The sequence below is a fragment of the Streptomyces sp. MBT65 genome (assembly GCF_016612545.1).
GTDB lineage: Bacteria > Actinomycetota > Actinomycetes > Streptomycetales > Streptomycetaceae > Streptomyces.
This window is the reverse complement of sequence record NZ_JAENRY010000029.1, coordinates 1-45,527: the sequence shown is the minus strand read 5'-3', so window position 1 is coordinate 45,527 and position 45,527 is coordinate 1. Positions and strand designations below refer to the sequence as shown.

Below are 45,527 nucleotides of genomic sequence, written 5' to 3'. Positions count from 1 at the left end.
CGACGACGACCCCACCCTGCCCTCCCTGCTCAGCGCGGGCCCCGACGACGAACACGGACGCGGCCTCCACGTGGTCGGCGCGCTCGCCCGCGAATGGGGCGCCAGCCGTACGACCGGTGGCAAGACCGTCTGGTTCGAACTCGCCCTGCCCCGCCGCTGAAGCCCTGGCTCACCGCTGAAGCGCAGGTGACCGCGGGGGCGCACGAGGCGCACATCGGCGTACACGTGCCGAATGAGCGGTGAAGGAATGCGCCGTGTGCTTGTGAGGAGGACCGGGGCGCGATAGACCGTACTGGCCCGTCACTTACGGCGGAACGGCCTGCATCCTGGGGAGTTGGGCATGAGCGTGACCAGTCGGTACCGGGAGGCCTGGGAGGGTTTCTGGCGCGAGGCGCCCGACGGACAGGGAGCCGTCTTCTGGGACGCGGCGGCGGCACAGACCGTCGGGCTCCATCTCGCCCTGTTCGAACCGAAGTTGCGCGACCCCGGTCTCCAGATGGTGGACCTCGGCTGCGGCAACGGCACACAGACCCGGTTCCTCGCCGACCGGTTCACCCATGTCGTCGGCGTCGACCTGTCCGCCGCGGCCCTCGACCACGCCCGGCACGCGGACCCGGCGGGGCAGGCCACCTACCGGCTGCTGGACGCCGCCGACAAGACCGAGGTCGAGACCCTGCACGCCGAACTCGGCGACGCCAACGTCTACATGAGGGGCGTCCTGCACCAGGTCGAGCCCGACGACCGGCAGCCGCTGGTCGACGGGATCGCCACGCTGATCGGGGAGCGCGGCCACGCCTTCCTCGTCGAACTCGCCGAGGCCGCCCGCCCGATCCTGGGCGCCCTGGCCCAGGACCCGGCCGGACCGCCCGCGAAACTCGCCCCGGTCCTGCGCCACGGCATCGTCCCCGGCGAGGTGGCCGACGACGAGGTGCCCGAACTGCTGCGCGCGGCCGGGCTCACTGTCGTCGCGAGCGGTGAACTGCCCCTGATCACCACCGAGTTCAGGGACGACGGCGCCCGCATCGAACTGCCGTCGAAATGGCAGATCGTGGGCCGCGCACACTGAGAAGGCAGGGGGAGGCGGGGCGGCTCACCGCCTCCCCCGACCCGTCTAGCCGAACTGGTGCTTGAGGAACGACCCGGACCACGCCATCAGGTCCGCGGGCACGTAGTACCCCTTCTCGTCGTTGATCGCGTCCCAGTTCTTCGCGACGTCCTCCACGGAGGCGTCGCCGCCCTCGTGCGCGTACCCCTCCGTCGAGGCCAGGAAGACCCGCGCGAACCGGCCCGCGCCGGCCGTGTAGATCTCCCCGCTCACCGGGACGCTCTCGTGCGCGAGATAGGCCACCATCGGCGCCACCGCCGACGACGGCATGTACGGCATGCCCTCCGCGGTCTCGGCGGGCTCCTCCTCGGGGCCGCCGCCCATCCGGGTCATCGCGGCCGGCGCGATCAGGTTGACCTTGATGTTGTGCGGCTCGCCCGCCAGCTTCGCGCTGCGCGCCATGCCGACCGTGCCCGCCTTCGCGGCGGCGTAGGACAGGTTGTTGTCCATGCCGAACATGCCGCTGGAGGTGGTGAGGACGACCCGGCCGTAGCCCTGCTCGACGAAGTGCGGCCAGGCGGCCCGCATCGTGTTGAAGGAACCGAGGAGGTGGACGGCCAAGTGCCGTTCCAGGTTGTCGAGTTCGATCTCCGGCAGGCCCGCGTAGCGGATGATCCCGGCGTTGTTGACGAGGACGTCGATCCGCCCGAAGGTCTCGATCGCGGTGCCGATGATGGCCTCGCCGCCCGCGGTCGTGGACACGTCGTGGGTGTCGGCCACCGCCTCCCCGCCCGCGGCGACGATCCCGTCGACGACCTTCTGCGCGGGTCCGGCGTCCGAGCCCTCGCCCTCCATCGTCCCGCCCAGGTCGTTGACGACGACCTTCGCCCCGCGTTCCGCCAGCAGACGGGCGTAGGCGCGGCCGAGGCCACGGCCCGCGCCGGTGACGACGGCGACGCGTCCCTCGAAGCTGAACTCGCTCATGCCTGACTCCTGTCGTACGCGTCACACACCGTTGTCGACGCTGTCATGGTGATCGTCCTACTGCGGGGAGCTGCCCCGACTACCAGGTGACGGGCAGCTCGCGGATGCCGCCGGCGAGATCGTCGGCGGTGCGGAAACTGAGCTCCTCGAAGGGGACCGCGAGGCTCAGGGTCGGGATGCGGCGGTAGAGCGTGCCGTACACGACCTGGAGCTCGATCCGCGCGAGCTGCTGACCGAGGCACTGGTGGATGCCCCAGGCGAACGCGTGGTGGTGGCGCGCCTCCCGGCCGATGTCGAACTTCTCCGGCTCGGGGAACGCCGCCGGGTCCCAGTTGCCCGCGGGCAGCGGGACGACGATGCCCTCGCCCGCCTTGATGGTCACGCCCTCGATCTCGATGTCCTCGCGGGCGATCCGCCGCTGCCCGAGCTGCGGGACGGTCACATAGCGCAGGATCTCCTCGACCGCGTTCGCGACGACCTTCGGGTCGTCCGTCTCCCGCAGCACGGCCAACTGCTCCGGATTCTCCAGGAGCAGGGCGGTGCCCAGCGTGATCATGCTGGAGCTGGTCTCGTGACCGGCGATCAGCAGGATCATGCACAGCAGGGTGGCGTCGGGGAGGGTGATCTCCCCGGCCCTGATGCGCGCGGCGAAGTCGGAGACGACGTCGTCGGTCGGCTCCTCCGCCTTGGTCTGGAGCAGCTTGGCCAGATAGCCGCCCAGCGCCGCGTTCGCCGCCTGCTGCTCCTCGACGGTCTTGTCGCTCCTGGTCGCGTAGGAGGCGTGCTCCTGGAAGAAGTCGTGGTCCTCGTAGGGGACACCGAGCAGGGCGCAGATCATCAGCGACGGCAGCGGCAACGACAGCGCGGTGACCAGGTCCACCGGCTTGGGGCCCGCCAGCATCTTGTCGATGAGCTCGTCGGTGAACCGCTGGATGTCCGGCCGCAGCTTCTCCATCCGGTTGCGCGTGAACGGAGCCGTCATCATGCGGCGGATCCGCGTGTGGTCGGCGCCGTCCGCGTTGAAGATGGTCAGCGGGTGGTGGTGATGGGTCGCCTTCATGACCTCGTTCGGAAACGGGAACCCGGGCTGTTTGTCGTCCGAGCTCACCCGGGGGTCCGAAAGGATCACACGCTGTGCGGCATGCCCCGTGACGAGCCAGGGGGTGCTGCCGTCGAAGATCCGGCCCCGTGACACGGGCGCCTTGTCGTTCAGGGCGACAAGCGCGGCCGGCGGAGCGAACGGGCACCGGCCGTCCTTGACGCCCGGGTAGTCGAAGATCTCCGGGTCGGGGGCGGCCAGATCTGTCTCGGCCATGGTCTTTCCTCCAACGAGTGAGGGTGTGGGGGGAACGGGGGACGCTCTGCTACTCCTCGATACGGATCGCCAGCGCCGGGCACACGGCCGCCGCGTTCCGTACGTCGTCGGCCAGTTCGGCCGGCGGGTTCTCGTCCAGCAGGACGACGATGCCGTCCTCGTCACGCTGGTCGAACACGTCCATCGCGGCGGCGACGCACTGTCCGGCGGCGACGCACTTGTCCTCGTCGACGACAACCTTCATGGCAACTCTCCTGATCGTTCAGTGGGCCGGGGCGGAGACGGGGGCGGGAACCGAGTCGACGATCTCCTGACGGCGCTGCCTGGCCTGCTTGGGCATGTTCCAGCCGAGGATCCCGGTGACCCGGCCGCCGCTGCGGTAGCGCACGACGAACCGACGGGCCGTCAGGTCACCGTCCACGACGTCCACTTCGGCGTCGGTCGGCAGGAACCCGTGCACCTGGAGCTTGGCGTCGAACTGATCGGTCCAGAAGTACGGCACCGGTTCGTACGGCCGGTCCTCGCCGAGGATCGCGCCGGCGACGGCCATGGCCTGCTCGGTGGCGTTCGTCCGGTTCTCCAGCCGGATCAGCCGGCCGAGCTGCTCGTGGTGCCAGCGGGCGACATCGCCGACGGCGTAGATCCCGGGCGCGGCCCGGCAACGCGAGTCGCACACCACGCCGTTGTCGAGTTCCAGCCCGCTGTCGGCCAGCCACTCGGTCGCCGGACTCGCCCCGATCGCGACCACGACGACATCGGCGGGCAGCACCTCGCCGGTGCTCAACTCGACGTCGGAGACGCGGCCTTGGGCACCGGTGAACCCTGTGACGCCGTTCCCGAGTCGGAGTCGCACCCCCCGTTCCGTGTGCAGCTCCGCCAGCAGTCCCGACACCAGCGGGCCCACCTGAAGGGCCAGCGGTCCGGTCAGCGGGCCCGCCAGGGTGACGTCCAGGCCCAACGTCCTTGCCGTGGCGGCGATCTCGGAGCCGAGGACCCCTTCGCCGACGACCACCAGACGGGACCCGGCGAGCAGATCGGTGCGCAGGGCGAGCGCGTCGTCGAGGGTGCGCAGCACATGCACACCGGTCAACTCGCCCTGCCCGGGCAGCACTCGGGGCCGCACCCCGGTGGCGATCACGATCGCGTCGGCGCTCAGCTCGCGCCCGGACTCCGTGCGCACGGTCCGGGTCGCGGTGTCGAGACCGACCGCCGGATCGCCGTAGACGAACTCGGTGTCCAGGCCGGTCAGCATCTCCTCGCTGCGCAGCGCGGCCCGGTCGGGGTCCCAGGCGCCGGAGAGGATCTGCTTGGACAGCGGCGGACGGTCGTACGGGGCGTGCGACTCGGCGCCGAGCACCGTGATCCGGCCCGTGTACCCCTTGCGCCGGAGGGCCTCCACCGTGGTCAGCCCGGACGCGGAGGCGCCCACCACCAGCACGTGGGCCACGGCCCCGGTGTCGTCCTCGATGCTCATGTTCTGCTCCGTTGCAGCGTCGTCGCGATGTACTTTGCGGGTGCTCACACGAGGTAGCGTCCGCCGTTGGTGCTGAGGGTCTGGCCGGTGACGTAGGACGCTTCCTCGGAGGCGAGGTAGGCCACCGCGTAGGCGACGTCCTCCGGCTGTCCGGCGCGCTTCATCGGCATGGTGGCGGCGGCCGCCTCCACGTCGACGGGGCCCTGGCGGACCAGCGGGGTGTCGATGAAGCCGGGCGGCACGTGGTTGACCGTGATGCCCTTCTCGATGTACTCGATCGCGAGTGCCCGGGTGAGGCCGATGACGCCGCCCTTGGAGGACACGTAGTGGGCCATGGCGGGTGCGCCGGTCTGGGTGGAGGACGAGGAGATGTTGACGATCCGGCCCCAGCCCGCCGCGAGCATGTCGGGCACGATCTCCTTGGTGACCAGGAACGGGCCCTTGAGGTTGATCCCGATCATGCGGTCCCAGGACGCCTCGGAGATGCTGGTGAACGGCTCGTAGGCGGTGATGCCCGCGTTGTTCACGAGGATCGTGACCGGGCCCAGCTCCTCGCGGGTGCGGGCGGCCGCCCGTGCGACGGCGCCGGCCTCGGCCGCGTCGCCGGAGACGGCGATCGCCGTGCCGCCCGCCTCCTGGATGGCCGCCGCGGTCTTCTCGGCGCCCTCGCTGTTCAGGTCCCACACCGCGACCGCGGCGCCCCTGGCCGCGAGCACCTTGGCGATCGCCTGGCCGATGCCCCGGCCGCCGCCGGTGACGACCGCGACCTTTCCCTGCAGTGACATGTGCGCTCCCTTGCGCTCGTGCGCGGTGCCGACGTACGGACACCGGTGGTTCGGACGGCTATTCGCCCAGGGCCTCGCGGGCCGCGGTACGGGCGGCCACGGCCTTGGGGAAGCCGGTGTACCCGGCGGAGTGGTAGATGACCTCGGCCAGCTCGTCCCTGGTCACCCCGTTGGTCAGGGCGACCCGGACATGGGTCTTCAGCTCGGTCTCGGCGCCGAGCGCGATCAGGATCCCGAGGGTGACGAGGCTGCGGTCGCGCGGGGCGAGACCCTCGCGGCCCCACAGCGCGCCCCACACGGTGGACAGGCCGATCTCGACGAGATCCTCGCCGAACTTGCCGTCCCGCATGTCGAGATCACCCTCCGCGGGAACCACCCCGGGCAGCGCGGCCCGCAGGGCTTTGAGCCCCGCGACGCGCAGATCGGTGGTTTCCTTGACGTCTTCGGCGCTCATGCGCGACTCCCGGTGCAGGCGATTGCATTCGTCCCAAACGAAAGTTAGATCAAACGGTCGGTACAATCAATGCCTGAACGGATATGGCTGGTCCCAGCTCTCTCCGTCATCGCCATTGATCGGGCCCAGCCCCTCATCTACTCTCGGTCTGAATATTCGACCGACTGGTCGAACTATCAAACCAGGCTCATGTGGGAGCCGCAGCCCCAGTCACCATGGAGCGCAAATGAGCGAAACTTCGAAGCCGGCGGTCCAGGACCGGGTCGACGTCCTCGTCATCGGGGCCGGCGTCACCGGCATCTACCAGCTGTACACCGCCCGCGAGGCGGGCTTCTCGGTGCGGCTCCTCGAAGCGGGCACGGGTGTGGGCGGCACCTGGTACTGGAACCGCTACCCCGAGGCGCGCTTCGACTCGGAGAGCTACACCTACGGCTACCTGTTCTCCAAGGAGTTGTGGGAGGAGTGGGAGTGGTCGGAGCGGTTCGCGGGCCAGCCCGAGATCGAGCGCTACTTCAACCACGTCGTCGACAGGTTCGACCTGCGGCGCGACATCCGCACCGGCGTCAAGGTCACCTCGGCCGTCTTCGACGAGCCCTCCGGCACCTGGACCGTCCGGGGCAGCGACGGCACCGAGGTCCGGGCCCGCTACGTCGTCGCCGCCACCGGCAACCTCTCCGTGCCGTTCATCCCGAACATCCCCGGCCGCGAGGACTTCCGCGGCGAGCAGCACCACACCTCGCGCTGGCCGAAGACCCCCATCGACTTCACCGGCAAGCGGGTCGCCCAGATCGGCACCGGCTCCAGCGGGGTGCAGATCATCTCCGCGATCGCCGACGACGTAGCACAGCTGACGGTGTATCAGAAGGACGCGGACTGGCTCACCCCGCTCAACAACGCGCCGATCACACCCGAGGAACAGGTCGAGCTGAAGGCCAACTACGAGTCCATCAGGGACACGTTGAACACGTCACCCAGCGGCTTCCTGCACCAGATCGTCATGCGCTCCGGCCTCGACGACAGCCCCGAGGACCGCCAGGCGTTCTACGAGGAGCGGTGGAACGGCCCGGGCTTCACCAAGCTCACCGAGCACTACATGGACATGCTGTCGAACGAGACCGTCAACGCGGAGTGGTGCGCGTTCATGGCCGACAAGATCCGCAGCATCGTCAAGGACCCCGAGACCGCCGACAAGTTGATCCCCAAGGGGCATGGCTACGGCGGCCGCCGGCCCCCCTTCGGCACCGGCTACTACGAGACGTACAACAAGCCGAACGTCTCCCTCGTCGACATCAACACGACGCCGATCACCCGCATCACCGAGGACGGCATCGAAACCGCCGACGGTGTCGAGGAGTTCGACATCATCATTTGGGCCACCGGCTACGACTTCGGCACCGGCGCCCTCAACAGGCTCGGCGTACAAGGCCGTCAGGGCCTCCTGCTGAAGGACTACTGGGCGGACGGCCCGCGCACCTACCTCGGTGTCGCGACGGCCGGCTTCCCCAACTTCTTCTTCCCCGGCGGCCCGCACGGCGCGACCGGCAACAACCCGCGCTACGCCGGCGACCAGGTGGAGATCATCACCGACGCCATCGTCCATGCGCGCGACCACGGCTACGACGTCGTCGAGGTCACCGAGGCCGCCGAGGAGGAGTGGACGGACAGCATGAACAACAGCAAGATGTCCTCCTTCCTGGAGAGCAGCTACTTCTACGGCGGCAACATCCCCGGCAAGCCGGTCAAGCAGCTCCTCAACCCGACGGGCCGGTGGGCGCTCCAGGAGGCCATCAACACCGTCAAGCAGAACGAGTTCCCGACCTTCGTGCTGACCAAGGCCGAGACCCCGGACGCCTGAACACCGGGATGTCCGAACGCCCGGACGCCCGTGCCGCCCTGGACGTGGGCGGCACGGGCGTCCGGGGCTCCGCCGAGGTCTACTCCGCGAAGGTCGTGACCCGGTGCTGGAACAGCCACGCGCCGTCGTGCCGGCGCAGGACGTCGTCGTAGCGCCCGACCATCTGTACGGTCCAGCCCGCCTCGCCGCGCGCGAAGAACGCCAGGTTGCTGGTGGCCCTCGCCTCGTCCTCGGTGGCGGAGGTGACGACGGTGTTGGCGATCAGGTGCAACTGCGGTGCCTGGGGCGTGAATCCGCCGAAGCCCTGCCGGATCGCCTCGCGGCCCTCGAACTTGGCCATGCCGACGATCTCGGCGACGCCGTCGGGGGTGTAGAGGTCGGCGATCTCGTCGGCCTTTCCGGCGTCCAGGGCTTGCGCGTAGGCGGCGATGGCGGTCTGGACGGCCGCCGTGACGGACGCGTCGATCGATGTGGTCATCTCACTCCAAGGTCGAGAAGGCTCAAGTGGGCTGAGGGGGAAGGCCGTTACGCCTGGTAGGTCGTCTTCCTGCGGTGCAGCAGCCAGCTGCCGTCCTGGCGGCGCAGGGTGTCGTCGTAGTGCCCGACCACGCCGATCGCCCAGCCCGCCTCGCCGCGCTGGAGGAAGGCCACGTCGCTCAGCGCGCGGGCCTCGTCCTCGCCCGTGGACGTGACGACGGTGTTGGTCACCAGGTGGAGCTGCGGCTGGACCGGCTCCCATCCCTTGAAGGCCGCGTGGATCGCGTCGCGCCCCTCGACCGGGTCCAGGCCCGGTATCTCCAGGACGGCGTCGGGCGTGTACAGCGCGACGATCTCGTCGGTGCGGCCGGCGTCCTGGGCCTGGGTGTGCGCGCCGAGTACGGCCCGTACGCCCGCCACGACCCACGCCTGTGTGGATTCGCTCATTCTTCGCTCCAAGGTCAGGGTGTTTCGACCACTCAGTCTATTGATGAGTCGAAGATAAAGGGAGGGGGGTGCGTCGGATTCGTTGACCGATCGGTACAATCACAAATAACATGCGGGCGGCTGGTCAACGGGGACTGTCGCCGAAGGAGGCGTGATCATGACGAAGCGTTGGAAGCAGCGTCCGCCGGGCTCTACGTGGGGCGATTGGGGCGAGGACGACGAACTGGGCCGGATCAACCTGCTCACCCCCGAGAAGGTGCTCCAGGGGGTCCGCGAGGTCGAGCACGGGATCAGCTTCAGCCTGAGCCTGCCGCTCGACTATCCGGGCGGGAGCGAGCTGAACCAGCGGCGCTACCCTCCGATCCTGCGGCCCACCGAGGACCTGGAACACAAGCAGGACGTCTTCTACAACATCAAGGCGCGCGAGCACTTCTCGCCGCACCTCAGGGACGTCTGGTCCGACGACGTGGTGACCCTCTGGCTCCAGTACTCGACCCAGTGGGACGCGCTCGCCCACCAGGGCCAGGAGTTCGACGCCGACGGCGACGGCGTCGAGGAGGCCGTCTACTACAACGGCTACCGCGCGGACACCGACATCGTCGGACCGCAGGAGGACGCCAAGGGCGACGGCAGCGGCACCCTCGGCTTCGCCCGCCACTTGGGCCTGGAGCACATGGCGGAGCACGGGGTCCAGGGCCGGGGCGTCCTGGTCGACCTCGCCCACCACCTGGGCAACACCTGGCAGCCGGTCAACCTGAAGACGCTCCAGGAGATCATGGCCGCGGACAACATCGTCGTCGAACCCGGCGACATGCTCCTCCTGCACACCGGCTTCGACACCGCGGTCCTCGGCTGGGGCAAGAACCCGGACCCCGTGGGCATCCACACCACGGCCTCCTACCTGGACGCGTTCGACCCGGCGCTGCTGGAGTGGATCGCCGACTCGCAGATCTCGGCGCTGATCTCGGACAACTACGCCGTCGAGGGCGTCGGCGTCGGCCCCGAGGACAACACCCCGCACTCGCTGCTCCCGATCCACAACCTCTGCCTCTTCAAACTGGGCGTTCCCCTGGGCGAGTTGTGGTACCTGGAGAAGCTGGCGGCCTGGCTCCGCGAGCACGACCGCAGCCGCTTCCTGCTCACCGCGCCCCCGCTCAACCTGCCCGGCACCCAGGGCAGTCCGCTGACACCGGTCGCGACCGTCTGACCGCCTGACAGCCGCTACGACGGGAAGGGCCCCCAGAATCTCTGGGGGCCCTTCCCGTCGTGGAACCGCTCGGATCCCGGATCAGACCGCGGCGATCCTGCGCACCGTGTCAGCGATCGTGTCCCGTGACGGCAGCCAGACGCGCTCCAACGAGGGGGCGTAGGGCGCCGGGACGGACGGTGGGGCGACGCGGGTGACCGGGGCGTCCAGGTGCCAGAAGCCCTCGTCGACGGCCATCGCGGAGAGTTCGGCGCCGACGCCGAAGTCGCGTACCGCCTCGTGTGCGATGACCAGGCGGTTGGTCTTGGCGAGGGAGGCGAGGACCGTCTCGCGGTCCAGCGGGGCGATGGTGCGCAGGTCGATCACCTCGACGCTGATGCCCTCCCCGGCGAGCAACTCGGCCGCCGCCAGGGCATCTTGGACCATCCGCGACCAGGAGACGAGCGTGAGGTCGGTGCCCTCGCGGATCACCTTCGCCTTGCCGAGCGGGATCAGGTGGTCGGCCGGGGGCTTGGGGCCCTTGAGGCCGTACTGGAGACGGTTCTCGACGAAGACCACCGGGTTCGGGTCCTGGATCGCGGCGCGCAACAGGCCATACGTGTCAGCCGGGTTGGAGGGCATCACGACCGTCAGCCCGGGGATGTGCGCGAGGATGGCCTCCAGGCTCTGCGAGTGCTGGCTGCCCGAGGAGCGGCCCGCGCCGAACTGGGTACGGACGACCAGGGGCATGGAGGCCCGGCCGCCGGTCATGAAGCGGAGTTTGGCGGCCTGGTTGAGGAGCATGTCGAGGCAGACCCCGATGAAGTCCATGTACATGATCTCGACCACCGGCTTCATCCCGGCCATGGCCGCCCCCACCGCCGTACCGACGATGGCGCTCTCGCTGATCGGCGTGTCCCGCACCCGGCCGGGGAAGGCCTGCGCGAGTCCGCGGGTGAGTCCGAAGACGTTGCCGCCCGCGCCGACGTCGATGCCGGCGACGAACACGCTCGGATCGGCGGTCAGTTCATGCTCCAGAGCCAGTCGTACGGCGTCCATGGACCGGAAGATCTCCGCGTCGGCCGGGAGCGGCGCGGGCTCGGCGACGGCGAGGCGGGGGGCCGAGACATAGTCGTGCAGGGTCTCGGGGGCCGGCTCCGGCAGGCTCCTCGCCCAGTCGATCGCCGCCTCGATCTCCTTGTCGATCTCCTCGTCCACGGCGTCGGCCGCCGCCTTGTCCAGCTGCCGGCGGGCGATCAGCAGCGGGTCGCGTTCCTTGGCGGCGGCGACCTCCTCGGCGGGGCGGTAGCGCTCGGGGTCGCCCTCGTAGTGGCCGTGCCAGCGGTAGGTCTCGGCTTCGAGCAGGACCGGACCGCCGCCCGCGCGCAGCCGCGCGACCAGCCCGGTCATGGTCTGCGCCACCGCCAACACGTCGTTGCCGTCCACGTGTTGGTACTCGATGCCGTACCCGGCGGCGCGCGCGGAGAGCGGGGCGCGGTGCTGCTCGGACTCCGGGGAGAACTCGGAGTAGTGGTTGTTCTCACAGAGGAAGACGACCGGCAGATCCCATACGGCGGCCAGGTTCACCGCCTCGTGGAACATGCCCTGTGCCACCGCCCCGTCCCCGAAGAACGCCACCACCACGTCACCGGCCGCCCGGAGTTTCGCGGCCGTGGCGACCCCGGCGGCGATCGGGAGGCCCGCGCCGACGATGCCGTTCGCGCCGTAGATCCCGAGGCCGGGGTCCGCGATGTGCATCGAGCCGCCGCGGCCGTGGCAGGTGCCCGCGTCCTTGCCCATCAGCTCGGCCATCATCGACGCCGAGTCCAGGCCCTTCGCCAGCACATGGCCGTGGCCGCGGTGGGTGGAGGTGATGCCGTCGCGCGGGCCCAGCGGCCAGCAGGCGCCGACGGCGCTCGCCTCCTGGCCGATCGACAGATGCAGGAAGCCCGGGATCTCCGTCGCCTTGTAGAGGTCGGAGGCCCGCTCCTCGAAGCGGCGGATGCGGCGCATCCGGCGGTACATCTCCAGGAGCAGGTCGGTCCCCGCGGTGCCGGGGTCGGTGCCGATGTGGTGCGATGCCTGAGTCATACGGTCCTCGCTTTAATGTACCGTTTGGTCTAGCAAACTAGAGCGACGTCCCCGGGGCCGCTTCCCCCAGGCGTGCCGCAGCGCGGCGCCTGTGCGGGCCCGGGACAGCACGCACGTCGTCACAGCCAGGGGAGAGAAGACATGCCACGACCGCCGGGTCATGGGCCGGGCTTCGAAGTCAGACGCCAGAAGATCATCGACACCGCGGCGTCCCTGTTCGCGCAACAGGGCTACGCGGCGACCTCCATCAACGACCTGGGCCGCGCGGTCGGGCTCGCCAAGGGCGCCCTGTACTACTACATCGGCTCCAAGGAGAACCTGCTGATCGAGATCCAGTCGCGGGTGCTCGGCCCGCTGCTGGCCCGCGCCAAGGAGATCGCTGCCCTCGACGAGGTGCCGCTGCTGCGGCTGCGGCTGCTGTCCGAGTCGCTGCTGACGATCATCTTCCGCCGGCTCGACCACATCTGGGTCTACGAGCACGACTACCGCAGCCTCAGCGGCGACGAGCTGGAGATCGTGCTGCGGCAGCGCGCCGACTTCGAGCACCTGATCACCGGCCTGCTCACGGAGGCCGTCGAGGAGGGGAGCTTCCGTGCGGTCGAACCGCACCTGGCCACCCTGCAGTTCCTCAACCTGCACAACCACACCTATCAGTGGGTGCGGCCCGGCGGCAGTTGGGACGCCGCGTTCCTGTCGGGCGAGTACTGCTCGACCCTGTTCCGCGGTTTCGCCGCGTCCGTCGGCGAACTGCCCGATGTCGAGGCGCTGGCCGCCGAGTTCAAGCGGGCCAGGCCCGAACTGCCCCTCGATCCCGAGGCGTTGTGGGAGTCGGAGTCGGTCTCCGTCGCGAGCTGACCGGATCCGCGGTGCGCCGCCGCTTCGGCGCACCGCGGGACCCGTCGCCTCACGCGCCCTTGACGAGGGCCTTGGCGATGACATTGCGCTGGATCTCGTTGGTGCCCTCGCCGATCTCCAGGATCTTGGCGTCGGCGTAGAAACGGGAGATCTCCGACTCGCGTACGTACCCGTAGCCGCCGTGGATCTGAAGTGCCTGCGAGGCGGCCCGGTTGGCGACCTCGGAGGCGTACAGCTTGGCCATCGCGGCTTCCGTGCTGTGCGGACGGCCCTGGTCGGCGAGCCACGCGGCGCGGTACACCATCCAGCGGGCCGCCTGGTACTCCGTACCGATGTCCGCGATCTTGTGCGCGACCGCCTGGAAGTCGGAGAGCGGGCGTCCGAACTGGTGCCGTTCCTTGGCGTGTTTGACCGCGAGGCCCAGTGCCGCCTTGGCCAGCGAGAGACCCAGCGCGGCCACGCTGATCCGGCCGCCGTCGAGCACGGACAGGAACTGCTTGAGGCCGTTGCCCTCCTCGCCGATCAGATGCTCGTCGGAGACCCAGCAGTCGGTGAACACCAACTCCCTTGTGTCCATGGCGTGCCAGCCCAGCTTCTTCAGCTTCGCGCCGACCGTGTAACCGGGCGTGCCCGTCGGGACGTAGAAGGTCGCGTATCCCTTACGGCCGTCCGCGCCCTTGCCGGTCGTGGCCAGCAGGGTGACGCCCTGGCTGATGTCGGTGCCCGCGTTGGTGATGAACATCTTCGTGCCGTTGATCACCCAACCCCCGTCCGCCCGGCGGGCGGTGGTCGCGATCCCGGCCGCGTCGGAGCCGGCCTCCGGCTCGGTCAGCCCGAACGCGCCGATCGCCTCGCCCTTCGCCAGCGGGGTCAGCCAGCGGTGCTTCTGTTCCTCGGTGCCGTACGCGAGCAACGGCAGCGTGCCGATCGTCGAGTGCGCGTTCCACGAGGAGGCCACCGACTGGTCGGCGGCGCCGAGTTCCTCCATCACCGCGACATAGGTGACCGTGTCCGAGCCCGCCCCGCCGTACTCCTCCGGCACCAGCATGCCCATCAGGCCGAGTTCGCCCAGCTTGGTGAAGATCTTGGTGGGGAAGATCTCGTTCTCGGACCACTCGGCCGCGTGGGGCGTGATCTCGTTGGCCGCGAACTCGCGGACCATGTCCTGGAGAGCGAGGGTCTCCTCGGGCAGGTCGAAGTCCATGTCACAGTCCCTTCGGGGTCAGCAGCACCTTCAGGTGCTTGGCGCGGTCGGCCGCCAGGTCCTCGAAGACACCGGCTCCTCCCGAGAGCGGAAAACGGCCGGTGATCAGGGCGGAGGCGTCCAGCCGTCCGGTGCTCATCAGATCGATCACCCGCGGGATGTCGAAGTTGTAGCCGAGCGTGCCGACCACCGACCGCTCGTAGAACACGAGTTGGCCCATGTCGAACTCGACGCTGCCGTGCCCGACCCCGGCCAGCACGACCCGACCGCCGCGCCGCACGATCGACACGGCCTGGCCCGCGAGCGCGGGCACACCGGTCGCGTCGATGACGACGTCCGGGCCGATGCGGTTCGTTCGCAGGAACACCTCACGCCGTACGTCGCTCGCGCGCGGGTCGAAGGCCTCGGTGACGCCGATGCCGAGCAGCATCTCGCGCCGCCCCGCGAGGGGTTCGCTCACGAACAGGCCCGCGGCGCCCGCGATTTGGGCCGCGAGGACGACTGCCACGCCGATCGGGCCACCGCCGACCACGAGGACGTTGTCGCCCGGCTTGACCCCGGCGCGGGTCACCGCGTGCAGCCCGACCGCCAACGGCTCGGCCACGGCGGCGAGTTCGTCGCTCACGTTGTCCGGGAGGCGGGTCAGGCCGGCCAGCGGGACGGTGACCCGTTCGGCGAAGCCGCCGGGGGAGGCGAGGCCCACGGAGCCGCTCTTGGGGCAGATGTGGTACTCGCCGCGCGTGCACCAGAAGCACGTGCCGCAGCGCCAGACGGGGTCCGCGGTGACGCGGTCGCCGATCTCGATGCCGGGGACGGGGGCGCCCAACGCGACCACTGTGCCGCTGAGTTCATGGCCCAGGGCGAGGGGTGGCTTGGTGCCGGTGAGCGGGTGGGGGCCCTCCCGGATCATGTGGGGGCCCTCCAGGTACTCGTGCAGGTCTGTGCCGCACACCCCACACCACGACACTTCTACGACGGCCTCGTGCGGGGCCGGGTCGGACGGTTCGGGCACCTCTTCGAGACGTAGGTCCTGTGCACCGTGCCAGACGAGTGCCTCCATGTTTCCGCCCCTTTCGTCTGCGGGTTCGTTGTCGCTGGTCGCGCCCACGCGGCGGAGCCGCACATTGATACAGCCCGATCCCCTTACGGGGCGCTCTTCCTGCCCTTGTTCAGAAATGCGTGGAGGCCCGTGCTCGCGTCCTCCGTGCCGAACACCCCCGTGAACAGGGCGCGTTCAAGGGCCAGCCCCGCCGCCATGCTCGCGTCCGTGCTGTGGTCCACCGCATCCTTGATCGCCTCCAGGGCGGCCGGTGGGCCCTCGGACAGGCGGCGGGCGTAGGTCAGGGCGGCGTCCAGAGCGGAGCCCGCCGGGACGACCTCGTCCACCAACCCCAGCCGTAGCGCCTCGTCCGCCCTCACCCTGCGGCCGGTCATCAGGAGGTTCTTCGCGCGGGCCGGGCCGATCAGGCGGGCGAGCCGCTGGGTACCGCCCGAGCCCGGCATGATCCCCAGCTGTACTTCCGGCTGGGCGAAGACCGCGTCCTCCGCCGCCACCCGGTAGTCGGCGGCCAGGGCCAGTTCCATGCCGCCGCCGAGGGCATAGCCGGTGACCGCCGCGATCACCGGCATGGGCAACCGTGACACCTCGTCGAAGGTGCGTTGCAGAGCGCGGTTCCAGCCGCGGATCTCCTCCGGCCCCATCGCGGCCAGGGCCTTGATGTCGGCGCCGGCGGCGAAGAGCCGTTCGCCGCCGTAGAGCACCACGGCCCGTACGGCGGGGGAGTCCGCCAGCTCGCGTACGCGGGCGGACAGCTCCTCTCTCTGTGCGGAGTCGAAGGCGTTCATCGGCGGGTTGTCGAGGCGGAGCGTGACCACCGGTCCTTCGGTGTCCAGCCGGATGCGTGGCACGTGGGAACCCTCCTCGTCGGTGGGAGCGGCGGAAGCGGCGGCACGTGCGCCGGGGTGGTTGTCGATGCGCACGTGCCGTCGTAAAGTGCGGCTCATAGGTTTTATAGACCAAGGGGTACACTAAATTATGTGAGTGGGCAACCGACCGGTCGGGATCCGGTGTGCCCCATGAGCCGTGGTCGAGCCGTGTTCAGCGCCGAACACCACAGAGCGAGAGTGAGCCGTGCACAATTTCGCGAGCATCCTCGATTACCACCTGGCGCAGCGGCCCGACGCCGTGGCCGTCGTCCAGGACGAGCGTTCTCTGACCGTCCGTCAACTGCACGAGCGCGTGAATCAGTTGGCGGCCGGCCTGGCCGAGCTGGGGGTCGGGCGCGGCGATGTCGTAGGTCTGCTGCTCTACAACCAGCCCGAGTTCCTGGAGCTGGTGCACGCCACCAACCGGCTCGGCGCGGTCTTCCTGCCGCTCAACTACCGCCTCTCGGAAGAGGAGTGGCAGTACATCCTGGGCCACGCCCAGGCCAAGGTGATCGTCACCGAGCCGGAGTTCGTCCGGGCGGTGGAGCGCAGCGCCGGGTGTCTGACCGATCTGGAGCACCGGATCCTGATCGGCGGGGGCGAGCCGCCCGAGGAGCCGTGGGCCGACTACGAGGACTTGCTGGCCCGGCACAAGGGGGAGCGGGTCGAGCCCGTGGACGTCGAACTCGACGATCTCCAGCGGCTCATGTACACCTCCGGGACCACCTCACGTCCCAAGGGCGTCCGCATCACCTACGGAAACCTCGAGGCCAAGAACCTCGCGCACATCGTCCACTTCGGCCTGACGGCGGCGGACACGACGCTGGTGTGCGGGCCGCTCTACCACGTGGGCGGTCTGGACATGCCGGCCCTCGGGGTGCTGTACGCGGGCGGAAGAGTCGTGCTCCAGCGGAAGTTCGACCCCCAGGGCGTCCTGGACGCGATCGAGAAGCACCGGGTCACCAATGTGTGGCTGGCGCCCGCCATGGTCAACGCGGTGCTCGAGGTCCCGGACCGCGAGGAGTACGACACCAGCTCGGTGCGCTTCATCCTCGGCGGCGGCGAGAAGACCCCCGAACCGGTGCTGCGGCGCATCATGACCGCGTTCCCGAACGCCTGGTTCGCCGACGCCTACGGCCTGACCGAGACCGTCTCCGGCGACACCTTCCTCGACCGCGAGCACGCGCTGTCCAAGCTGGGCTCGGTCGGGCGTCCCGTGCCGCACACGCGCGTGCGGATCGTCGACGACACGGGCGTCGAGGTTCCGGCCGGTGAGCTGGGTGAGATCACCCTGCGCGGGCCGAAGGTCTTCGCCGGGTACTGGCGCGACGAGAAGGCCACGGCAGCGGCGCTGCGGGACGGCTGGTTCCACACCGGCGACATCGGACACGTCGACGAGGACGGCTTCCTCTACATCGACGACCGGAAGAAGGACATGATCGTCTCGGGCGGCGAGAACATCGCGACGCCCGAGGTGGAGCGCGTGCTGTACGAGCACCCGGCCGTCCTGGAGGCCGCCGTGGTCGGGCTCAACCATCCCCGCTGGGGTGAAGTCCCGCGCGCCTTCGTGGTGTTCAGGCCCGGTGAGGGCGCCGGCGCGGAGGAGCTGCGGGAGTTCTGCCGGGCCCGGCTCGCCAAGTTCAAGGTGCCGGCCCGCTTCGACATCGTCGAGGAGCTGCCCCGCACCCCGTCCGGCAAGGTCCTCAAGCGGACCCTGCGCGACATTCCCACGGAGGGCTGAGCCATGACCGACCTCAAGGACGTGAACGCTCAACTCCGGCTCGACGGGCGGACGGTGTGGGTGACGGGCGCCGGGAAGGGACTCGGGCGGGCGATCGCCGTCGCCCTCTCCCAGGCGGGCGCCACCGTCGCGGCAACGGCCCGTACCGCGGCGGACCTTGAGAGCCTGGAGGGCGAACTCGCCGCGCACGGCGGCAAGGTGCTGGTGCTGCCCGGCTCGGTCGCCGACTCCACCGCCGTACGGACCATCGTCGAGCGCATCACCGACGACACCGGCCGCCTCGACGCGGTGGTCAACTGCGCAGGGACGAGTCCCCACTTCACGCGCAGCGAGCGCGTCACCGACGAGGACTGGCAGCAGGTCCTCGACGTCAACCTCCAGGGCACCTTCTACTGCTGCCGCGAGGCCGGCAAGGTGATGCTGGAGCAGCGCTCGGGCTCGATCGTCAACGTCTCCTCGGTGCACGCCCGTACCGGCTTCGAGCGGATCGCCGCCTACGCGGCCAGCAAGGGCGGGGTCGAGGCGCTCACCAAGTCCCTCGCCGTGGAGTGGGCCGACCGCGGGGTGCGGGTCAACGCCCTCGCGCCCGGCTACTTCCACACCGACCTCAGCTCCGGTCTGCTGGCCAGTCGCTGGGGTGAACGCATCGTCGACAGCACGCCGTTGGGCCGCGTCGGCGATGTGGCGGAGCTGGGTGGCGCAGCCGTCTTCCTCGCCTCCGACGCGTCCCGCTTCGTCACCGGCACGACCCTCACGGTGGACGGCGGCTGGACCGCGCGGTAGCGCCCGCGCTCACCGGCCCGGCACGGGCCGCACGGTGAGCATCTGGAGCGCGTGTCCCACCGGGCCGTTGACGTCGTGCAGCACGGTGCTGGTCAGACCCTGCCCGGTGGGACCGAAGGTGACCGTCGTGTCCAGCCCCGTCCAGTCGCCCTCGGGTCGGCGGTGCAGATGGACGGTCAGGTCGACGTTCGGGTAGATCCAGGCGGTCGGCGGCTGTCGTACGGCGATGCCGTTCGCGGTGTCGACGAGCGCGAGGTAGGACGCGAGCGGACTGCTGGGCTCGCCCGCGACGAGGGCGTGCCGGGTGGAGATCCAGGCGGTCGTACGGCCCGGCAGGGGTGGAGCGAGCGGGCGTACGTCCACGGAGGCGATGTAGCCGCCGGGCCACAGCGCGCTCATCTCCCAGGGGGCCAACTGCTCGGGAGGGGTGAGCAGTTGGTCGGGGCCGCCCGCGACGGCGGCGGTGTCGACCGTGGCGAGGAACCAGGCCCGGGCCCGCACCACCGGCCGGTCGGCGACCAGCACCACGGCCTCGACCAGCTCGATCGTGCGGCCGGGGCGGACGGTCTCCACCCGGATCTCGCACTCGTCGAGGGCGAGCCTGCCGAGGATGTCGTAGCTGATCCGCGACAGCACGAGACCGCTCTCCGGCCGGGCGGCCCGCGCGCGCTCGATGGCGTGGACGACGAGTCCGCCGAGCGGGCTGAAGTGCAGCTCGGCGGTGTCCCAGGCGCCGCCCGCGTGGGCGGTGGGCTTGTAGCGGTGCTCGTCGGTGCGCTCGTAGTAGCTGTCGGGGACCGGGGTTCCGGAGTTCAACGGACTACTCTCCCAAGGCTGTTCTCGCGGTGCGTGCGATGTTCCGGGGACCACTCTGCCACCTGCGGAAAGGTCCGTACCGGACGCGTCAAGTGATGGAGGAGCGGGGTCGGTCGGAGCGGGTTCCGCGGTCGGAATCTGAACGGAGGCCTCGCCAGGAGAGCCCGCATCGGCGAACTCCCGCTGATTCGGCTTCAGTTGTTGACGGCGGGCAGGGGCGGGACTACAACCCGGGGAGAGCGCTCCCAACCCAACTGAGGAGACCCCCCATGCAGACATCCGCCAGACCTCCGACCGCCGCCGTGCGCTCCCGTACGGCTCTCGGTCTGGTCGTCGTCCTGATCGTCGCCTTCTTCGCCGCCCTGTCGCCCTCGCCCGCCCGCGCCGCCGACCAGTTGCTGTCCCAGGGGCGGCCCGCGACCGCGTCCTCGACCGAGAACGCGTCCTTCCCCGCGAGCGCGGCCGTCGACGGGAACACCGGCACCCGCTGGTCCTCCGCCTTCGCCGATCCGCAGTGGCTGTCGGTGGACCTCGGCTCCGTCCAGCAGCTCACCCGTGTCTCGCTGAACTGGGAGACCGCGTACGCCACCGGCTACCAGATCCAGACCTCGACCGACGCGACCACCTGGACCACGATCTACTCCACCACGACCGCCACCGGCGGCACCCAGAACCTCACCGTCACCGGTAGCGGACGCTACGTCCGCCTCTACGGCACCGCCCGGGCCACCCAATGGGGCTACTCCCTCTGGGAGTTCCAGGTGTACGGCCCCGGAAGCACCACCCCGCCCGACGACTTCTGGGGCAGCACGACCGACATCCCGGCGGCCAACAACGCCGTGGAGGTGAAGATCCTCAACCGCACCAACGGCAAGTACCCCGACAGCCAGGTGTATTGGAGCTTCAACGGGCAGACGCACTCCATCGCCGAACAGCCCTACCTCGACATGTCCGCCAACTCCGCGGGCCGGATGTACTTCTACCTCGGCTCGCCCACCAGCGCGTACTACGACTTCATCGAGTTCACGGTCGGCGGCAACGTCTTCAACGGCAACACCACCCGTGTCGACGCCTTCGGCCTCAAGCTCGCCATGCGCCTGCACAGCAAGGACGGTTACGACACCGAGGTCGGCGAGAACCGGGCGACCTTCGCCGAGGACCGCGCGACCACCTTCCAGCGCTTCACCGACGCGGTGCCGGCCCAGTTCAAGGTGCTGGCCCAGACCCAGGCGCCGTACCGGATCATCGCGCCCGGCAGCGACCCGAGCTTCCGTGCGGGCGGCGCCAACTCCGGCTACTTCACGTCGTACGCCCAGTCGGTGGGCGTGAACGCGGCCACCTCCGACATCTTCGGCTGCGCGGGCTCGCTGGCCGCCGACCCCAATATGTGCGCGGCCCTCAACCGCCATGTGGCGACCCTGCCGGCGTCGCAGCAGTCCGACCCGGCGCAGTTCTACAAGGCGGCGCCCGCGAACTACTACGCCAAGTTCTGGCACGACAACGCCATCAACCAGCTTGCCTACGGCTTCCCTTACGACGACGTGGCGGGCCAGTCCTCCTTCGTCTCGCACGCCGACCCGCAGTGGCTCCTGGTCGCCGTCGGCTGGTAGGTACGCCAACAGCACGAAACGGGGCCGCCCTTGTCAGGAAGAGCGGCCCCGCGTCATGGGGTGGTGGTCGGAGTCACTGGACGTTGATCGTGAAGGTGGACGTGGTGTTGCGGATGTCCTGGGCGTTGCCGCTCATCCGCAGGTTGACGAAGGTGGCCGAGCCGACGGCCGGTCCCTGACCCGGTTCGGGCAGTTCGTTGGCCCAGATGCCCCACCCGGACTTGGCGTCGAACGCGTCTCCGCTCTTCTTGGAGTTGGTGATGGAGATGTCGGTGAAGATCGTGTCCTTCACCGGGAACTGCGGTTGTCCGCCCACGTAGTTGGTCTGGAACATCACTCCGCCGTAGGTGGAGTTGTCGATGTCGACGTCGTTGACGCGGATGCCCTGGAAGACCTTCGAGGCCGAGAACGCCCAGATGGCCGGGAAGACCTGCGAGCCCCAGAAGTGGCCGCCGGTTCTGTCCAGGGAGACGTTCTCGATCGTCGTCGGATCGGTCCCGAAGCCGTTCATCGGGTAGCCGAAGTCCAGCGAGGAGATCGTGATGCCGGAGTAGACCAGGGTGTCGGCGACCCTGATGTTGCGGAAGGTGTTGTTGTAGCCGCCGTAGACGGCGATACCGGCCGCACGCCAGGTGAGCGTCGAGGTCAGGTTCTCGTAGAGGTTGTTCTTCTCGTCGGCGCCGCCCGCGTCGATCGCCGAGAAGAGCGCGAAGCTGTCGTCGCCCGTGGCGCGGGCGTCGTTGTTGACGACGTGGTTGTCCGTGGAGCCGTTCGTCATGTTGATGCCGTCGGCGAACGTGTCACGGATGCGGGAGTTCTTGATGGTCATGTTGTCGGTGTTGGCGCCCCAGTACATGCACACCATGTGCTCGACCCAGATGTCGTCGATGGTGATGTTGGAGACGTTGGAGAAGTCGAACACCTTGCCCGGGCCGTCGATTCGGGAGGTGTAGTTCCCGAAGTAGGCGAAGCCGGTGAACGACGAGCCGTTCGCGGTCGCCTCGGCCCGGAAGCCGATGTCGGTGTTCTCCTGCGAGGCGGGAGCGTGGAAGCGGGTGAACCACGACCCGGCCCCGACGACCTTGACCGCCTTGCCGTAGACCTGGAGCTTGCTGGAGGTCTCGTAGTCACCGGCCGGCAGATAGACGCCGACGAGCTTGCCCGTGGTGTCCATCCGAACCGTGTCGAGGGCGTTCTGCACGTCCTGCTGGGAGAAGCCGGCCGGGACCGCGTAGGCGGCCGGGTCCGGGTTCGGGACGGCCGTGGCCTGTTCGAGGTTGATGAAGTCGATGCCGTAGGTGGAGGTGTTGGCCGCGTCCTTCTGGAGGCGGATCTTGGAGCCCGCCGGAACTGTCCTGCCCAGCAACAGATTCGCCTCGTCGTAGATGTGGCGCGGGGCTCCGGCACTCGGCGCGTTGCCGGGCGCGGTCTCGTTGCCGTACAGCCAGGCGTACTTGGAGGTCAGGTCGATCGCCTTGAGGAACTGGCCGTCGACATAGACGTCGAGTGTCGTGGTCGTGCCGTCCGGGATCTCGAAGCGGGTCACCAGGGTGTTGGTGGCCGCGCGGGTGGTCCATTCGACGTACTGGCCCGTCGAGTTGAGGGTGACGGCCTTGCGGCCGCTCGCCTCGCCCGCGATGTCGCCGATCGTGCGGTTGGGGCCGACGACCGTGGCGCCGCCGCCGACGGTGCCGTCCTCGGCCTCGTACATGTCGTACGGCATGTCGGCGCCGCGGCCGACGAACAGGGGTTGTGCGGTGGTGTTGTTGGTCCGCTTGACCGGGAGTTCGTTGGCGTCGTCGGCGATGACGGTCCTGACGGAGAACTTGCCGTTGACGGCCGTCCACGAGCCGAGGCTGACGGGTGCGGTCGACTGGCCGGCGGCGATGGTGCCGTTGTAGGAACCGGTGAGTGTCTTGACGGTGGCGCCGCCTGCGTCGAGGACCGTCAGGGTGACGCCGTGGGCGCCGGCGGCCGAGGCCACCGAACCCTGGTTCTTGATGGCCACGGTGAACGTGACGTTGTCGCCCGCCGAGGCGCTGGACGGGGTCCAGGCGACCGGCGCGGCGACCAGGTCGGAGCTGGAGACCGGCTTGACGACGAGGGGGGCGGGGGCGGTGAAGACGTTGTTGCCCTCGTTCTGCTCGATGACCTTGTTGGACGGGTCCACCTCGGCGCCGAGCGGGTAACTGCCCGCGTCCCGGGTGCCGATGCTCGCGGTGACCGTCGTGGACGCGCCGGCCGCGAGGACCGGGACGTCCGCCGTGGCGGCCTTCGTGCCGCCGAGCGTGAAGTTCAGGTCGGTGGCCTTGGACGCCTTGCTGCCGCTGTTGGTGACCGTCGCCGTCAGGCTGATGGCGTCCGACTCGACCGGCGCGGCGGGGGAGTTGGTGATGCCGGTGACCTTGAGGTCCGGGTTGGCGGCCGGGGTGCCGATCACCTGGAACTCGGCGACCTGCCCGCCCGGGGCGCCGGTGTTGGAGGCGAACTTGAGCTGGATGTCGGCTGCCGCGCCGGAGACCGGGATGGTCACCGTGTTGCCGCTCGCCGGGTTGAAGACGTAGTCCTTCGCCGCGACAAGACTCGTGAACGCGGTCGCGTCCTGGTCGCGGCCGAGCACCTGGATGTTCTGCGTCCGCGTCGACCACGCGGCATCGGGGTTGAGCTTGACGACGACCTGGCTGAGGTCGGCGTTGGCACCCAGCTTGGTGGTGAGGGTCGCCGGGTAGGCGCCGCCCCCACTCTCCCAATAGGTCGCGATCTGGCCGTCGTTGGCGTTCGCGGCGACATAGGTGAACGTGTACGAGGAGGCCTCGATGGGCTTGCCCTGCGCGAGGTCGGAGCCCGCGCCGTTGCCTGCCCGGGTGACGCTGTTGCTCGCCACCGACACGTTCCCGGCGGCGTCCTTCGCCTTCACGTAGTAGGTGACCGTGGCCGTCGCCGACGGGGTGTCGGTGTACGAAGTCACGGCACCGGCAACGGACTTGATGACCTGGTCGTTGGCGTAGACGTCGTAGCCGGTCACCTGGACGTTGTCGTTCGATGCCTGCCAGGTCAGCTTCACGTCGTTGCCCGACTGGGTGTAGGCGAGGTTGCCGGGCGCGGTGGGGGCCTGGGTGTCGCCCGAAGTCCCCTTGCGGGTCACGCTGTTGCTGTTGGCGGACACGTTGCCCGCCGCGTCCTTGGCCCGCACGAAGTACGTGATGTCGCTGCCGGCCGGCTGGGTGTCCGTGTACGTCAGGACGTTCCCGGCGACGCTCGACCTCAACTGCCCGTTGGCGTAGACGTCGTAGCCCGTCACGGCGGTGTCGTCGGTGGCCGCCGTCCAGTTCAGCTCGATCTGCCCGGTGGCCGGCTCGGTGTAGCTCAGACTGCCCGGCGCGGTGGGCGCCTGGGTGTCGCCGGTCGCCGGTCCGTAGACCTCCAGCTCGGACGCCTGCCCGGCGGGCCAGCCGGTGTTGGCGGTGAACAGCGCGCGCACGTACCGCGTCGTCGTCGCGTCGAAACTGATGGTCGTCGACTGGTCGTTCGTGCTGTCGAAGGTGTACGCCTTCGACGCCGTCAGGTCGGTGAAGTTGGAGTTGTCGGTCGAGCCCTGGACCTTGAAGGTCTGGCTGCGGCTCGGCCAGCCGCTCGGCAGCCGCAACGTCACCTGGTTGACCTTGACCGACGAGCCGAGGTCGACCTGGAGCCACTGCGGGAACGCGTTGTTGGTGCTCTCCCAATAGGTGTTGCGGTTGCCGTCACCGGCGTTGGCCGCGCCGTACACATCGGCGTGCCCGCTCTCGCTGAAGGGCTTGCCCTGGGCGAGGTTGGGGGTCGAGGCGGCGGCCGTGAGGACCTGCATCTCGCCCAACTGGGCGGTACCGGCTACCGAGTTGGCGCTGAAGTCGGCCCGCACGTACCGGGCGAGGGTCGCGGGGACCGAGATCTTCACGGTGTTGTCGTTGCCGGGACTGAAGACGTACTGCGCCGACGTCTTGAGCGTGGCGAAGCTCTTGCCGTCCGCACTGCCCTGGAGCGCCAGCGTCTGCTTGCGGGTCTGCCAGCCCTCGGGCAGCCGCAGCACGACCTGCCGGACGCGCTCGCTCTTGCCGAGGTCGGTCTGCACCCACTGGGCCGACTTCTTCCCGGCCTGCCAGTAGGTGTCGGTGTCGCCGTCGGTGACGTTGGCGGCCTTGTGGGTGCCGCGGGTGCTGCCGGCCGAAGTCGCCTTCTCCGCGGCGGTGTTGGGACCACCGGCCGCGTGCGCGCCGACGGCGGGCAGGCCCAGCACCATGACGGCGGAGGCGAGCGCGGCGAGCGCCGCGCGCCGCCCTGGAGATCTCTGCTTGTGTCGAGTCGGTCTGATCGGTCGCGTCATACGGGATCACTTCCTGCGGAGGCTCGCGCACCGGTGGGGCGGCGAGGGCGGCTCGTTCCTGGGGAGTGGTGCAGGAGCAGAAAGGTGCGGGGTGGAGCGGACCGTGATGTCCCTGAGAGGCAGAATTTTGCGTTGTTTCATCGAAATATTGCAGAGGGCTTTGAATGGGTCTACCTCTGGAACAGCGCAATATTCACCAGAAGCGCTCATCGCCTGCTGGTAGCGGCGAGGAAAGCTTGCATTCACTTGCGCCAAGGGAATGAAAGTGAACGCAAGTCACGCAAATTCTTGCGTGATGTGTGGTGGGGTGCGGGAAGGGTGTGGGCTGCCGGTTGCGCACATGGCTGTGGGGTGACGGAACGGCGAACGGAAGGCTGCGACCCTGTGGAACGTCCCGTGCCTTGGTAAAGGGATGTGCTGGACTCGCACAAGTGATCTTGCCTGCGCCTTCACACCGCGCTTACAACTTGGTGCCGCAGCCTGCGTGATCACGGGGGTCGACCTGACGCATCGGCTGCTCCTGTCGGGGTGCGATGCGTAAAGGGTCGGTGGGTGGGGTGCGTCCGCTCTCGCGGTGGCGTGTGTGGCTGGCTGTGGTGCCGTTGCTGGTGTGCTTCTGGGCGCAGGAGGGCGGTGCGGCCTACGCGGCGACGCGTCCGTCGGCCTCGCTGGGCGCCGGGCTGAACCAGGTGTGGAAGTGGCTGTCGGGCGCGGACGGTTCGGGGCCCCGGTCCCAGACCGGTTCCGCGCATGACGTACGCGCCGCGAAGGCAGGCAAGGGGCGGCCTGCCGGGAAGGCGCCGGGCAAGGGCAAGGGGCAGTTGGCCACCTGGAAGGCGCCGAGCACGCAGGCCAAGAAGGAACGTTCCGGCAATGCGTCCGTGGGCTTCGACGCGAAGACGAGCAAGCGCGTGGCCGCGAAGTCCGGCGCGCAGTTCGACTACTTCCAGAACGCCGACGGGTCCTTCACCCGGAAGATGTCGCAGTCCAGGATCAACTACCGGGATTCCTCCGGGACTTGGAAGTCCATCGACACCGCCGTCACGAAGACCGCCGACGACCGCTGGCACGAGAAGGCGAACTCCCTCGGGGTGTCCTTCGCGTCCTCCACGGGGGCGGACGGCTCCGTACGGCAGTCCGCGCTGCGGGGGAGCGGCGCCGGCTCGGTCGTACCCGCTGCCCTGACCTGGACGACCGAGACCAAGGCCGCCTCCGCCCTCCAGGCCGACGCCACCGACGACCCGACGGCCACTCCCAGCCCCACCGTCAGTTCGGGCACCTCCGCCCAGGGCGATCTGGCCACCTTGACCCTGTCCGACGCGGGGGAGGGATCGTGGACAGTTATTCATGCACTGCGATCAACTCCAAGACCGGCATCGGTTCGAAATGCTAAAGAGGTCTAGTGGTGGCAACATTCGCAGAGATCCGAGCTTTGCTGGGCGAACCCGGATTCAACTGGACGGATCCGGCGCCATGGATTGAAATGAAGCGGGAGTTCGGAATCGAATTCCCGGCGGACTTCCGTGAGATCGTGGATGCCTACGGTTCGGTCCAGATCAACAATCAACTGTATCTGAAGCACCCCGCCGGCCATCTTCTGCACAACCTGGGAGAATTGATCAGGGGGGATCTCGAACTCTGGCGCGAGGAAGACATGGTGGAGTACCTGCCCGGTCCGGCAGGGGCGAACCCCGGTGAGTTGATGCCGGTCGCGTTGGCCAAGACGGGGGAATGGGTTTTCCTGCGCGTCCCGGACGGCTCCTCGTCACCCTGGCGCGTCGTGGTGGCGGAGCTCGACAGTCCGGCCTGGACACTGCACGAGATGACGTTCGGCGAATGGTTGGTGGCTTACCTCAGGGGCGAGGACGTGACGGTGTGTTCTCGCAACTTCGCGCCCGGTCGCCCGTTCTTCGAATCGTTGAGCTGAATTGCGGATACCGGCAGACCGGATCGACCTCGACAAGGACGCTGACCTTGAAGGCTTCTGATCGTGCCCACCGCCCGTCTCGTCGACGGTGGTGGGTCGTTCTCGGCGCGGGCGCCGCGGTGCTGCTTGCCGTGGCCGGCCTCGTGGCGCTGCTCCTGCCCTCGGAATCCGGTGCCGACGCGACGCCGCCCGCGCCGGTGTCGCACGTCGACACCGCCACCCGGGCCTGCCTTCTGACGTCCACCGACACGGACCCGACGGGCACCTGGGCGGCCATGCGGAACATGGCGAGGGCGAGCAGCACGAACGTGGTGGTGCAGCGCTACCGCCTGCCCGCGGCTGGGAAGGCGGCCGCCTACGTCAACACCCTCGTCCAGCTGCGCTGCTCCACGATCGTCACCACCGGCGCCACGGCGCGCTCCGCCGTGGCGTCCCGGCTGGCCGCCGGACACGTCCCGCAGGTCCGCTTCGTGGTCGTCGCCGACCAGCCGGTGTCGGGTGCGACCCGGTTGAGTCCGGACTCGGTGAGCACATCGGCCCTGACGCGGGCGGTCATGCGCTGAGCGGGCCCGGGACGCACCCTTGCCTGCACTCGGCCGTCCTGACTCCCCGGTGTCAGGGACTGGGCATGTCGGATTCTCGGCCCGTAGGAACTTTCCTCGCCGACGCGTAACGTGACGCACCATGAAGATCCTCATCAGCGCCGACATGGAGGGTGCCACCGGCGTCACCTGGCCGGCCGACGTGCTGCCGGGCACACCGCAGTGGGAGCGGTGCCGATCGATGTTCACCTCGGACGTGAACGCGGCCGTCCTCGGTTTCTACGACGGCGGCGCCGACGAGGTACTCGTCAACGAGGCGCACTGGACGATGCGCAACCTGCTCCTGGAGCACCTCGACGAGCGCACCGAGATGCTCACCGGACGCCACAAGTCCCTCTCCATGGTGGAGGGCGTGCAGCACGGCGACATCGACGGCATCGCGTTCGTCGGCTACCACGCGGGCGCCGGCATGGAGGGCGTCCTCGCCCACACCTACCTCGCGAACTCGATCACCGGTGTGTGGCTGAACGACGTCCGCGCGAGCGAGGGTCTGCTCAACGCGCATGTCGTCGCCGAGTACGGGGTACCGGTGGTCCTTGTCACGGGTGACGACGTGGCCTGCGAGGACGCCCTCGGGTACGCACCCGGGGCGCTGAAGGTGGCCGTCAAGGACCATGTGTCGCGGTACGCGGCCGTGTGCCGGACACCGGCCAGGACGGCCGCCGACATCCGCGCGGCGGCGAGGGAGGCGACGAAGCTGGCGGTCCGTCAGGAACCGGTCAGGGGCGGGCCGTTCACCGTCGCCCTGGAATTCGACGCCGAGCACCTCGCGCTGGCCGCGACCGTCGTGCCCGGTGTCGGCAGGGTCGGGGAGCGGAAGGTCGCCTACACCAGCGACACCATGTACGAGGGCATCCGGACCTTCAAGGCGGTCACCACGATCGTCTCGGCCGCGGTGGAGGAGCAGTATGGCTGACATCGACGAGCGGGCCCTGGACGAGGTCGTCACGTTCACCTCGGACCTCATCCGCATCGACACGACCAACCGCGGCGGCGGCGACTGCCGGGAGCGGCCTGCCGCCGAGTACGCCGCCGAGCGACTGGCCGGCGCCGGCCTCGAACCCGTCCTCCTCGAACGCACCGAGGGCCGCACGAACGTCGTCGCCCGTATCGAGGGCACCGACCCCTCGGCGGACGCGCTCCTCGTCCACGGTCACCTGGACGTCGTACCCGCCCAGGCCGAGGACTGGACCGTCCATCCGTTCTCCGGGGAGATCCGCGACGGGGTCGTCTGGGGGCGCGGCGCGGTCGACATGAAGAACATGGACGCGATGATCCTCGCCGTCGTCCGCGCCTGGGCCAGAGCGGGCGTACGACCCCGGCGCGACCTCGTCATCGCGTTCACCGCCGACGAGGAGGCGAGCGCCGAGGACGGCTCCGGCTTCCTCGCCGACCGGCACGCCGCTCTCTTCGAGGGCTGCACCGAAGGCATCGGTGAATCAGGGGCGTTCACCTTCCACGACGGCTACGGCCGGGAGCTCTACCCCATCGCCGCCGGTGAACGCGGCACCGCCTGGCTGAAGTTGACCGCGCACGGCCGGGCGGGCCACGGCTCCAAGGTCAACCGCGAGAACGCGGTGACCCGGCTCGCCGCCGCGATCACCCGCATCGGCGAACACGCCTGGCCGCTACGGCTCACCCCGACCGTCCGCGCGGCCCTCACCGAACTAGCCGCCCTGTACGGCATCGACCCCGACCTCGACGACGTCGACCTGCTCCTCGCCAAGCTCGGCCCGGCGGCGAAGCTCGTCGAGCCCGTCGTCCGCAACAGCGCCAACCCGACCGTGCTGAACGCCGGTTACAAGGTCAACGTGATCCCGGGCGAGGCCGTGGCCTACGTCGACGGACGCTATCTGCCGGGCGGCGAGGACGAGTTCCGCACCACCCTCGACCGGCTCACCGGACCCGACGTCGACTGGGAGTTCCACCACCGCGAGGTCGCCCTCCAGGCACCGGTCGACTCGCTGACATACGCTCGGATGCGGGCCGCCGTCGAGGAGTTCGCGCCCGAGGGACATGTGGTGCCGTACTGCATGTCCGGCGGCACCGACGCCAAGCAGTTCTCGCGCCTCGGCATCACCGGCTACGGCTTCGCACCGCTGAAGCTCCCCGAGGGCTTCGACTACCAGGCGCTGTTCCACGGAGTCGACGAACGGGTCCCCGTCGAGGCACTCCACTTCGGCGTGCGGGTCCTGGACCGCTTCCTGAGGACGGCCTAGCAAGTGGGGGAGAACGTGCAGACGTTGGCGTACGGCTCGTGGCCCTCGCCCATCGACGCGGCGCTCGCCGCCGCCCACGACGGACACCCCGAGTGGGTCGGTTTCGTCGGCGACGAGGCCTGGTGGACCGAACCACGGCCCACCGAGGGCGGCCGCCGCACCCTGGTGCGCGGGCGCGCGGACGGCTCCGAGGAATCGGTGCTGCCCGCGCCGTGGAACGTCCGCACACGTGTCATCGAGTACGGCGGCCGGCCCTGGACCGGCGCGGTGCGCAACGGCCAACCCCTCGTGGTGTTCGTGAACTTCGCCGACCAGCGCCTGTACCGCTACGACCCCGGAAGCGAGCCGCGCCCGCTCACCCCCGTGTCGCGGCTGGGCGGCGGACTCCGCTGGGCGGAACCGCAGTTGCGCCCGGACCTGGGTGAAGTGTGGTGCGTGCTGGAGGAGTTCACCGGCGACGGACCCGGTGCCGTACGGCGCGTCCTGGCCGCCGTCCCGCTGGACGGATCCGCCGCCGAGGACCGGGGCGCCGTACGCGAACTCACCGACGACCGGCACCGGTTCGTGTCCGGGCCGTGTGTCTCGCCCGACGGGCGGAAGGCGGCCTGGCTCGCCTGGGATCATCCCCGGATGCCGTGGGACGGCACGGAGTTGCTGCTTGCCGACGTGACGGACGACGGCACGTTCGGGGAGCCGCGGACCGTCGCCGGCGGCCCCGAGGAGTCGATCGCGCAGGTCGACTGGGGATGCGACGGCTCGCTGCTGTACGCCAGCGACCGCACCGGCTGGTGGAACCTCTACCGCGACCACGAGCCGGTGTGCCCGCGCGAGGAGGAGTTCGGCGGACCGCTGTGGAAGCTCGGCCAGCGCTGGTTCGCACCGCTGGAGTGCGGCCTGATCGCCGTCGTGCACGGCCGGGGCGCCGCCCTGCTCGGCGTCCTGGACCCGGAGACCGGTGAGGTCGTCGACGCGGCCGGCCCCTGGACCGAGTTCGCCTCCACCCTCGCGGTGCACGGTGAGCGGATCGTCGGCGTCGGAGCCAGCCCGCGCAGCGCCTACGAGGTCGTCGAACTCGACACCCGCACCGGCAGAGCACGGGTGATCGGCGCCGCCCACGACGACCCCGTGGACCCCGCGCACTACCCCGAACCGCAGATCCGCACCTTCACCGGCCCCGCCGGACGCGACATCCACGCCCACATCTACCCACCGCACAGCCCGAGTTGCGCCGCACCCGGCAACGAACTGCCGCCGTACGTCATCTGGGCGCACGGCGGACCCACCAGTCGGTCGGCCCTCGTCCTCGACCTGGAGATCGCCTACTTCACCTCGCGCGGCATCGGCGTCGCCGAGGTCAACTACGGCGGCTCCACCGGACACGGCCGGGAGTACCGCAACCGGCTGCGCGAGCAGTGGGGTGTCGTCGACGTCGAGGACTGCGCCGCCGTCGCCCTCGCCCTCGCCGCCGAGGGCACCGCCGACCGCGCCCGGCTCGCCGTCCGGGGCGGCAGCGCGGGCGGCTGGACCAGCGCCGCGTCCCTCGTGACGACCGACGTCTACGCCTGCGGCACCATCAAGTATCCCGTCCTCGACCTGGCCAACTGGGCCTCGGGCGAGACCCACGACTTCGAGTCGCGCTACCTGGAGACCCTGGTCGGACCCCTCGCCGAGGTGCCGGCCCGGTACACCGAGCGCTCACCCGTCGAGCACGCCGACCGCATCACCGCGCCCTTCCTGCTGCTGCAGGGACTCGCCGACGTGATCTGCCCGCCCGTCCAGTGCGAACGCCTCCTGGAACAGATGCGCGGACGCCAAGTGCCGCACGCCTACCTCGCGTTCGAGGGCGAGGGCCACGGCTTCCGCCGCGCCGACACCGTGATCCGCTGCCTGGAGTCCGAACTCTCCCTGTACGCACAGGTCTTCGGCCTCCGACCGCCCGGCATCCCGACCCTGGAGCTCACCAAGTGACCGCACTCGTCCGGCCGTTCCGACTCGCCCCCGGCGCCCGCGTCGCCGTGGTCGCGCCCAGCGGCCCGGTGTCCGAGGAACGGCTTGAGGCGGGCCTCGACATCCTGCGCGGCTGGGGCCTCGACCCGGTCGTGGCACCCCATGTGCGCGACCGGCACGGCGAGTTGGGCTATCTGGCGGGCACCGACGCCGACCGCGCGGCCGATCTGCAGAACGCCTGGTGCGACCCGTCCGTGGCCGCCGTCCTGTGCGCCCGCGGCGGCTACGGCGTGCAGCGCGTCGTCGACCTCCTCGACTGGGAGGCGATGCGCGCCGCCGGACCGAAGGTGTTCGTCGGCTTCAGCGACCCCACCGTGCTGCACCAGGCGTTCGCCACCCGGCTCGGCCTGGTCACCCTGTACGGGCCCGCCGCGGCCGGCGCCGACTTCGTCAAGAACACCCGCACACAGGAGCACTTGAGGGCGACCCTCTTCGACCCGGAATCCGTGCGGACCGTTCGGGCCGACCCGGACGGGGGCGGAGTGCTGGTGCCGGGACGGGCCCGGGGCGTCACGCTCGGCGGATGCCTGGCCCTGCTCGCCACCGACCTCGGCACCCCGCACGCGATGGCCGGTGCGCGCGGCGGACTGCTGCTCATCGAGGACGTCGGCGAACAGCCGTACCGCGTCGACCGGATGCTGACCCAACTCCTGCGCGGCGGCTGGCTGGACGGCGTCGCCGGGATCGCGCTCGGCTCCTGGGCGGGCTGCGGGCCGTACGAGAAGCTGCGCCCGGTGCTGGTCGACCGGCTCGGCGGGCTCGGGGTGCCGGTGGTGGAGGAGTTCGGGTTCGGGCACTGCGAGGGGGCGTTGACGATACCGCTGGGCGTGGCGGCCGAACTGGACGCGGACGCGGGCACGTTGACGCTGGACGAGCCCGCGCTGCGGTAGCCGCCCGCCCGCCTGTCGTGCCGCTGCCGGCGAACTCCCTTTCCTCTCCGTCGGGTTGTCCTCACTGTGGAGGTCCCCTGTGTTCCGTCGTGTGCCCGGAATCCGCGCCGCGCTGGCTCTCGCGCTCACCGCACCGCTCACCCTCACCGCACCGTTCGCGCTCGCCGGCCGTGCGGCCGCGACGGACCGATACACCGTCACCGCACTGAGGTTCACCGTCCGCGCGGGCGGCCGGGACTGCGCGGTCGACGCAGACCTGTACCGGCCCGCGGGCGTGGACCGCGCCCACCCCGCGCCCGCCGTACTGGCGACCAACGGCTTCGGCGGCAGCAAGTCCGACGGGTCCACCGACGCCATCGGCGGGACCTTCGCACGGCGCGGCTACGTCGGACTCGTCTACTCCGGGCTGGGTTTCGGGAAGTCGGGCTGTCTCATCTCGCTCGACGACCCGGACATCGACGGTACGGCAGCGTCGGGACTGGTCGACTTCCTCGCGGGCACCCACGCCGCCGACGACGGGACCAGGGCGGACTTCGTGACCCTCGACGCGCGGGGGGACCCCCGGGTCGGCATGATCGGCGGATCGTACGGCGGCGCCGTCCAGTTGGCGACGGCCGCCGTGGACCACCGGGTGGACGCGCTCGTCCCCATGGTCACCTGGCACGACCTGGCGTACTCCCTCGACCCCGACAACGGCGGGAGCGTGCCCGGAGTCTTCAAGTGGCAGTGGACCAACGGCTTCTACCTCATGGGCGAGAAGCGGCCCCTGACCGCACCGGGCCTCGATCCGACCCGGATCGGCTCCCTCGCCTGCGCCCACTTCGTCAGCAAGGCCTGCGCCCTGATCCGCACACTGAACTCCGGGAAGTATTCGGCGAAGGCGACGGCGGACGTGCTCGGGTACGCCCACAGTATCTCGCCGGTGTCGTATCTGAAGCGGGTCAAGGCGCCGACGCTCCTCGTCCAGGGGCAGGCCGACAGCCTGTTCAACCTCAACGAGGCGACGGCGACGTACAGGACCCTGAAGGCGCAGGGGACGACGGCGGAGATGATCTGGCAGTCGTCGGGGCACAGTGGTGGGGCGGCCGCCGGTGAACTCGACCTCGGCCGGGGCGAGTTGGAGTCGAGCTATGTCGGGCGGCGGATCGCGGCCTGGTTCGACCGCCATCTGCGCGGGCGGACGGACGTGGACACCGGACCGGCCTTCGCGTACTACCGCGACTGGATCACCGACCCGGCCGACACCTATGCCACGGCGGACCAACTCCCTTCTCTCGAGCAGAAGTTGTACCTGTCCGGCGACGGCAGGCTGGTGGGCGACCGGGCGAAGGTGGTGCGTGGCAGCCGTGAGTACGTCAACCGGCCTGTCGCCACGAGCCATTCGGAGAACTCGCTGAGCGCGATGACCGGCCTGCCGGACCCGGCACCGTACGACACCCGTGGCACCTTCCTCGGCTGGACCGGCGCACCCCTGACCCGCACGACGGACGTCGTGGGCGCCCCGAAGGCGACACTCAAGGTGGTCTCGCCGGCCGCGCGCCGCGTGCAGAACTCAGGCGACGCCGCCGACAGGCTCGTCCTCTTCGCCAAGCTCTACGATCTCGCGCCCGACGGCACCGAGACCCTTGTCCACCGCTTGGTCGCTCCTGTCCGCGTGCCGGACGTCACGAAGCGCTTCACGGTCGCGCTGCCGGGGATCGTGCACCGGTTCGCGAAGGGGCACCGGCTGCGGTTCGTGATCGCGGCGAGCGACGACGCGTACATCGGGAACCGGGGGATCAAGCCGGTCACGGTGGTCAGCTCGCCGCGGGACACGGGGGTGCTGGAGCTGCCGGTCGTCGCGGACTGAGCCTCACCGTGCGTGATGGCCGATTCGGGCTCACCCTGGAGGCATGAGCCCGAAGACCACCGAGAGCGCAGGCGGGACCGGCCGGCGGGAACGCGTGCTGACGCCCGCCCGGATCACCGTTCTGCTGCTCGCCGTCCTGGCCCTGATCTTCATCTTCGAGAACACCCGCGCCACGAAGATCCGCCTGCTGATCCCCGAGGTCACCATGCCCCTGTGGATGGCGCTGCTGGGCACGGCGGTCATCGGCGCCCTGTGCGGGTGGTATTTCATGCGCCGGCGCCGGTAGCCGGCACTAGGGTGACCGGATGCCGCACACCGCATCCCGCTATCTCGCCGAGGGCCCCCGCGTGGGCATCCGCCACTTCACCTACGAGGACGGCGCCGAGTTCACCGCACGGGTCCGGGAGAGCAAGGATCTGCACCAGCCGTGGCTGTTCCCGCCGGCCGACGGGGACGCGTACACCGCCTACGCACGGCGGCTGATCCAGGACCCGGCCAAGGCCGGGTTCCTGGTGTGCGAGGTGGACGGCGGGGGCATCGCCGGGTTCATCAACATCAACAACATCGTCGAGGGCGGCTTCCGGTGCGGCGCCCTGGGATACGGCGCCTTCGCGCACGCGTCCGGGCGCGGGCTGATGCGCGAGGGGATGAACCTCGTGGTGGGGCACGCCTTCGGGCCGATGCGGCTGCACCGGCTGGAGATCAATGTGCAGCCCACCAACGCCGCCTCGATCGCCCTCGCCCGCACCTGCGGTTTCCGGCTCGAAGGCTTCTCGCCGGACATGATCTACATCGACGGCGCGTGGCGCGACCACGAGCGCTGGGCGATCACCGCCGAGATGCGGACTTCCGGTTGACCTTCATCGTGTCCAGGTCCGTCACCGTCGACCTCAGGTCACGGAAGCCGTAGCCGAGGTCCTTCAGCGCGGTCTCGGCGCGGTCCTCCGCGAGCGCCGCCGCCATCTCCGGGCCGTCCGCCGAGTCCGACACCACCACATACCGCCAGGAGAAGTGCTTGAGCGGCGCCGGCTCGTAACTGAGCGAGCCCTCCTCGGCGAACCGCATGCTGAGCATCCCGTGCTCCGCCGCCTCGCCCAGCAGCCGCTGCCGCGCCTCCTCGGTCAGCGCGTCCCAGGTGCCCCGGACGATCACCCGGTACGTGTGCTGCTCGCCCATCCGCCGTTCCACTCCTCGCGCCGTGCCGTCGATCGCCCGACTCTACGTCGGCGCGGACGAACCGCACGCGGAATTTCCCCGTGCTTCCGCCTTTGCGGAATCCTGACCGGCTGCGCCTCTGGCCACCACCCCCGTTGCCGGGTTCCATGGTGATCGTGACGACGATCCGACGTGAGGTACTGACCCTGCCCACCGCCGAGTTGGGTCCGGACAACCCGCTGCCCCCACTGCGTCCCCTCGACGAGGCGCACCGTATTGACCACCGGGACCGCGAGAACCTCCCGCGTGACATGGCCCGCCAGGTCGGCTACGAACCGCTCCGCAGCCTGCTGCCCACCCGCGTCCGGGACGGCTACGACCGACACCGCACACCGCGCCGGATCGACGCCCTCGTGATCGAGAACGACCGGCTGCGCGCCACCGTCCTCCCCGCCCTCGGCGGCCGCATCGCCTCCCTCGTCCACAAGCCCACCGACCGTGAACTCCTGTACCGCAACCCCGTGTTGCAGCCCGCGAACTTCGCCCTCAACGGTGCCTGGTTCTCCGGCGGCATCGAGTGGAACATCGGCGCCACCGGCCACACCACCCTCTCCTGCGCCCCCCTGCACGCCGCCCGCGTCCCCGCCCCCGACGGCGGCGAGATGCTCCGCCTGTGGGAGTGGGAACGCCTGCGCGACCTCCCCTTCCAGGTCGACCTCTGGCTCCCGGACGGCTCCGACTTCCTCTACGTCGGCGTCCGCATCCGCAACCCGCACGAGAGGCCCGCGCCCACCTACTGGTGGTCCAACATCGCGGTACCGGAGGAACGCCGGGTCCTCGCACCGGCGGAGGAGGCCTGGCACTTCGGCTACGAGCGGCGACTGCGCCGGGTGCCCGTGCCGTCGTACGACGGAGTGGACCGGACGTACCCCCTCAACAGCCCTTACGCCGCCGACTACTTCTACGACCTGCCGGACGGACGGCGCCGCTGGATCGCCGCGCTCGACGCGGACGGGCACGGGCTGGTGCAGACGTCCACCGACGCGCTGCGCGGCCGGAAACTCTTCGTGTGGGGCACGGGCAGCGGTGGCCGGCGCTGGCAGGAGTGGCTCACCGAGCCGGGCACCGGAGGCTACTGCGAGATCCAAGCAGGCCTGGCCCGCACCCAGTTGGAGCACGTACGGCTCGACCCCGAGAGCGAGGTGTCCTGGCTGGAGGCGTACGGACCGCTCGACGCGCAGGCGGAGGGGGAGTGGTCCACCGTCGTGGACGGCGTCGAGGCGCGGCTCGAAGTCGCCCTGCCCCGCGCCGACCTGGACGCCGCCCACACCGCCTGGAAGCCGTACGCCGACACCGAACCCGGTGAGATCCTCGCCACCGGCTCCGGCTGGGGCGCCCTCGAAGTCCTGCGTACGGACTGGAAGTTGCCCGGCACGCCCTTCGAGGAGTCCACGCTCGGTGAGGCCCAGGCACCCTGGGCCGATCTGCTGCGCAGCGGGGTCCTGCCCGAGCCGCGCCGGGTCCGGCCGCCCGGCGAGACACTGGTCGCCCCGCACTGGCGGGACATGCTGGAGACGGCGCCCGCGACCCCGCTCACCGAGTACCACCTCGGCATAGCGCAGTGGCACGCCGGCGATCGGGCGCAGGCGGTGCGCAGTTGGGAGCGGGCACTCGAACTCGCCCCGTCCCTCTGGCCGTTGCTCCGCTGCCTGGCCGTGGCGGACCAGGAGGCGGGCAACCACGAGCGGGCCGCCGACCGGTACAACGAGGCCTTCGCCGACCTGTGCCACGAGCGGCGCGACACCGGGGAGCGATGGACCGCCGCCACGGCCGCGCTCGGCCGCGAGGCGGTCGAGGCACTGCTGCGGGTCCGGCGCACGGCTGACGCCCGCGCCGTGTGGGAGATGCTGCATCCCGGCACTCGTGAACGTGGCCGATTCCTGCTGCTCCAGGCGGAGTTGCTGCTCGCCGAAGGCCATCGGGACGACGCCTGGGCGGTCTTCGGCGAGGGCTTCGAGGTGGCCGACCTGCGCGAGGGCGCCGAGTCGATCGGCCGCCTCTGGGCCCGCCTCACCGACGAACCACTGCCCGGCCGCTACGACTTCCGCATGCGGCCGGAAACACCCTGAGACGGGCCGTGGACCGGCGGGTCAGTCCCGCCGGTCCACGTACTCGTACACCGTCCCGTCCGGATGCACCGCGATCAGATTGCGCCCCACCGGTGTCGCCAGCGGGCCCGCGACGATCCGGGCGCCGAGTTCGGTCAGGAGCGTGTGCGCCTCGTCGACGTCCTTGACGGCGATCGTCGCCGAGACCTTGCGCAGCACCTCCAACTCCGCCTCGGGACCGCTCATCAGCAGGAAGAACCCGACCGCGGCCACCGACACCCCACCGCGCTCGAAACGGAGCGCCGGGGCGCCCGTGAGGCGTTCGTAGAAGGGGACGGCGGTCTCCAGGTCGTCGACGCAGATACGCAGCGTGGCTCCCAGAATGTCCATACGGACGAGCCTAGTTGGGACGGCCCGGCCGTGGTGATCCTTTCGGACGATCCCGGCCCTGCTGCGTCACAGGCGTCCTCAGACGACCTTGCGGCCCAGGATCTCGCCGTGCAGCACGGCGAACCAGCCGTCCTCCTGCTTCCCCCACTCCCGCCAGGCGTCGGCGATGGCGCGCAGCTCCTCGGGGGTCGCATGGCCGCCCTCGGTCGCGACCCCCGCGTACGAGGACGCGACGGTACGGTCCGCCCACAGACCGCTCCACCAGGCCCGCTCGTCCGGAGTGTGGAACGTCCAGGTGCTCGACGTGGCCGTGATGTCGCTCAGCCCCGCCCGCAGTGCCCACGATTTGAGACGGCGTCCGGCATCCGGCTCGCCCCCGTTGGCGCGGGCCACCCGGCGGTACAGGTCCAGCCAGTCGTCCAGCCCCGGCACCTGCGGGTACCAGGTCATCACCGCGTAGTCCCCGTCGCGGGCGGCGATGAACCCGCCCGGCTTGGTCACCCGCACCATCTCACGCAGCGCCTGCACCGGATCGCCCACGTGCTGGAGCACCTGATGGGCATGGACCACGCAGAAGGTGTCGTCCGGGTAGTCCAGGGCGTGGACGTCGGCGACCGCGAAGTCGACGTTGGTCAGGCCGCGTTGTTCGGCGGTGGCGCGGGCCTGGTCCAGGATGCCCGGCTCGCGGTCGACGCCGGTGACGGAGCCGTCCGGGACCAGCGCCGCCAGGTCGGCGGTGATGGTGCCCGGGCCGCAGCCGATGTCCAGGATCTTCATGTGCGGCTTCAGCGAACCGAGCAGGTAGGAGGCCGAGTTGACGGCGGTCCGCTGGGTGTGTGAACGCAGTACGGACTCGTGGTGCCCGTGTGTGTAGACGGCGGTCTCCTGCGGTTTCGGCATGGCTCTACCTACCCCTTCGCGTCTTCTTCCTCGTAGACGGAACGGTACGCGCGCATGTCGCATGATGAGACCTGCGTTTTACGATGTGGACTGACGGGTGATCAGGGACTCGGTCAGGGGCCGGTACACCGTCAGCGCCTCGGGCTGCTCCTCCAGCGTCAACTCGCCCTCCACGTCCGTGACTTCGCCGTCGAAGGCGAGCAGCGTGCCGGGGGCCAGACCGCTCAGTCGCAGTCGGTGCACCTGGGCCGCCGCCTGGGCGGGGGAACGGGTGAACGGGCCGGCGAGGGCCGCCGCGAGCAGCCGTAGCGCGGGCCTGCGGCCGCCGTGCACGATCCGGATGTCGAGCCGCCCGTCCGCCAGGTCCACCCGGCGGCCGGACGCGACACCCATCCGGTGATAGGTGCCGTTGCCGGCGAACAGCAGCCACAACGGGCGGACACGGCCGCCGAGTTCGGCCTCCAGCGGATGCCGGTCCGCGCGCAGCACCCGCAGCGCCGCGACCACACCGGCCGGCCAGCCGCCGATCCGGGGCGCCCAGTGCTCCCGCTCGCGCACCAGCTCCGGATAGACGCCCAGGCTCAGGGTGTTGAGGAAGATGCCCCGGCCGGCGCCGGACGAGAACCGGCCGACGTCCACACGGACCGCGTCGCCCTGCTGGAGCGCCCGGCTCAGATCGCGCGGACCCTCCACGCCGAGGTCGTAGGCGAAGTGGTTGAGGGTGCCGCCCGGGAGGACCGCGAGGGGCAGGCCGTGGCGCAGGGCGACCTCGGCCGCCGCGTTCACCGTGCCGTCGCCGCCGCACACCCCGAGCACCCGGGCGCGGGCCGCCGCCTTCTCCAACTCGGTCCGTATGTCGGCCGGTTCGCAGACGACGAGCTCCGCGCCGGGCAGCAGGTCCGTCAGCGCGGCCGCCCGGTCCGAGGTGCCCGACGCCGCGTTGACCACCATCACCAGACCCTCGCCGTCCGCCAGCGCCGGGACCTCCGCGCGGGCGCGGGCCGGCGGCACGATCTTCCCCCGGGTCGGCACCATGCCGCGCACCGCGAACGCCGCGCACGCGCCCAGGGCGGCGCCCGCCAGCACGTCGCTCGGGAAGTGGACACCGGTGTACACACGGGACAGGGCGACCGAGAACGCGACCGGCGCGACCACGGCACCCCAGGCGGGCGACTCCAGCGCCACCCCGGTCGCGAAGGCCGCCGCCGACGCCGCGTGCCCGGACGGGAACGACGTGGTGATCGGCTGCCGCTTCAGCTGCCGTACGAGCGGGACCGGGTCCAGGGACGGCCGGTGGCGGCGCACGGTCCGCTTGCCGATCGTGTTGATGGCGAAGGAGGCCAGGCTCAGCGAGGCGATGCCCCGGGCGGCGGCCCGGCGGGCGCGCGGCGTACGGCTCGCGGCCACCGCGGCGGCCGTCGCGAACCACAGCACACCGTGGTTGGCGCTCCGGCTCAGCCGGGGCAGCACCGGCTCGCCGGCGGGCCAGTTCCGCTCGGCCGCCGCCTCGAAGAGACGGCTGTCCAGGGAGTGCAGCCAGTCACGCAGGGCGTGCCGGCCGGGCAGGGGGACCGTGAGGTCGACATCGGGGCTCATGCGGTGCCGGGTACCCTGAAATGGCCGTTTGCTGCCCGGCGGACCGTCGGCGAACCGTTTCGACCATCGGCCGGCCGTATCGTCCCGACCGCAGACGACCCGATTCGACCGTCGGCGGACCGTTTCACCAAAGGACCCCCGTATGCGCCTGCTCCTCATACGCCATGGCCAGACGACGGCCAACGTGGCCTACCTCCTTGACACGGCCGTCCCCGGCGCGGAGCTGACCGACCTGGGCCGCCGCCAGGCCGCCGCCCTCCCCGAGGCCCTCGCCGACGAGGACATCGACGCGCTCTACGCCTCCACCCTGACCCGCACCCAGCAGACCGCGGCCCCGCTGGCCGCCGCCCGCGGCCTCGACGTCCGCGTCCGCGACGGCATCCGCGAGCTCACCGCCGGTGACCTGGAGATGCTGCCCGGCGACTCCGAGCCCGGCCACGAGTACATGCGGATCGTGTTCGCGTGGGCCGCCGGTGACACGGAGCTGCGGATGCCGGGCGGCGAGAGCGGCACCGAGGCCCTCGCCCGCTACGACGGCGTGATCGCCGAGGCCGCGGACAGCGGCGCCGACACCGTCGCCGTGATCAGCCACGGCGCCGCGATCCGGATGTGGACCTGCGCCCGCGCCGACAACATCGACGTGACCTTCGCCGCCGCCCGCCCCCTCGACAACACGGGCATCGTGATCCTGGACGGTTCCCCGGCCGACGGCTGGAAGGCCCTGTCCTGGGAGGGCGCCCTGGTGGAGACGGCCGGACCGGACACCGACGGCGGCCCGACCGGACAGCCCCTCGACGAGGACCAGAAGCCGTAGCGAGGCCCTGGCGGGCACAATAAGGGTTTGCCCGGCCGCGAGGCCGCCCCACAGAATGCGTGGTCATGGGACATCTGGAAGCCGCACACCTCGAGTACTACCTCCCCGACGGGAGGCCGCTCCTCGGCGATGTGTCCTTCCGGGTCGGCGAAGGCGCCGTGGTCGCCCTGGTCGGGCCCAACGGCGCGGGCAAGACGACCCTGCTGCGACTGATCTCCGGCGAGCTGAAACCGCACGGCGGGACGGTCACCGTGAGCGGCGGCCTGGGCGTGATGCGCCAGTTCGTCGGCTCCGTACGCGACGAGACGACCGTACGAGACCTGCTCGTGTCGGTCGCTCCGCCGCGTATCCGTGAGGTCGCGGCCGAGGTCGACAGGGCCGAGCACGGCATCATGACCGTCGACGACGAGGCGGCCCAACTCGCCTACGCGCAGGCCCTGTCCGACTGGGCCGAGGTGCACGGCTACGAGTTCGAGACGCTGTGGGACATGTGCACCATGGCCGCGCTCGGAGTGCCGTACGACAAGGCGCAGTTCCGGCAGGTGAGCACGCTCTCCGGCGGTGAGCAGAAGCGGCTCGTGCTGGAGGCGCTGCTGCGCGGGAGCGAGGAGGTGCTGCTGCTCGACGAGCCCGACAACTACCTCGACGTGCCCGGCAAGCGCTGGCTGGAGGAGCGGCTCAAGGAGACCCGCAAGACGGTCCTGTTCGTCTCCCACGACCGTGAACTTCTCGCCCGCGCCGCCGAGAAGATCGTCTCCGTGGAGCCCTCGCCGACCGGCGCCGACGCCTGGGTGCACGGCGCCGGCTTCGCCACCTACCACGAGGCCCGGCGCGAACGCTTCGCCCGCTTCGAGGAGTTGCGCCGCCGCTGGGACGAGAAGCACGCCCAGTTGAAGAAGCTCGTCCTGAACCTCCGTCAGGCGGCGTCCATCTCCCACGAGTTGGCGTCCCGCTACGCCGCCGCCCAGACCCGTCTGCGCAAGTTCGAGGAGGCGGGCCCGCCGCCCGAGCCGCCCCGCGAGCAGGACATCACCATGCGCATCAAGGGCGGCCGCACCGGCGTAAGAGCCGTCACCTGCAAGGGACTTGAACTCACCGGCCTGATGAAACCCTTCGACCTGGAGGTCTTCTACGGCGAACGCGTCGCCGTCCTCGGCTCGAACGGCTCGGGCAAGTCGCACTTCCTGCGCCTCCTCGCCGGCGACGACGTGAAGCACACGGGGGAGTGGAAGCTCGGCGCGCGCGTCGTGGCCGGCCACTTCGCGCAGACCCACGCCCACCCCGAACTCCAGGGCCGCACCCTCCTCGACATCCTGTGGAAGGAACACGCGCAGGCGCAGGGCCCCGCCATGTCCCGACTGCGTCGCTACGAGCTGACCGGGCAGGCCGAGCAGAGCTTCGACCGGCTCTCCGGCGGGCAGCAGGCCCGCTTCCAGATCCTGCTCCTGGAACTCCAGGGAGTCACCGCGCTCCTCCTCGACGAGCCCACCGACAACCTCGACCTGGAGTCCGCGGAAGCCCTCCAGGAAGGCCTCGAGGCGTTCGACGGGACGGTGCTCTCCGTCACGCACGACCGCTGGTTCGCGCGCTCCTTCGACCGGTACCTGGTCTTCGGCACCGATGGCAAGGTCCGCGAGACGAGCGAGCCGGTGTGGGACGAGCGGCGGGTGGAGCGCGCGCGGTAGGTCCGTGCAGTGCGGAGGCCGCGGGGCCCGAATGTTCGTAGAGTGGTCTCAGGACCGTGAGACTCGACGAGCGGGGCACACCATGACCGGAGTCGACCCTGCGCGCCTGGACGACGCCCAGCTCATGAAGGAGCTGGCGACCATCCACCGCACGCGCCACGACACCCTGCTGTACGGCTCGAACGACGCGCTGCGCGCCCACAACGACCGGATGGCCCGGCTGGAGGGCGAGTACCTGCGCCGCCACCCGCGCCGCCTCGTGGCCCCCGGCCGTACCCGGCAGGGGGCACGCGAGCGGGACTGAGCGGCGCGGGTTTGTGCCCCGAGGTCGGGGGCAGGCGAATGTGCAGCGCTGGATCGCAATCGCGTTCCCACCGACGGTGACCGTCCAACCCGGAGCATGCTCAAGGGAGTTGTGACGCACCATGCCCACTCGGCCTGCTCGTACGAACACCAGCACCAGCACGAAACGCCATTCCCACCATGACGCCCCCGACACCGCGGAGGCGTTCCGCACCCTGGCCGCACTGCCGCCCGGCCCACGGCGCGACCTCGTCCGCGAACGCATCGTCGAGGCCTGGCTGCCCATGGCCGACCGGCTCGCCGGGCGGTTCCGCAACCGGGGCGAGAGCACCGAGGACCTGCGGCAGGTCGCCGCCCTCGGGCTGGTCAAGGCCGTCGACCGGTACGACCCCGAGCGGGGCCACGCGTTCGAGAGCTATGCCGTGCCGACGATCACCGGCGAGATCAAACGGCACTTCCGGGACCACATGTGGACGGTGCACGTCCCTCGACGGGTACAGGATCTGCGCAACCGGGTGCGGGTGGCCGGACAGGAGCTGGCCCAGACGGTGCCGGGGCGGCGGCCCACCGTGGCGGAGCTCGCCGCGCGGGCGGCGCTGTCCGAGGAGGAGGTGCGGGTGGGGCTCGAGGCGCTGGAGAGCTTCAGCGCGCTGTCGCTGGACGCGGAGGCCTCCGGCGGTGCGGACGGCTGGGCGCTGGGGGACGTACTCGGCTCCGCTGATCCGGCGTTGGACGTCGTGGTCGATCGGGAGGCCGTGAAGCCTCGGCTGGCCGCGCTGCCTCAGCGGGAGCGGGAGATTCTGTATCTGCGGTTCTTCGGGGACATGACGCAGAGTCGGATCGCCGAGCGGTTCGGGGTCTCGCAGATGCATGTGTCCCGGTTGATCAGCCGGTGCTGCCGGCGGATCCGGGAAGAGGTTCTGGAGGACGCCGCCTAGAGGGTGCGCGTCGGCTGCCGTTCGGTGGGGGCCTGCCCGGCACCGACGACCGTGCCGCCGGAGTCGCCTATCGGGGGACCGCGCGGGTCTCCGACGGGGACGGGAGCGGGCGGGACCCCGCGTGGACCGTCGACGGGACCTGTCCGGCGCCGCCCGGGGGACAGGGCAGGCCGTGGAGCGCGACCTTCAGCGTGCAGCGCGGGGACGCGGGCGGGCAGCCGCCGTGCCCGGAGCCCCGGGGGGAGTCCTGTGACGATGTCGCCGTGATCCAGCGCGGGGTGCGGGCCGGGGAGGGCGGTACCTTCACCGACTCCGTTCCGGCTCTGGTCGCCGGTGGTGTACTGATCGCGGGCGCCTTCGGAGGCGCCGTGTACCGGCTGCGCAGGCGGACGCCGGGACGCTGAGCGCGCGATCGGGACACGGCACGGCACTGCACCAGGGACTGCGCGGAGGCACCATGCGGCAGGCGGACGCGGTGGGCCAAGGGCCCGTGCGCTACGGGCCGGTGTTCCCCGACGACGGACTGCCCGTGCTGCCCGAACTGGCCGCCGTGCTCGCCGCCGCCGCGTCCCGCACCGAGGAACAGCCCGTCGGTGGCGCCCCCGCCCTGCTCGACGCCGCGAGCGGCTACTTCGAACGCCGGGGCCTGCCCGCCGGCCTCCCCCGCGTGGCCGCCGCCCCGGGCGCCCCCGCCCTGCTGGTCGCGCTGACCGCAGCTCTCGGCGGTGACGTC

41 protein-coding genes and 2 pseudogenes are annotated in these 45,527 nt (G+C 70.4%); 25 read left to right on the top strand and 18 right to left on the bottom strand.

Translation table 11 applies throughout. From position 1 onward, the window contains the following. The coding region (locus JHN63_RS09290) for an ATP-binding protein (RefSeq protein WP_200678724.1) at window positions 1-160 on the top strand (160 nt) is incomplete at its 5' end. Window positions 161-340: 180 nt separating this feature from the next. Beyond that, a complete protein-coding gene (locus tag JHN63_RS09285) occupies window positions 341-1,066 on the top strand; it encodes a class I SAM-dependent methyltransferase (RefSeq protein WP_200678722.1) in 726 nt (241 codons plus the stop codon). A gap of 45 nt (window positions 1,067-1,111) precedes the next feature. Here JHN63_RS09285 and JHN63_RS09280 read toward each other — a convergent pair whose 3' ends face one another. From JHN63_RS09280 to JHN63_RS09255, 6 genes are all read right to left on the bottom strand, one after another. Next, entirely contained in the window at window positions 1,112-2,029 is a 918-nt protein-coding gene (locus JHN63_RS09280; protein WP_200678720.1) for an SDR family NAD(P)-dependent oxidoreductase, read from the bottom strand. Between the two features lie 79 nt (window positions 2,030-2,108). After that, window positions 2,109-3,344, bottom strand: a complete 1,236-nt coding sequence (locus JHN63_RS09275; RefSeq protein ID WP_200678718.1) for a cytochrome P450 — start codon at window positions 3,342-3,344, stop codon at window positions 2,109-2,111. Window positions 3,345-3,393: 49 nt separating this feature from the next. Beyond that, window positions 3,394-3,588, bottom strand: a complete 195-nt coding sequence (locus JHN63_RS09270; RefSeq protein WP_019071312.1) for a ferredoxin — start codon at window positions 3,586-3,588, stop codon at window positions 3,394-3,396. Window positions 3,589-3,606: 18 nt separating this feature from the next. Continuing rightward, entirely contained in the window at window positions 3,607-4,818 is a 1,212-nt protein-coding gene (locus JHN63_RS09265) for an NAD(P)/FAD-dependent oxidoreductase (RefSeq protein WP_200678716.1), read from the bottom strand. Window positions 4,819-4,862: 44 nt separating this feature from the next. Further along, window positions 4,863-5,603 (bottom strand): SDR family NAD(P)-dependent oxidoreductase, encoded by a 741-nt coding sequence (locus JHN63_RS09260; protein WP_200678714.1) that lies wholly within the window; start codon window positions 5,601-5,603, stop codon window positions 4,863-4,865. Window positions 5,604-5,661: 58 nt separating this feature from the next. Further along, on the bottom strand, window positions 5,662-6,057 hold the full coding sequence (locus JHN63_RS09255; protein ID WP_200678712.1) for a carboxymuconolactone decarboxylase family protein: 396 nt from the start codon (window positions 6,055-6,057) through the stop codon (window positions 5,662-5,664). Window positions 6,058-6,283: 226 nt separating this feature from the next. On the opposite strand from JHN63_RS09255, the gene JHN63_RS09250 reads away from it, so the two are divergent. Further along, a complete protein-coding gene (locus JHN63_RS09250) occupies window positions 6,284-7,912 on the top strand; it encodes an NAD(P)/FAD-dependent oxidoreductase (protein WP_200678710.1) in 1,629 nt (542 codons plus the stop codon). Between the two features lie 79 nt (window positions 7,913-7,991). Here JHN63_RS09250 and JHN63_RS09245 read toward each other — a convergent pair whose 3' ends face one another. Together JHN63_RS09245 and JHN63_RS09240 are read right to left on the bottom strand one after the other, a co-directional pair. Continuing rightward, entirely contained in the window at window positions 7,992-8,390 is a 399-nt protein-coding gene (locus tag JHN63_RS09245) for a nuclear transport factor 2 family protein (RefSeq protein WP_200678708.1), read from the bottom strand. Between the two features lie 47 nt (window positions 8,391-8,437). Further along, a complete protein-coding gene (locus JHN63_RS09240) occupies window positions 8,438-8,836 on the bottom strand; it encodes a nuclear transport factor 2 family protein (protein ID WP_200678706.1) in 399 nt (132 codons plus the stop codon). A gap of 157 nt (window positions 8,837-8,993) precedes the next feature. Between JHN63_RS09240 and JHN63_RS09235 the strand changes: the two genes are divergently transcribed. Further along, window positions 8,994-10,043 carry a cyclase family protein gene (locus tag JHN63_RS09235; protein WP_200678704.1) on the top strand — a complete coding sequence of 350 codons (1,050 nt, stop codon included), beginning with the start codon at window positions 8,994-8,996 and terminating at the stop codon, window positions 10,041-10,043. An 81-nt stretch (window positions 10,044-10,124) separates the two neighbouring features. Here JHN63_RS09235 and JHN63_RS09230 read toward each other — a convergent pair whose 3' ends face one another. Then, window positions 10,125-12,113: a pyruvate dehydrogenase complex E1 component subunit beta gene (locus JHN63_RS09230; RefSeq protein WP_200678702.1), complete on the bottom strand. Its 1,989-nt coding sequence runs from the start codon at window positions 12,111-12,113 to the stop codon at window positions 10,125-10,127. A 141-nt stretch (window positions 12,114-12,254) separates the two neighbouring features. Here JHN63_RS09230 and JHN63_RS09225 point away from each other — a divergent pair, with 141 nt between their 5' ends. After that, entirely contained in the window at window positions 12,255-12,968 is a 714-nt protein-coding gene (locus tag JHN63_RS09225) for a TetR/AcrR family transcriptional regulator (RefSeq protein ID WP_200678700.1), read from the top strand. 49 nt (window positions 12,969-13,017) lie between these two features. Here JHN63_RS09225 and JHN63_RS09220 read toward each other — a convergent pair whose 3' ends face one another. From JHN63_RS09220 to JHN63_RS09210, 3 genes are all read right to left on the bottom strand, one after another. Next, entirely contained in the window at window positions 13,018-14,172 is a 1,155-nt protein-coding gene (locus tag JHN63_RS09220) for an acyl-CoA dehydrogenase family protein (RefSeq protein ID WP_200678698.1), read from the bottom strand. A gap of 1 nt (window position 14,173) precedes the next feature. Continuing rightward, complete coding sequence (locus tag JHN63_RS09215) at window positions 14,174-15,232, bottom strand: 2,3-butanediol dehydrogenase (protein WP_200678696.1); 1,059 nt, start codon at window positions 15,230-15,232, stop codon at window positions 14,174-14,176. Window positions 15,233-15,315: 83 nt separating this feature from the next. After that, on the bottom strand, window positions 15,316-16,080 hold the full coding sequence (locus JHN63_RS09210) for an enoyl-CoA hydratase-related protein (protein WP_307781856.1): 765 nt from the start codon (window positions 16,078-16,080) through the stop codon (window positions 15,316-15,318). Between the two features lie 223 nt (window positions 16,081-16,303). Here JHN63_RS09210 and JHN63_RS09205 point away from each other — a divergent pair, with 223 nt between their 5' ends. Together JHN63_RS09205 and JHN63_RS09200 are read left to right on the top strand one after the other, a co-directional pair. Next, window positions 16,304-17,839, top strand: coding sequence for a long-chain fatty acid--CoA ligase (locus JHN63_RS09205; protein WP_200678692.1), 1,536 nt, complete (start codon window positions 16,304-16,306; stop codon window positions 17,837-17,839). 3 nt (window positions 17,840-17,842) lie between these two features. Continuing rightward, entirely contained in the window at window positions 17,843-18,622 is a 780-nt protein-coding gene (locus JHN63_RS09200; RefSeq protein WP_200678690.1) for an SDR family NAD(P)-dependent oxidoreductase, read from the top strand. Window positions 18,623-18,631: 9 nt separating this feature from the next. Here JHN63_RS09200 and JHN63_RS09195 read toward each other — a convergent pair whose 3' ends face one another. Next, window positions 18,632-19,438 (bottom strand): thioesterase family protein, encoded by an 807-nt coding sequence (locus JHN63_RS09195; RefSeq protein ID WP_200678689.1) that lies wholly within the window; start codon window positions 19,436-19,438, stop codon window positions 18,632-18,634. A 269-nt stretch (window positions 19,439-19,707) separates the two neighbouring features. Here JHN63_RS09195 and JHN63_RS09190 point away from each other — a divergent pair, with 269 nt between their 5' ends. Beyond that, on the top strand, window positions 19,708-21,048 hold the full coding sequence (locus tag JHN63_RS09190; protein ID WP_200678688.1) for a beta-1,3-glucanase family protein: 1,341 nt from the start codon (window positions 19,708-19,710) through the stop codon (window positions 21,046-21,048). A gap of 73 nt (window positions 21,049-21,121) precedes the next feature. Here JHN63_RS09190 and JHN63_RS09185 read toward each other — a convergent pair whose 3' ends face one another. Beyond that, on the bottom strand, window positions 21,122-25,327 hold the full coding sequence (locus tag JHN63_RS09185) for a discoidin domain-containing protein (protein ID WP_234476349.1): 4,206 nt from the start codon (window positions 25,325-25,327) through the stop codon (window positions 21,122-21,124). A 665-nt stretch (window positions 25,328-25,992) separates the two neighbouring features. Between JHN63_RS09185 and JHN63_RS09180 the strand changes: the two genes are divergently transcribed. The 10 genes from JHN63_RS09180 (at window position 25,993) to JHN63_RS09135 (ending at window position 35,762) form a co-directional block, all read left to right on the top strand. Next, entirely contained in the window at window positions 25,993-26,814 is an 822-nt protein-coding gene (locus tag JHN63_RS09180) for a hypothetical protein (RefSeq protein WP_200678686.1), read from the top strand. Window positions 26,815-26,816: 2 nt separating this feature from the next. After that, window positions 26,817-27,338, top strand: a complete 522-nt coding sequence (locus JHN63_RS09175; RefSeq protein WP_307781855.1) for an SMI1/KNR4 family protein — start codon at window positions 26,817-26,819, stop codon at window positions 27,336-27,338. A 47-nt stretch (window positions 27,339-27,385) separates the two neighbouring features. After that, on the top strand, window positions 27,386-27,901 hold the full coding sequence (locus JHN63_RS09170) for a hypothetical protein (protein ID WP_200678683.1): 516 nt from the start codon (window positions 27,386-27,388) through the stop codon (window positions 27,899-27,901). A gap of 121 nt (window positions 27,902-28,022) precedes the next feature. Next, the gene (locus JHN63_RS09165) at window positions 28,023-28,856 is read left to right on the top strand and encodes a M55 family metallopeptidase (RefSeq protein WP_200678682.1); all 834 of its coding nucleotides are present in this window, start codon (window positions 28,023-28,025) and stop codon (window positions 28,854-28,856) included. Continuing rightward, the gene (locus JHN63_RS09160) at window positions 28,849-30,159 is read left to right on the top strand and encodes a M20/M25/M40 family metallo-hydrolase (protein WP_200678681.1); all 1,311 of its coding nucleotides are present in this window, start codon (window positions 28,849-28,851) and stop codon (window positions 30,157-30,159) included. The genes JHN63_RS09165 and JHN63_RS09160 overlap by 8 nt, the downstream gene beginning before the upstream one ends. Window positions 30,160-30,174: 15 nt before the next feature. Next, window positions 30,175-32,127 carry a prolyl oligopeptidase family serine peptidase gene (locus tag JHN63_RS09155; protein ID WP_200678726.1) on the top strand — a complete coding sequence of 651 codons (1,953 nt, stop codon included), beginning with the start codon at window positions 30,175-30,177 and terminating at the stop codon, window positions 32,125-32,127. After that, entirely contained in the window at window positions 32,124-33,056 is a 933-nt protein-coding gene (locus JHN63_RS09150) for an LD-carboxypeptidase (protein WP_200678680.1), read from the top strand. The genes JHN63_RS09155 and JHN63_RS09150 overlap by 4 nt, the downstream gene beginning before the upstream one ends. A gap of 79 nt (window positions 33,057-33,135) precedes the next feature. Further along, window positions 33,136-34,905, top strand: a complete 1,770-nt coding sequence (locus JHN63_RS09145) for a CocE/NonD family hydrolase (protein ID WP_200678679.1) — start codon at window positions 33,136-33,138, stop codon at window positions 34,903-34,905. A 43-nt stretch (window positions 34,906-34,948) separates the two neighbouring features. Beyond that, window positions 34,949-35,191 (top strand): LapA family protein, encoded by a 243-nt coding sequence (locus tag JHN63_RS09140; RefSeq protein ID WP_200678678.1) that lies wholly within the window; start codon window positions 34,949-34,951, stop codon window positions 35,189-35,191. A 19-nt stretch (window positions 35,192-35,210) separates the two neighbouring features. After that, a complete protein-coding gene (locus JHN63_RS09135; RefSeq protein WP_200678677.1) occupies window positions 35,211-35,762 on the top strand; it encodes a GNAT family N-acetyltransferase in 552 nt (183 codons plus the stop codon). Here the strand turns inward: JHN63_RS09135 and JHN63_RS09130 are convergent. Beyond that, window positions 35,734-36,081, bottom strand: a complete 348-nt coding sequence (locus tag JHN63_RS09130; protein ID WP_200678676.1) for a DUF6204 family protein — start codon at window positions 36,079-36,081, stop codon at window positions 35,734-35,736. The genes JHN63_RS09135 and JHN63_RS09130 overlap by 29 nt on opposite strands. 146 nt (window positions 36,082-36,227) lie before the next feature. Here JHN63_RS09130 and JHN63_RS09125 point away from each other — a divergent pair, with 146 nt between their 5' ends. Then, window positions 36,228-38,189 carry a DUF5107 domain-containing protein gene (locus tag JHN63_RS09125; protein WP_200678674.1) on the top strand — a complete coding sequence of 654 codons (1,962 nt, stop codon included), beginning with the start codon at window positions 36,228-36,230 and terminating at the stop codon, window positions 38,187-38,189. Between the two features lie 21 nt (window positions 38,190-38,210). Here JHN63_RS09125 and JHN63_RS09120 read toward each other — a convergent pair whose 3' ends face one another. The 3 genes from JHN63_RS09120 to JHN63_RS09110 form a co-directional block, all read right to left on the bottom strand. After that, window positions 38,211-38,558 carry a VOC family protein gene (locus JHN63_RS09120; protein WP_200678673.1) on the bottom strand — a complete coding sequence of 116 codons (348 nt, stop codon included), beginning with the start codon at window positions 38,556-38,558 and terminating at the stop codon, window positions 38,211-38,213. A 78-nt stretch (window positions 38,559-38,636) separates the two neighbouring features. Continuing rightward, window positions 38,637-39,458, bottom strand: coding sequence for a class I SAM-dependent methyltransferase (locus JHN63_RS09115; RefSeq protein ID WP_200678672.1), 822 nt, complete (start codon window positions 39,456-39,458; stop codon window positions 38,637-38,639). A gap of 78 nt (window positions 39,459-39,536) precedes the next feature. Then, a complete protein-coding gene (locus tag JHN63_RS09110; protein WP_200678671.1) occupies window positions 39,537-41,054 on the bottom strand; it encodes a bifunctional phosphatase PAP2/diacylglycerol kinase family protein in 1,518 nt (505 codons plus the stop codon). Between the two features lie 142 nt (window positions 41,055-41,196). Here JHN63_RS09110 and JHN63_RS09105 point away from each other — a divergent pair, with 142 nt between their 5' ends. The 6 genes and pseudogenes from JHN63_RS09105 to JHN63_RS09080 form a co-directional block, all read left to right on the top strand. Next, window positions 41,197-41,868: a histidine phosphatase family protein gene (locus JHN63_RS09105; RefSeq protein WP_200678670.1), complete on the top strand. Its 672-nt coding sequence runs from the start codon at window positions 41,197-41,199 to the stop codon at window positions 41,866-41,868. 65 nt (window positions 41,869-41,933) lie between these two features. Beyond that, window positions 41,934-43,553: an ABC-F family ATP-binding cassette domain-containing protein gene (locus JHN63_RS09100; protein ID WP_200678669.1), complete on the top strand. Its 1,620-nt coding sequence runs from the start codon at window positions 41,934-41,936 to the stop codon at window positions 43,551-43,553. A 31-nt stretch (window positions 43,554-43,584) separates the two neighbouring features. Next, window positions 43,585-43,857 (top strand): DUF6158 family protein, encoded by a 273-nt coding sequence (locus JHN63_RS09095; RefSeq protein WP_234476345.1) that lies wholly within the window; start codon window positions 43,585-43,587, stop codon window positions 43,855-43,857. Between the two features lie 121 nt (window positions 43,858-43,978). After that, entirely contained in the window at window positions 43,979-44,794 is an 816-nt protein-coding gene (locus tag JHN63_RS09090; protein WP_200678667.1) for an RNA polymerase sigma factor SigF, read from the top strand. 32 nt (window positions 44,795-44,826) lie between these two features. Beyond that, window positions 44,827-45,198 (top strand): annotated as a pseudogene (locus tag JHN63_RS09085) (hypothetical protein); the annotation flags it as partial. 53 nt (window positions 45,199-45,251) lie between these two features. Further along, window positions 45,252-45,527, top strand: a pseudogene (locus tag JHN63_RS09080) (pyridoxal phosphate-dependent aminotransferase); the annotation flags it as partial.

Bases quoted from the DNA above. Each gene is read 5' to 3' on its own strand.
- JHN63_RS09285 (WP_200678722.1), top strand. From the start codon at position 341: ATGAGCGTGACCAGTCGGTACCGGGAGGCCTGGGAGGGTTTCTGGCGC.
- JHN63_RS09280 (WP_200678720.1), bottom strand. From the start codon at position 2,029: ATGAGCGAGTTCAGCTTCGAGGGACGCGTCGCCGTCGTCACCGGCGCG.
- JHN63_RS09275 (WP_200678718.1), bottom strand. From the start codon at position 3,344: ATGGCCGAGACAGATCTGGCCGCCCCCGACCCGGAGATCTTCGACTAC.
- JHN63_RS09270 (WP_019071312.1), bottom strand. From the start codon at position 3,588: ATGAAGGTTGTCGTCGACGAGGACAAGTGCGTCGCCGCCGGACAGTGC.
- JHN63_RS09265 (WP_200678716.1), bottom strand. From the start codon at position 4,818: ATGAGCATCGAGGACGACACCGGGGCCGTGGCCCACGTGCTGGTGGTG.
- JHN63_RS09260 (WP_200678714.1), bottom strand. From the start codon at position 5,603: ATGTCACTGCAGGGAAAGGTCGCGGTCGTCACCGGCGGCGGCCGGGGC.
- JHN63_RS09255 (WP_200678712.1), bottom strand. From the start codon at position 6,057: ATGAGCGCCGAAGACGTCAAGGAAACCACCGATCTGCGCGTCGCGGGG.
- JHN63_RS09250 (WP_200678710.1), top strand. From the start codon at position 6,284: ATGAGCGAAACTTCGAAGCCGGCGGTCCAGGACCGGGTCGACGTCCTC.
- JHN63_RS09245 (WP_200678708.1), bottom strand. From the start codon at position 8,390: ATGACCACATCGATCGACGCGTCCGTCACGGCGGCCGTCCAGACCGCC.
- JHN63_RS09240 (WP_200678706.1), bottom strand. From the start codon at position 8,836: ATGAGCGAATCCACACAGGCGTGGGTCGTGGCGGGCGTACGGGCCGTA.
- JHN63_RS09235 (WP_200678704.1), top strand. From the start codon at position 8,994: ATGACGAAGCGTTGGAAGCAGCGTCCGCCGGGCTCTACGTGGGGCGAT.
- JHN63_RS09230 (WP_200678702.1), bottom strand. From the start codon at position 12,113: ATGACTCAGGCATCGCACCACATCGGCACCGACCCCGGCACCGCGGGG.
- JHN63_RS09225 (WP_200678700.1), top strand. From the start codon at position 12,255: ATGCCACGACCGCCGGGTCATGGGCCGGGCTTCGAAGTCAGACGCCAG.
- JHN63_RS09220 (WP_200678698.1), bottom strand. From the start codon at position 14,172: ATGGACTTCGACCTGCCCGAGGAGACCCTCGCTCTCCAGGACATGGTC.
- JHN63_RS09215 (WP_200678696.1), bottom strand. From the start codon at position 15,232: ATGGAGGCACTCGTCTGGCACGGTGCACAGGACCTACGTCTCGAAGAG.
- JHN63_RS09200 (WP_200678690.1), top strand. From the start codon at position 17,843: ATGACCGACCTCAAGGACGTGAACGCTCAACTCCGGCTCGACGGGCGG.
- JHN63_RS09190 (WP_200678688.1), top strand. From the start codon at position 19,708: ATGCAGACATCCGCCAGACCTCCGACCGCCGCCGTGCGCTCCCGTACG.
- JHN63_RS09185 (WP_234476349.1), bottom strand. From the start codon at position 25,327: ATGGTGCTGGGCCTGCCCGCCGTCGGCGCGCACGCGGCCGGTGGTCCC.
- JHN63_RS09165 (WP_200678682.1), top strand. From the start codon at position 28,023: ATGAAGATCCTCATCAGCGCCGACATGGAGGGTGCCACCGGCGTCACC.
- JHN63_RS09160 (WP_200678681.1), top strand. From the start codon at position 28,849: ATGGCTGACATCGACGAGCGGGCCCTGGACGAGGTCGTCACGTTCACC.
- JHN63_RS09140 (WP_200678678.1), top strand. From the start codon at position 34,949: ATGAGCCCGAAGACCACCGAGAGCGCAGGCGGGACCGGCCGGCGGGAA.
- JHN63_RS09135 (WP_200678677.1), top strand. From the start codon at position 35,211: ATGCCGCACACCGCATCCCGCTATCTCGCCGAGGGCCCCCGCGTGGGC.
- JHN63_RS09130 (WP_200678676.1), bottom strand. From the start codon at position 36,081: ATGGGCGAGCAGCACACGTACCGGGTGATCGTCCGGGGCACCTGGGAC.
- JHN63_RS09125 (WP_200678674.1), top strand. From the start codon at position 36,228: ATGGTGATCGTGACGACGATCCGACGTGAGGTACTGACCCTGCCCACC.
- JHN63_RS09120 (WP_200678673.1), bottom strand. From the start codon at position 38,558: ATGGACATTCTGGGAGCCACGCTGCGTATCTGCGTCGACGACCTGGAG.
- JHN63_RS09115 (WP_200678672.1), bottom strand. From the start codon at position 39,458: ATGCCGAAACCGCAGGAGACCGCCGTCTACACACACGGGCACCACGAG.
- JHN63_RS09110 (WP_200678671.1), bottom strand. From the start codon at position 41,054: ATGAGCCCCGATGTCGACCTCACGGTCCCCCTGCCCGGCCGGCACGCC.
- JHN63_RS09105 (WP_200678670.1), top strand. From the start codon at position 41,197: ATGCGCCTGCTCCTCATACGCCATGGCCAGACGACGGCCAACGTGGCC.
- JHN63_RS09100 (WP_200678669.1), top strand. From the start codon at position 41,934: ATGGGACATCTGGAAGCCGCACACCTCGAGTACTACCTCCCCGACGGG.
- JHN63_RS09095 (WP_234476345.1), top strand. From the start codon at position 43,585: ATGTTCGTAGAGTGGTCTCAGGACCGTGAGACTCGACGAGCGGGGCAC.
- JHN63_RS09090 (WP_200678667.1), top strand. From the start codon at position 43,979: ATGCCCACTCGGCCTGCTCGTACGAACACCAGCACCAGCACGAAACGC.